At 61.3% G+C, this 56726-nt stretch carries 54 protein-coding genes and 1 tRNA gene (2 of these 55 running past the window's edge); 35 read left to right on the top strand and 20 right to left on the bottom strand.

All coding sequences use genetic code 11. The annotated features are described in order from the left end of the window. Positions 1–762, top strand: partial view of a cupin domain-containing protein gene (locus KUG85_RS16510; protein WP_223006105.1) — the 3' portion only. Its footprint begins 186 nt before the window's first position; the window shows 762 of its 948 coding nt (coding positions 187–948); its start codon lies off the left edge, out of view; its stop codon occupies positions 760–762. A 262-nt stretch (positions 763–1024) separates the two neighbouring features. Here the strand turns inward: KUG85_RS16510 and KUG85_RS16505 are convergent, their stop codons facing one another. Beyond that, positions 1025–2155, bottom strand: coding sequence for an FAD-dependent monooxygenase (locus KUG85_RS16505; protein ID WP_223006104.1), 1131 nt, complete (start codon positions 2153–2155; stop codon positions 1025–1027). A 243-nt stretch (positions 2156–2398) separates the two neighbouring features. On the opposite strand from KUG85_RS16505, the gene KUG85_RS16500 reads away from it, so the two are divergent. The 15 genes from KUG85_RS16500 to KUG85_RS16430 are packed head-to-tail and all read left to right on the top strand — an operon-like array spanning position 2399 to position 16007. Beyond that, the gene (locus tag KUG85_RS16500) at positions 2399–2701 is read left to right on the top strand and encodes a recombinase-like helix-turn-helix domain-containing protein (RefSeq protein WP_223006103.1); all 303 of its coding nucleotides are present in this window, start codon (positions 2399–2401) and stop codon (positions 2699–2701) included. Continuing rightward, complete coding sequence (locus KUG85_RS16495; RefSeq protein WP_223006102.1) at positions 2691–3461, top strand: ABC transporter ATP-binding protein; 771 nt, start codon at positions 2691–2693, stop codon at positions 3459–3461. Before KUG85_RS16500 ends, KUG85_RS16495 begins: the two co-directional genes overlap by 11 nt. Before the next feature lie 27 nt (positions 3462–3488). Then, a complete protein-coding gene (locus KUG85_RS16490; RefSeq protein ID WP_007010778.1) occupies positions 3489–4463 on the top strand; it encodes an ABC transporter substrate-binding protein in 975 nt (324 codons plus the stop codon). Then, positions 4460–5290, top strand: a complete 831-nt coding sequence (locus KUG85_RS16485; protein ID WP_223006101.1) for an ABC transporter permease — start codon at positions 4460–4462, stop codon at positions 5288–5290. Before KUG85_RS16490 ends, KUG85_RS16485 begins: the two co-directional genes overlap by 4 nt. Before the next feature lie 51 nt (positions 5291–5341). Next, positions 5342–6388, top strand: a complete 1047-nt coding sequence (locus KUG85_RS16480; protein ID WP_255606457.1) for a Rieske 2Fe-2S domain-containing protein — start codon at positions 5342–5344, stop codon at positions 6386–6388. Further along, on the top strand, positions 6388–7122 hold the full coding sequence (locus KUG85_RS16475) for an SDR family oxidoreductase (RefSeq protein ID WP_223006100.1): 735 nt from the start codon (positions 6388–6390) through the stop codon (positions 7120–7122). Before KUG85_RS16480 ends, KUG85_RS16475 begins: the two co-directional genes overlap by 1 nt. Before the next feature lie 7 nt (positions 7123–7129). Continuing rightward, the gene (locus tag KUG85_RS16470) at positions 7130–7942 is read left to right on the top strand and encodes an alpha/beta fold hydrolase (protein WP_223006099.1); all 813 of its coding nucleotides are present in this window, start codon (positions 7130–7132) and stop codon (positions 7940–7942) included. 20 nt (positions 7943–7962) lie between these two features. Next, entirely contained in the window at positions 7963–8889 is a 927-nt protein-coding gene (locus KUG85_RS16465) for a VOC family protein (protein WP_223006098.1), read from the top strand. Further along, positions 8889–9677, top strand: coding sequence for an SDR family oxidoreductase (locus tag KUG85_RS16460; RefSeq protein WP_065815661.1), 789 nt, complete (start codon positions 8889–8891; stop codon positions 9675–9677). Before KUG85_RS16465 ends, KUG85_RS16460 begins: the two co-directional genes overlap by 1 nt. A 10-nt stretch (positions 9678–9687) precedes the next feature. Continuing rightward, positions 9688–11361, top strand: coding sequence for a thiamine pyrophosphate-binding protein (locus KUG85_RS16455; protein WP_065815660.1), 1674 nt, complete (start codon positions 9688–9690; stop codon positions 11359–11361). 16 nt (positions 11362–11377) lie between these two features. After that, positions 11378–12190, top strand: coding sequence for an aspartate dehydrogenase (locus KUG85_RS16450; RefSeq protein WP_255606456.1), 813 nt, complete (start codon positions 11378–11380; stop codon positions 12188–12190). A gap of 13 nt (positions 12191–12203) precedes the next feature. Further along, the gene (locus KUG85_RS16445) at positions 12204–13697 is read left to right on the top strand and encodes an aldehyde dehydrogenase (RefSeq protein WP_223006096.1); all 1494 of its coding nucleotides are present in this window, start codon (positions 12204–12206) and stop codon (positions 13695–13697) included. Next, positions 13694–14944: an FAD-dependent oxidoreductase gene (locus KUG85_RS16440; RefSeq protein ID WP_223006095.1), complete on the top strand. Its 1251-nt coding sequence runs from the start codon at positions 13694–13696 to the stop codon at positions 14942–14944. The genes KUG85_RS16445 and KUG85_RS16440 overlap by 4 nt, the downstream gene beginning before the upstream one ends. Further along, positions 14941–15408 carry a flavodoxin domain-containing protein gene (locus KUG85_RS16435; RefSeq protein WP_007009590.1) on the top strand — a complete coding sequence of 156 codons (468 nt, stop codon included), beginning with the start codon at positions 14941–14943 and terminating at the stop codon, positions 15406–15408. The genes KUG85_RS16440 and KUG85_RS16435 overlap by 4 nt, the downstream gene beginning before the upstream one ends. After that, complete coding sequence (locus KUG85_RS16430) at positions 15408–16007, top strand: pentapeptide repeat-containing protein (RefSeq protein WP_223006094.1); 600 nt, start codon at positions 15408–15410, stop codon at positions 16005–16007. The genes KUG85_RS16435 and KUG85_RS16430 overlap by 1 nt, the downstream gene beginning before the upstream one ends. Here KUG85_RS16430 and KUG85_RS16425 read toward each other — a convergent pair. Then, entirely contained in the window at positions 15998–16816 is an 819-nt protein-coding gene (locus tag KUG85_RS16425; protein WP_065815654.1) for an IclR family transcriptional regulator, read from the bottom strand. The two genes, KUG85_RS16430 and KUG85_RS16425, sit on opposite strands and share 10 nt — an antisense overlap. 535 nt (positions 16817–17351) lie before the next feature. Between KUG85_RS16425 and KUG85_RS16420 the strand changes: the two genes are divergently transcribed. Genes KUG85_RS16420 through KUG85_RS16410 form a run of 3 tightly spaced genes read left to right on the top strand, consistent with a single transcriptional unit; the run spans position 17352 to position 21690 of the window. Then, the gene (locus KUG85_RS16420; RefSeq protein WP_223006093.1) at positions 17352–18623 is read left to right on the top strand and encodes a hypothetical protein; all 1272 of its coding nucleotides are present in this window, start codon (positions 17352–17354) and stop codon (positions 18621–18623) included. Positions 18624–18652: 29 nt separating this feature from the next. Continuing rightward, positions 18653–20617, top strand: a complete 1965-nt coding sequence (locus tag KUG85_RS16415; RefSeq protein ID WP_223006092.1) for a vWA domain-containing protein — start codon at positions 18653–18655, stop codon at positions 20615–20617. Next, positions 20614–21690: a hypothetical protein gene (locus KUG85_RS16410; protein ID WP_223006091.1), complete on the top strand. Its 1077-nt coding sequence runs from the start codon at positions 20614–20616 to the stop codon at positions 21688–21690. Before KUG85_RS16415 ends, KUG85_RS16410 begins: the two co-directional genes overlap by 4 nt. Positions 21691–21745: 55 nt before the next feature. On the opposite strand, the gene KUG85_RS16405 is transcribed toward KUG85_RS16410, so the two are convergent. The 3 genes from KUG85_RS16405 to KUG85_RS16395 all read right to left on the bottom strand — a co-directional run bounded on the left by KUG85_RS16405 (position 21746) and on the right by KUG85_RS16395 (position 25332). Beyond that, entirely contained in the window at positions 21746–23563 is a 1818-nt protein-coding gene (locus KUG85_RS16405; RefSeq protein ID WP_223006090.1) for a serine aminopeptidase domain-containing protein, read from the bottom strand. Between the two features lie 171 nt (positions 23564–23734). Beyond that, positions 23735–24760, bottom strand: a complete 1026-nt coding sequence (locus KUG85_RS16400; RefSeq protein WP_223006089.1) for a DUF3137 domain-containing protein — start codon at positions 24758–24760, stop codon at positions 23735–23737. Beyond that, positions 24757–25332: a LemA family protein gene (locus tag KUG85_RS16395; protein WP_223006088.1), complete on the bottom strand. Its 576-nt coding sequence runs from the start codon at positions 25330–25332 to the stop codon at positions 24757–24759. Before KUG85_RS16395 ends, KUG85_RS16400 begins: the two co-directional genes overlap by 4 nt. A 286-nt stretch (positions 25333–25618) precedes the next feature. Here KUG85_RS16395 and KUG85_RS16390 point away from each other — a divergent pair, with 286 nt between their 5' ends. Then, positions 25619–26941 carry a sodium:solute symporter family transporter gene (locus KUG85_RS16390; RefSeq protein WP_223006087.1) on the top strand — a complete coding sequence of 441 codons (1323 nt, stop codon included), beginning with the start codon at positions 25619–25621 and terminating at the stop codon, positions 26939–26941. A 10-nt stretch (positions 26942–26951) separates the two neighbouring features. Here KUG85_RS16390 and KUG85_RS16385 read toward each other — a convergent pair whose 3' ends face one another. Further along, positions 26952–27473, bottom strand: a complete 522-nt coding sequence (locus KUG85_RS16385; protein ID WP_223006086.1) for a hypothetical protein — start codon at positions 27471–27473, stop codon at positions 26952–26954. A 287-nt stretch (positions 27474–27760) separates the two neighbouring features. Next, complete coding sequence (locus KUG85_RS16380; protein ID WP_223006085.1) at positions 27761–28690, bottom strand: DUF3137 domain-containing protein; 930 nt, start codon at positions 28688–28690, stop codon at positions 27761–27763. A gap of 143 nt (positions 28691–28833) precedes the next feature. Here KUG85_RS16380 and KUG85_RS21125 point away from each other — a divergent pair, with 143 nt between their 5' ends. Further along, positions 28834–28965 (top strand): hypothetical protein, encoded by a 132-nt coding sequence (locus KUG85_RS21125; protein WP_255606455.1) that lies wholly within the window; start codon positions 28834–28836, stop codon positions 28963–28965. A 397-nt stretch (positions 28966–29362) separates the two neighbouring features. Here KUG85_RS21125 and KUG85_RS16375 read toward each other — a convergent pair. Next, a tRNA-Met gene (locus KUG85_RS16375) sits at positions 29363–29439 on the bottom strand. Positions 29440–29669: 230 nt separating this feature from the next. Here KUG85_RS16375 and KUG85_RS16370 point away from each other — a divergent pair. Further along, positions 29670–30623 carry a Gfo/Idh/MocA family protein gene (locus KUG85_RS16370; RefSeq protein ID WP_065815513.1) on the top strand — a complete coding sequence of 318 codons (954 nt, stop codon included), beginning with the start codon at positions 29670–29672 and terminating at the stop codon, positions 30621–30623. Between the two features lie 114 nt (positions 30624–30737). Here KUG85_RS16370 and mnmA read toward each other — a convergent pair whose 3' ends face one another. Next, complete coding sequence (gene mnmA, locus KUG85_RS16365) at positions 30738–31919, bottom strand: tRNA 2-thiouridine(34) synthase MnmA (protein WP_223006084.1); 1182 nt, start codon at positions 31917–31919, stop codon at positions 30738–30740. A 288-nt stretch (positions 31920–32207) separates the two neighbouring features. Between mnmA and sciP the strand changes: the two genes are divergently transcribed. Further along, positions 32208–32483 carry a CtrA inhibitor SciP gene (gene sciP / locus KUG85_RS16360; RefSeq protein ID WP_007009631.1) on the top strand — a complete coding sequence of 92 codons (276 nt, stop codon included), beginning with the start codon at positions 32208–32210 and terminating at the stop codon, positions 32481–32483. Positions 32484–32748: 265 nt separating this feature from the next. Here sciP and KUG85_RS16355 read toward each other — a convergent pair whose 3' ends face one another. After that, entirely contained in the window at positions 32749–33123 is a 375-nt protein-coding gene (locus tag KUG85_RS16355) for a flagellar export protein FliJ (RefSeq protein WP_065815511.1), read from the bottom strand. Positions 33124–33566: 443 nt separating this feature from the next. Between KUG85_RS16355 and ctrA the strand changes: the two genes are divergently transcribed. Continuing rightward, positions 33567–34262: a response regulator transcription factor CtrA gene (gene ctrA, locus KUG85_RS16350; RefSeq protein ID WP_007009633.1), complete on the top strand. Its 696-nt coding sequence runs from the start codon at positions 33567–33569 to the stop codon at positions 34260–34262. Between the two features lie 313 nt (positions 34263–34575). Here the strand turns inward: ctrA and KUG85_RS16345 are convergent, their stop codons facing one another. Beyond that, positions 34576–34944 (bottom strand): response regulator, encoded by a 369-nt coding sequence (locus KUG85_RS16345; RefSeq protein ID WP_065815510.1) that lies wholly within the window; start codon positions 34942–34944, stop codon positions 34576–34578. Between the two features lie 102 nt (positions 34945–35046). After that, a complete protein-coding gene (gene chpT / locus KUG85_RS16340) occupies positions 35047–35679 on the bottom strand; it encodes a histidine phosphotransferase ChpT (protein ID WP_223006083.1) in 633 nt (210 codons plus the stop codon). 473 nt (positions 35680–36152) lie between these two features. Between chpT and KUG85_RS16335 the strand changes: the two genes are divergently transcribed. Both KUG85_RS16335 and KUG85_RS16330 read left to right on the top strand, forming a co-directional pair. Further along, positions 36153–36743, top strand: a complete 591-nt coding sequence (locus KUG85_RS16335; RefSeq protein WP_223006082.1) for a DUF1134 domain-containing protein — start codon at positions 36153–36155, stop codon at positions 36741–36743. Positions 36744–36902: 159 nt separating this feature from the next. Continuing rightward, positions 36903–38138 carry a hypothetical protein gene (locus KUG85_RS16330; RefSeq protein WP_223006081.1) on the top strand — a complete coding sequence of 412 codons (1236 nt, stop codon included), beginning with the start codon at positions 36903–36905 and terminating at the stop codon, positions 38136–38138. A gap of 26 nt (positions 38139–38164) precedes the next feature. Here the strand turns inward: KUG85_RS16330 and KUG85_RS16325 are convergent, their stop codons facing one another. The 7 genes from KUG85_RS16325 to KUG85_RS16295 form a co-directional block, all read right to left on the bottom strand. Beyond that, positions 38165–38968, bottom strand: a complete 804-nt coding sequence (locus tag KUG85_RS16325; RefSeq protein WP_223006080.1) for a TrmH family RNA methyltransferase — start codon at positions 38966–38968, stop codon at positions 38165–38167. Further along, a complete protein-coding gene (locus KUG85_RS16320; protein WP_223006079.1) occupies positions 38965–39735 on the bottom strand; it encodes a HugZ family pyridoxamine 5'-phosphate oxidase in 771 nt (256 codons plus the stop codon). The genes KUG85_RS16325 and KUG85_RS16320 overlap by 4 nt, the downstream gene beginning before the upstream one ends. A 7-nt stretch (positions 39736–39742) precedes the next feature. Further along, entirely contained in the window at positions 39743–40918 is a 1176-nt protein-coding gene (locus KUG85_RS16315; protein ID WP_223006078.1) for a CaiB/BaiF CoA transferase family protein, read from the bottom strand. Between the two features lie 7 nt (positions 40919–40925). Continuing rightward, positions 40926–41687 (bottom strand): 3-hydroxyacyl-CoA dehydrogenase, encoded by a 762-nt coding sequence (locus KUG85_RS16310; RefSeq protein ID WP_223006077.1) that lies wholly within the window; start codon positions 41685–41687, stop codon positions 40926–40928. Positions 41688–41782: 95 nt separating this feature from the next. Continuing rightward, entirely contained in the window at positions 41783–42970 is a 1188-nt protein-coding gene (gene choV, locus KUG85_RS16305; protein ID WP_223006076.1) for a choline ABC transporter ATP-binding protein, read from the bottom strand. Then, entirely contained in the window at positions 42967–43821 is an 855-nt protein-coding gene (gene choW, locus KUG85_RS16300; protein WP_223006075.1) for a choline ABC transporter permease subunit, read from the bottom strand. Before choW ends, choV begins: the two co-directional genes overlap by 4 nt. 133 nt (positions 43822–43954) lie before the next feature. After that, a complete protein-coding gene (locus KUG85_RS16295) occupies positions 43955–44902 on the bottom strand; it encodes a choline ABC transporter substrate-binding protein (protein ID WP_065815502.1) in 948 nt (315 codons plus the stop codon). A 226-nt stretch (positions 44903–45128) separates the two neighbouring features. Here KUG85_RS16295 and KUG85_RS16290 point away from each other — a divergent pair, with 226 nt between their 5' ends. Beyond that, positions 45129–45749, top strand: a complete 621-nt coding sequence (locus tag KUG85_RS16290) for a thymidine kinase (protein ID WP_065815501.1) — start codon at positions 45129–45131, stop codon at positions 45747–45749. Between the two features lie 7 nt (positions 45750–45756). Here the strand turns inward: KUG85_RS16290 and KUG85_RS16285 are convergent, their stop codons facing one another. After that, positions 45757–46767 carry a YeiH family protein gene (locus KUG85_RS16285; RefSeq protein ID WP_223006073.1) on the bottom strand — a complete coding sequence of 337 codons (1011 nt, stop codon included), beginning with the start codon at positions 46765–46767 and terminating at the stop codon, positions 45757–45759. 101 nt (positions 46768–46868) lie between these two features. Here KUG85_RS16285 and KUG85_RS16280 point away from each other — a divergent pair, with 101 nt between their 5' ends. From KUG85_RS16280 to KUG85_RS16245, 8 genes are all read left to right on the top strand, one after another. Then, on the top strand, positions 46869–47801 hold the full coding sequence (locus KUG85_RS16280) for a LysR substrate-binding domain-containing protein (RefSeq protein WP_223006071.1): 933 nt from the start codon (positions 46869–46871) through the stop codon (positions 47799–47801). A gap of 20 nt (positions 47802–47821) precedes the next feature. Further along, positions 47822–48910, top strand: coding sequence for a coiled-coil domain-containing protein (locus tag KUG85_RS16275; RefSeq protein WP_065815498.1), 1089 nt, complete (start codon positions 47822–47824; stop codon positions 48908–48910). Positions 48911–49075: 165 nt separating this feature from the next. Further along, positions 49076–50224: a hypothetical protein gene (locus tag KUG85_RS16270; RefSeq protein WP_223006069.1), complete on the top strand. Its 1149-nt coding sequence runs from the start codon at positions 49076–49078 to the stop codon at positions 50222–50224. Positions 50225–50476: 252 nt separating this feature from the next. Further along, positions 50477–52387 (top strand): AAA family ATPase, encoded by a 1911-nt coding sequence (locus KUG85_RS16265; protein WP_223006067.1) that lies wholly within the window; start codon positions 50477–50479, stop codon positions 52385–52387. A 63-nt stretch (positions 52388–52450) separates the two neighbouring features. After that, on the top strand, positions 52451–52858 hold the full coding sequence (locus KUG85_RS16260; RefSeq protein WP_223006065.1) for an endonuclease domain-containing protein: 408 nt from the start codon (positions 52451–52453) through the stop codon (positions 52856–52858). 135 nt (positions 52859–52993) lie between these two features. After that, positions 52994–54280 carry a DUF6638 family protein gene (locus KUG85_RS16255; protein ID WP_223006063.1) on the top strand — a complete coding sequence of 429 codons (1287 nt, stop codon included), beginning with the start codon at positions 52994–52996 and terminating at the stop codon, positions 54278–54280. A gap of 33 nt (positions 54281–54313) precedes the next feature. Then, entirely contained in the window at positions 54314–55438 is a 1125-nt protein-coding gene (locus KUG85_RS16250) for a DUF2333 family protein (protein WP_223006061.1), read from the top strand. A 182-nt stretch (positions 55439–55620) separates the two neighbouring features. Then, positions 55621–56726, top strand: the 5' portion of a protein-coding gene (locus KUG85_RS16245; protein ID WP_223006059.1) for a formate--tetrahydrofolate ligase. It continues 574 nt past the right edge of the window; only the first 1106 of its 1680 coding nucleotides appear in the window; its start codon is at positions 55621–55623; the stop codon falls past the right edge of the window.

Here is a 56726-nt window from a genome sequence, read left to right as displayed (position 1 = left end):
ATGAAGCCGGATCATTTCACCTTGAGCCTGATCTACAAGGAACCGGGAAAATACGCTGCCTGCCACAGCCATGAGATTGAGGAGAGTTTCCTCATCATCGACGGTGTGCTTGTGGTTGGCTGGGAAAAGGACGGCGAGGTCGTCGAGGTCAAGCTCGGTGCCAAGGACATGATCCTCAATGCCCGTGAGATCGGCCACGGCTTCCGCAATGATGGCGTCACGCCGGTACTGATGTCCATTTCGGTCGATGTCGGCAAGCCGCTGCCGCCGGTCTATCACTATCATCCGAAGGAGCATCCGGCGGAATTGGCGCGGAGTTTTGGTGCCGAGCCCGGCAAGACGTTGCCTTTCGATCGCAACGGCAGCCACCCGCTGCAGAAGCTGATGGCGCAGTATGTGGTGCGTCACAACGAACTGCCGACAATCTGGGAAAAGGCGGGCTTCACCCGCAAGGTCTATGTGGGTGAGGGCGGCATTGCCCACGACACCTGCCGCAAGGAGATGCTGGGCATCCCTTCGGGCGTCGGCATCAAGCCGATCGTTCGCGATGTGGAAGACGCCTATCTCGTTCTCGAAGGCGCGCTGATTGTCGGCTGGGAGGAGAATGGCGAGACCGTTGAGGTTGAGCTTGGGCCACGCGATCTGGTCAAGACGCCTGCTGGCCGCAAGCACTGGTTCCGCAACAACTCCGCCGCTCCGGCCACAGTGTGGTCGGTTGTCGGATCGGCTCAGGCTGACGGCATAGTCTACGAGGCTGCCTAGGCGCCCGGCCTGCGCAGAAAGACCGCACCCAGCCCATGCAGGCTGGGTGCGCGCCATCACTGGTTTAGAAACAGTCGGAGCGGTTTCCAGGCAAAAATTTGCCATGCGGCCGGGGTCAAGACGTTTGAGCTCAACCACCTCGTACCGGGGCTTCGACCCTGAGGAGAGCGTCAAGGGTGGGATTGCAGCGGCGCAAACCATGAATGCCAGCGCCGTTCCGGTGCCGCCGCGCCGGCACCGGATATGCTACTCCGAATTGAGATCAGGCGCCTTCAGAGAGAGCCGCCTCCCAGGCGTCGTATCCGTAGACCCAGTCCGCGTTCGAGCCCTTTTTCAGCCAGTTGTTGGCGAGTGATCCCTCCTGCACCCTGGCGGTTCTGGGGATGCGTGCAGCTTCATAATGTTTGAAGGCCTCCGAAACCGTGTCCGGCACAGCGCCGCTCAGGGCGCGTGCCAGCACGACCGCATCCTCGATCGCCATGCAGGCACCCTGCGCCATGAATGGCACCATGGGGTGTGCAGCATCGCCCAGAAGCGTGATGCGTCCCTTGGACCAGCGCTGCATCGGTTCGCGTACATGCAATGCGGAACGGGTGACGCTTTCGCAGGCATCCAGCAGGGCGCGTGCTTCAGGGTGAAAATCGGCATAGGCTTCGCGCAACTCGCCGATATCGCCCGGCAGCGTCCATCCTTCTTCCGTCCAGTCGTCCTGCGGTGTGGTGGCGAAGACGAAAATCTCGCTGCCGAGGTTGAGCGGGAAGGTAACGATCTGGCGTTCAGGCGTCGGTCCCCACCATTTCGTGAACGAGTCGAGATTGGGGATGTTGCCGCCCCGCTCGCGCGGGAAAACGGCGCGATAGGAGACCAGGCCGGTGAACCGGGGGTGATCTTCGCCGAACAGTGAATGCCGCACCGCCGAGTGAATGCCGTCGGCGCCGATCAAGGCGTCTGCTTCAAACCGCGTGCCATCGGAGAGAATGGCGACCGCGCCGCTGCCGCCTTCTTCGGCCGCGATGACCTGTGTGGCGAAGCGGATCGTGTTCTCCGTCAGGGCGTTTTCCAGCGCAGCGAGCAGATCTGCACGGTGAATGGTGAGCTGGGGCGCACCGTAGCGCTCTTCCGCTGCGGTGCTCATTGGCAGACGTGAGGTTTCCTCTCCTGTATCCCAGGTTCGGCTGATGCGATATTCGGGGCGTGCCGCAGTCGTTCGCAGCAATTCGCCGATACCCAGCCCGTCGAGTGCGTGCACGGCATTCGGGGTAAGATTGACGTCGGCGCCAATGCGGCCAAAGGCGCGCGCGCGCTCGAAAATCGTGACGTCGAGTCCCTGTTTCTGCAGTGCGATCGCGGCGGCCATTCCGCCGACGCCGCCCCCGGCTATGCCGATCTTCATTCAGCTCACTCCCGAAATGTTCAAATAAGAACTATAAGTTCAAAAAATAACGGTATTGCGCTGGGCTGGCTCTGTCAACGCAGTCCGGCCTGTCACGCAACCTTCCGGAGGTCCGACCGGGTGCGCAATCCCACGATTTCGATCCTGCCAGAGGGGCGCCGGGAGGCCGCTTGACACGGGGTCATCGATCCGTCATTCTTATTTTGAACAATATGTTCTTATTTGAACACATGGGAGGAGAAGATGGACGCCTTCAATGATCGCCTGTCGCAGCGCGCCTTCGATACGGGGCGTCCCGGGCTGGAGCATCAATGTCGCGGGCGTGAGCTGGACGAGCGTGAGAACGCGCTGGCCGATGCTCTGATGACGATCTACGCCACGGGCGAGCACGACTTCTCCATGGTTGCGCGGGAGTTGGCGGAAAAGAACGTCGTTGCCCCTCGCTCCGGCAGGACCGACTGGACCGAAGCGCTTCTGGCTGAAGAGTTGCAGGCGACGAACAGGGAGCTTGATGCAGCTTACGAGGCCAGCGGCTATGGCGCTTGAGTTTCGTTCCGTCACCAAGGAGTTCACAACGGGGACAGGGCAAAGCCTCGTCGCCGTCAACGACATCAGCTTCCGGGTGAACGAGGGTGAGTTTGTCTCGGTTGTCGGGCCTTCAGGCTGCGGCAAGAGCACCATTCTCAGCATGACCGCGGGCCTTTACCAGCCGACGCGCGGGGAGGTTTATGTCAGCGAAGAACCGGTGGCGGGCCCGAACGCGCATGTCGGTTTCATGCTTCAGAAGGATCTGCTTCTGCCCTGGCGTGACATCGTTTCAAACATTGAATTCGGACTTGAAGCGCGCGGCGTTGCCAAATCGGAACGCCGGGATCGGGCCATGATCGAACTGAAGCGCTGTCATCTGGCGGGGTTCGAAAACCATTACCCCTACCAGTTGTCTGGCGGCATGCGTCAGCGCGCGGCGCTGGCTCGCACGCTTGCGATCAAACCGGAAATCGTCCTGCTGGACGAACCGTTTTCTGCACTCGATGCGCAGACCAAGCTTCTGCTCCAGAACAGTTTCGCGGGCACCATCTCGCAGACCGGCAAGACAACGCTGCTGATCACGCATGACCTGTCGGAGGCGGTGCTGATGTCCGACCGCATTCTCGTCCTTTCCGAACGACCGGGCACCATCGTGACGGAGATCAAGGTTGATTTGCCGCATCGCGAAGAACCGCTTCGCCGCAGGGTGATGCCCGAGGTCAGCGATTACGCAGCCCAGATATTCAAACACCTGAAACTCGAAGAAAAAGCCATCTGACTGGCACTAAGCAAAAGGGGAATTTTGATGAGACGCATGCTTCAGTCGGCTCTCGCCGCTGCTCTTCTCACGGCTTCAGCCGCTACGGTCTTTGCCGCTGAAAAGGTGACATATCTTTTCCCAGCACCTGATTTCCTTCCCGCCTTCGCGCCCTTTCAGCTCGCCAAAAGCAAGGGCTATTTCGAGGCTGCAGACCTCGACGTGACCTTCCAGGTTGGCAAGGGCGGTGCGGACGTGGCCACGCAGGTGGCTGTCGGGAATGCCGATCTTGGCGGAGGCATCGGGGACACACCCATCATCGTGCGCGCCAACGGGCTTGATATTCGCGGCGTGGCCCTGCTCGGCGGCCGTGGTCTGACGCAGCTTGCGTGGCGCAAGGACAGTGGCATTACCGGGCCGGCCGATCTGAAAGGCAAGTCGATCGGTGTGCTCTCCTTCCAGGACACCACTTACTACAATCTTCTGGCGGTGCTCGCCTCCGCCGAGATGACCAAGGCCGATGCCGACATTCAGGCGGTTGGAGCAGGTGGCATCATCCAGCTCACCATCGCCGGAAACCTGCATGCCATGTCGGGCGTGCCCGAATGGATTGCAGCGATCGAGGCGGCTGGCGTTGAAATGGAGCAGATGCCGGTTGATGAGGTCTTTCCGGCCATGGCGCAGGCGATTATCGCCTCCGACAAGACGATCCAGGAACGCCCCGAAGTGGTGCGCGGCTTTGTCGGCGCAGTCCTGAAAGCGGTCGGCGACATTGCGGCAGATCCGGCGCAGGCCGCCAGGGACTACGTTGCCGCCGTGCCGCAGCACGCCGGCAAGGAAGCTGAGATCGAGGGCATTCTGCGGTCCTATGCAACGCTGGTCTATCCGGAAGGTGAGAACCAGCCGCTCGGTGCATTCGACCCGGAGCGCATCGCCAGTGTGCAGGCCTTCTATGTCGACAACGGCATTGTCCAGACCGCGGTTCCGGTCGAGGACCTCTACACAAACGAATTCGTCCAATGACACAGGTCAGTTCGATGGAGACCGGGGCAGGGGCCCCGGTCAAGGCGGCGAAACCCATCATGACTTCACGGCGCAGCACGCTCCTGGCAAGCCTAGGCCTTCTGGTTCTGGTCCTGCTCGCATGGCAGTTCCTGCCGCCGGCACTTGGTGTTCCGAAATTCATCATCCCGACGGTCACAGACTGCCTTGCCGAAATGAAGCGCATGCTGCTTCAGGAAGGGCTCGTTGGCCACACGCTCTCGACGGCACTTTATACGGTGCTCGGCTTTGCCATTGGCAGCCTGCTTGGCGCTGTGATCGGCTATCTGCTCGGTATGTCGGAGTTCTGGGAGAAGGTTCTGTCACCCTACATTCTGGCGCTGCAGATCGCACCGAAAGTGGCCTTCGCACCGCTCTTCATCATGTGGTTCGGCTACAACGCCATGCCAAAGCTTCTGGTGACGGTGCTGATCGTCTTCTTCCCCGTTCTGGTCAATGTGCTTCAGGCCATGCGGACGGTCGATCGCGATCTCGTCAATCTGGCGCGCGCCTACAACCTTTCCCGCTGGGGCATCTTTCTGAAGGTCGAAATGCCTTCCACCATGCCCAATCTGATGGCCGGGCTGCGGATCGCATCGACACTGGCCGTGATCGGCGTGACGGTTGGTGAGCTGGTTGGCGGAAACACCGGCCTCGGATTCCTGATCTCCTACGGAGGCGGGCAAGCCAATGCGGCCATGGTCTTCAACGCCATCGTTCTGCTCACCGTGATCGGCTTTCTGCTCTACGCGGTGCTCGTGCGGATTGAGGAACGGGTGCTGCATTACCTGCCCAAGGCCCAGCACTAGCAGGGCCTCACACAATCACTGTCGACGGAAGCGGGAGGCTTTCGGATATCCATGACGGAGACGGACATGACAGCCATGGACAAGAAATCGCTCATTGAGGATCGGGTGAACAGCGGCCTGCGCGGCCAATGGTACCCGGTTGCCAAATCGGTTGAGGTTAAAGCGTCGAAGCCCTATGGAACGAGGCTTCTGGGAGAGAAGATCGTTCTTTGGCGCGATGCGGAGAACAGGCTCCGCTGTGTCGAGGATTTCTGTCCCCATCGCGGCGCTCCGCTTTCCTATGGCGAAATCCATGAGGGCAATATCGGTTGCCGTTATCATGGCGTTGTCGTCAATGGAGAGGGCGTGGTGGTGCGGGTTCCGGCCATGCCCGAATGCGCGCTGGAGGGGCGCAAGGCGCTCAAATCCTTTGAGGTGCGGGAGGCAGGCGATGCCGTGTTCGTCTACGTGCCATCGGCCGAACAGCCCGAAGCGCCGGACCTGGCGCTGCCCAGGGAACTGACGGACGATGCGTGGACGGGTTTCCTTTGCACGGGTGTCTGGGAAACGAACTATCGCTATGCGCTCGACAACCTCGCCGACCCCATGCATGGCTGCTATCTGCATGCCGAGAGCTTTACGCTCGCCTTCGGTTCCAAACAGGACCTGATGAAGCTGGACAAGACCGATGCGGGTTTTCGCGTCAGCCGGGTTGGCCAGGTCGGCGAGAACTTCGACTGGACCGAGTTCGAGGTGCATTCAGGCTCGATGTTCTGCTTTCTTGAAATTCCGTATCCGCCGGCGGCGGGGCCGGGCGGTGTTTTCCGCATCATCGGTTTCGTGACCCCGGTGGATGCGACCACCTGCAAGGTTTTCTTCTGGCGTATGCGCAGGGTTTCTGGCCTCGCGCGTGACAGCTGGCGCTTCCTCTATCGCGCCCGGCTGGAAAAGACGCACTGGGACGTGCTCGAGCAGGATCGGGTCATGCTGGAGGGAATGCCCGACGACGCGCGCAAGCGCGAAATGCTCTACCAGCACGATCTGGGTGTTTCCCGCGTTCGGCAAATCCTGACGCGTGCTGCGAAGAGCCAGATCGAAGCCGAGATGGCTGCCGAGTGATGGTTGAGGGACGAACCATACTGGTTACGGGTGCCGCACACGGACTTGGCGCCGAGATTGCCCGCCACCTTGCCAAGAACGGTGCGCGTCTCGTTCTCGCCGACATCGCCGAGGAGGAGGGCCGCGCGATCGCTGATGAGTGTGGTGCGCGCTTCATTTTTGTTGATCTGGCCGATCCGGCGTCAATCCGGGCTGTTGGGCGGATCCTCGCCGAGCAGGATGGTGTCCTGCATGGCCTCGTCAACAATGGCGCAATCGCCACAGGTATAGGCGGCATCCCGTTCGAGGAAATCGACATCGACAGCTGGGACCGGGTGATGCAGGTCAATGTGAGGGGCACGTGGCTGATGACGCGTGCAGTGACACCGTTGCTGAAGGCGTCGGGCTCGGGCCGCATTGTCAATGTCGCGTCCGATACGGCGCTCTGGGGTGCGCCACGCCTGATGTCCTACGTGGCCAGCAAGGGCGCTCTCATGGCGATGACACGCTCGCTGGCGCGCGAGCTTGGGCCGGACCGTGTCGGAGTGACGGCGATAGCACCCGGCATCCTCACCACGGAATCGACCGGCTACGTGCCGGAAGCCCGCCACCGGCTCTACGCGGAAGGTCGCGCCGTGCCGGGGGCGCAGGGGCCGGGTGAAATTACCGAAATCGTCGCCTTCCTGCTTGGCGAGGGTGCGCTGACGCTGACGGGGCAGACGCTGCCGGTAAACAACGGCTTTGTTTTCAATTGAGGCGGTGATGACGTTTGAAGTCAATGAATCGGGTGGGATCGAGTATCTGGAGCGGCCAGGCGAGGGTGGTCCCGTTCTTGTACTGCTGCACGGGGTTGGCTCGAATGCAGCGTCCTTCATGCCGCTTTTGCCACATCTGTCGAGGGGGTGGCGGGTAATCGCCTGGAATGCGCCGGGTTATTGCGGTTCGGCTCCGCTCGACACCGACTGGCCGTTGGCGGGCGACTATGCGGCGGCGCTCGAAGCGTTCCTCGATCGGCTGGATCTCCAGCGGGTCCTGCTTGCGGGACATTCGCTCGGCTGTCTGATGGCGGCGTCCTTTGCCTCGACGCACAGAAACCGGGTCGAACGCCTGCTGCTCAGCTCTCCGGCGCTTGGCCATGGCGTGCCACGGGGAGCCGCACTGAGTGCCGCTGCCCAGGCGCGCATCGATGATCTACAGACTCTGGGTCCGGAGAAGTTCGCCGATCTTCGGGCGCCGAGGCTTGTCTATGCGCCTGACGACAACAGAGACATCGTCGCGCGCGTGCGCGACGGGATGGCAAAGGTCAGCGTGCCGGGCTACCCGCAGGCCGCTCGCATGCTGGCCTCCGGTCGGCTGCTTGACGATGCCGAACGGCTCCAGGTGCCCACCGATGTCATTGTTGGGGCAGAGGATGTCGTCACCCCGCCGGAATCGGCCCGCCGGGCCCATGCGGCCCTTCGTGATCCCTGGCGTGGATCGCTCACATTCGTGCCGGGCGCAGGACACGCTCTTTATCAGCAGGCCCCCGCCGCCTTTGCGGCGGCGCTGGATGCGCTCGCGGAAATCGTCGGCTGAGGCCGGGAGGAGGAACGATCATGGCAGAGACAATTCGCGTCGGCAGCCTTCGCGGCATCATGATGCGCGGACCCGGCATCACGAGCACGCTGCCCTTTTACGAGGACATGTGGGGCCTGAGCCTTGCCCATAAGGAGGATGGTATCGCGCTTCTGCGCGGCACCGGCGAGGAGCCGTTTCTCTACGGGCTTAAGGATGGGCCGGTCTATGGCATCGAATATGTCCACTTTGCCATGCCTGACCGGGCATCGATGGATGCACTCTATCGGCAGGTCATTGCGCGCGGCGGCATCGCGCTCGCGGAACCGGACCTCTTTGACGACTACGCCGGCGGATACGGTTTCGAGATGCTCGACCCCGACAACCGCCGTCTCCGTTTCCGCACCGAGGCGCTCACGCATGATGAGGAGCCCGAATGGGCCAAGCCGCGCAAGGTGAGCCATGTGGTGCTGAACACCCCGGACATGGACGGCGTGCAGGAATTCTACACGCATGTGCTGGGCTTCCGCGTTTCGGACTATTCAGCCGATCAGATGGTGTTCCTGCGTTGTAACTCGGATCACCATTCGATCGCCCTGGTCCGTGGGAACTATGCCAGCGTCAACCACGTCGCATTCGAGATGCCGTCCATTGACGAGTTCATGCGCGGTATCGGCCGCATGAAGCAGAAGGGGCATGTGCCGACCTGGGGGCCGGGGCGGCATGGGCCCGGCAACAATCCCTTCGCCTATTTCGTTTCCCCATCAGGTTTCGTCATCGAGTTCACCTCCGAATTACAGCAGATCGACGAAACGACCCATGAAGCCCAGGTCTGGCCGCGCGACAAGCCTGAAGCCATGGACCGATGGATGACGGCCGGCCCGCCGACGCCGGCGCAACGCGCGGTGATGCAGGGCCGCCCGGATCCCGGTTTCCCTGAACTCGCGCCCGCCAGGAGCAAGATCTGATGCACTACGGATACGATGGAAAAGTCGCTGTGGTCACGGGCGGTTCGTCCGGCATCGGGCTGGCAACGGTCGAGACCCTGCTCCAGTCCGGTGCGAGCGTGGCGCTGTGCGCGCGCACCGAAAGCCGGCTTAACGATGTGGCGGCCGTCCTCATCCGCGACCACGGGGAGGAGCGTGTCTTTGCGCGTGCGTTGTCCGTTCTGGAACCGGATGCGGTAAAAGATTTCGCCGGTTCGGTGGAAGCGCGCTTTGGCCGCTGCGACCTGCTTGTCAACAATGCCGGGCAGGGCCGTATCTCCACCTTTGAAGACACGAGCGATGACGACTGGCGCGCCGAGTATGAGTTGAAGCTGTTCAGCCAGATTCATCCCACCCGCGCCTTCCTGCCGATGCTGCGTCGGGCAAAGGGCGCCATCGTCGCGGTCAACTCATTGCTGGCCTACCAGCCGGAACCACACATGGTCTGCACCTCCTCGGCGCGGGCCGGTGTGCAAAATCTTCTCAAGTCGCTGAGCGTGGAACTGGCGCCCGATGTGCGGGTCAATTCGGTTCTGCTTGGTCTTGTCGGTTCAGGGCAGTGGTCGCGCCGCTTTGCGGAGCGTGAGGACCAGAGCCAGAGCCGGGCTGAATGGTACGGCGCACTGGCGGCAAAAAAAGGCATTCCGCTCGGTCGCCTGGGCAATCCCGCGGAAGCCGCCGCGGCCATCGCTTTTCTCGGCTCGCCGGCGGCGAGCTACATCACAGGTGCTCAGCTCGAAGTGTCGGGCGGCCTGTCTCGTTACATTTGAGGGATACGGGATGAAACTCGAAACAATCACAGCCTCGGAGACGGTTGGCGAGCTCATCGCCCGCTATCTCGCAGAGATCGGCGTTACGACCGTGTTCGGGGTCATCTCCATTCACAACATGCCGATCCTGGATGCAATTGCACGTCAGGGCCGTATCCGGTTTGTGCCTGCGCGTGGTGAGGCCGGTGCCATGAACATGGCGGATGCCTTTGCACGCGTTTCCGGAGAACTGGGGGTCTGCATGACCTCGACGGGAACGGCCGCCGGCAACGCGGCAGGTGCACAGGCTGAGGCGCTTACGGCGGGTTCTCCGGTTTTGCACATCACGACTCAGGTCGATCTGGAGTTCGCGGATCGCGACCGGGCGGCCATCCATGACGTGCCACGGCAGCCGGAGATGCTGCGCGGCATCTCCAAGGCGGTGTTCCGTATGTGGGACGCCAATGGTGCGGTGGGAACCCTCACTGCGGCCGTATCGGCGGCACTCTCCGCGCCGACAGGCCCGGTCAGTCTGGAGATTCCCGTCGATGTTCAGCGCAGGGCCGCTCATCCGGCGACGCGCATTCACCTTCCGCAGCCAACCACGCCGATTGCCCCCGAGAGTGTGATCGATGAGATCGCCGAGCTGGTGAAGACGGCCAAACGTCCGCTTTTGTGGCTGGGTGGCGGTGCACGCGGGGCGGTCAGGGAGGCCACCGAGCTGATGCGTCGGGGCTTCGGCGTGGTTACCTCCACCAATGGTCGCGCGATCGTGTCTGAGGATGAGCCCGCGAGCCTCGGGGCGTTCAACATGACGCCGGAGGCCGTCGAGCTTTATGAAAGCTGCGATCTGATGATCGTCGTCGGCTCGCGTCTGCGCGGCAATGAGACCCGCAACAACAAGATGCCCTTGCCGCGCCCTCTCGTTCAGGTCGATGCCGACGCCGCGCAGGGCGGCCGCAACTATCCGGTCGAGGTTTTTGCCCATGGTGATGCCGCCGACACGCTGGCCCGCCTGCTCGCACGCCTGCCGGACACGCTCGACACAGATACCAACCTCTCTTTCGACATCGCCCGCACCCGCGCCGCTGCCGAAGGCCGCATGCGGGATGTTCTGGGACCGTATCGCATTCTTGCCGATACACTGGCTGAACGGGTGTTTTCTGACGCGCATCCGTGGGTGCGCGACGTGACCATCTCCAATTCCACGTTCGGCAATCGCTATGTGCGCATCGCCAGCCCCAATCTTGGCGTGCACGCGCTGGGTGGAGGTATCGGACAGGGGGTTGCGATGGGTGTCGGCGCGGCCCTTGCGTCGAAAGGGGCAAAGGCGATCACCCTTCTCGGCGATGGCGGAACCATGCTTGGTCTCGCGGAGATGATCACCGCCGTCGAGGAGCAGGCTCCCCTCGTTTATCTGCTGATGAACGACAAGGCCTACGGTGTCATCCAGAACATTCAGGACGCCCAATACGACAGTCGGCGTCATTATTCGGCGCTTGCCACACCGGATTTCGCGGAGTTCTGCAAAGCCATAGGCATGCCCCACCGGCTTGTCAGCGACATATCGGATTTCTCCGCAGCGCTGGACGAGGCTGTTGCAGCCAGCGGACCGCGTTTGATCGAAATCGACATGTGTGCCATCGGTCCGTTCAAGGAAGCGTTTGCCGGTCCGCCCGCCGGTGCTGCCGGCAAGGAGGCTTAGGGCGATGCGGCTTGGAATGATCGGCTTTGGGAACATTGCCCAGACCCTCTTGAAACAACTGGCGGAAACGCTCGATGGTCCGTTGGAGCTCCTGGCCGTCGTGGCACGGCCGGAAACCGCGGGCGAAACCGAAGCGCGCCTGAGAGCGGAATTCGGTGCACTGGTGGGTGAGCTCGTCGTCGTTACCGGCGCTGAAGCGCTTCTTCAGAAGAAGCCGAACCTCGTGGTCGAATGCGCCGGTCACGCGGCCGTTGTGGAACATGTCCCACCGGTGCTTCGCTCCGGCATTGATGTGGTCATCGTTTCCATTGGCGCATTGTCCGATGCGGCGCTGGAGGCCGAGTTGCGGTCGGCCGCCGGGGCGGGCGGCGCGCGCCTTGTCCTGCCGGCGGGTGCGGTTGGTGGCATCGATCTTCTGGCGGCACTTGGCGTTGCCGGCGGACTTGACGTGCGCTACCGCGGTTCCAAGCCGCCGCGCGCCTGGAGCGGCACACCCGCCGAAGAGACGGTTGATCTGGCGAACCTCACCGAGGCTGCAACATTCTTCACCGGGAATGCGCGCGAGGCCGCACGAGATTTTCCCAAGAATGCCAATGTCGCGGCAACGCTCGCTCTGGCAGGCGCAGGGTTTGAGGCAACCCGTGTGGAACTGGTGGCCGATCCGGCTGCACCGGGCAATATCCATGAATACTCCGTCACCTCGCCATTGGCGAAATACACCATGCGCATTGAGAACCTGCCGTCGGCGGGCAATGCCAGGACATCTGTTTCCACGGTCTACAGCGTGTTGCGGGAGATCCGGAACCGGATCGGTCCTGTGGCAATCTGAGAAGGAGGTGAGCATGATCGAGCTGCCGCAGAACAAACTGTTCATCGCCGGTGAATGGGAAGAGGGCACGGGCGCGGAGATCACCTCCGTCTTTCCCGCTGACGGCAGTGTCAATCGCGTGCTGCACGGTGCCAGCGTGGCGGATGGCGAACGCGCGATCGAGCGGGCCAAGCGTGCGCAGGCCGATCCGGCGTGGCGCAATCTGAAGCCGCACGAACGGGCGCGTTTCCTCTATGCCATCGCCGACGGCATTGAGGCCAATGCCGAGCGTATCGCCCATATCCAGAGCCGCGATACGGGCAAGACCCTGCGTGAGACAGGAGCGCTGGCAGCGTCCGCCGCCGGCACATTCCGCTATTTCGGCGCGGTGCTTGAAACCTCCGATGAAGCGCTGACCGCACAGCGGGGCGACGCGCTCACCATGTCGGTTCATGAACCGCTTGGTCTTATTGGTGCGATCACGCCGTGGAATTCGCCGATCGCCTCGGACGCCCAGAAGGTTGCACCAGCACTTGCGGCAGGAAACGCGGTTCTCCTTAAACCGGCGTCGTGGTCGCCGCTTGTCTCCCTGGAGCTGGCGCGCATCATCGAGGCTTCGGGGTTGCCGAAGGGGCTGTTCTCGGTGCTCCCGGGGTCGGGTCGTGAAATCGGCAATCTGCTTGTCGAACACCCTGACATCGCCAAGATCAGCTTTACGGGCGGAACCGATACCGGGCGGGCGCTGGCGGTAAAGGCTGCGCAGAAACTCATGCCGGTTTCCCTGGAGCTCGGCGGTAAATCGCCCACCATCGTCTTCGCCGATGCCGATATCGAACAGGCGCTTGCCGGTGTGTTGTTCGGCATTTTTTCCTCCACCGGGCAAAGCTGCATTGCTGGCGCGCGCCTGTTTGTCGAGCGGCCGATTTATGATCAATTTGTCGAGCGCCTCGTGGAGGCGACACGGCGTCTCAAGGTCGGTCATCCCTTCGACGCGGCGACACAGGTCGCTCCGATGGTGCATTTCGAGCATCGCAACAGTGTTGCCGACCATGTGGAAAGGGCGCGCAGGGAAGGGGCCGATATTTTGGTCGGGGGGCGCGCTCCTGCGGGTGCCGATTTCGACAAGGGCGCCTACTACCTGCCGACCATCCTCGCCGGTCTGGACAACACCGCGCGCATCTGCCGGGAGGAAGTGTTTGGCCCGGTCCTTGTCGTCCTGCCCTTCGATGATGAAGATGAGCTGATCGCCCAGGCCAACGACAATGAATATGGTCTTGCCTGTGGAATCTGGACCCGCGACTTTCCCAAAAGCTGGCGAGTGGGCCGGGCCATCAGCACCGGCACCGTATGGATCAATACCTACAAGCAGTTCTCCATCTCGACGCCCTTCGGTGGTGAGAAGGAGAGCGGGATGGGGCGCGAGAAGGGGCGCGAGGGCATTCGTGCCTATATGGCACAGAAGTCTTTCTACACCGACCTTTCGGGTGCACCGCATCCGTGGGCCGCAGCGACGGTGGGTGCATCATGAGCCGCGCTGTCGCCATTGTCGGCTCGGGGCCGTCCGGGTGCTATCTGGCGCAGGCGCTGCTGAAGGCGGCGCCCGACCTGAGGGTGGATCTGATTGATCGTCTACCCGTTCCCTACGGGCTGGTGCGTTATGGAGTGGCAGCCGACCATCAGGGCACCAAGGGCGTGATCAGGCAGTTCGAACGCGTGTTCGAGCGCCAGGGCGCAGGCTTTGTGGGCAATGTCACCATCGGCGAGGATGTGAGCCTCGAGGCCCTGCGCGAAGCCTATGATGCGGTCGTGCTCGCAGCCGGACTGTCGGCGGACCGAACGCTTGGCATTGCGGGTGAGGATTTGCAGGGTGTTCATCGCGCCGGCCAGTTGACACGGGCTCTCTATGAACATCCCGATGCCGCGCCGTTGCCTGAACTGGACTCTCGGGTCGTGATTATGGGCAATGGCAATGTCGCCATCGACATTCTTCGCCTGTTGGCCAAGACGCCGGAGGAACTGGCGGGGTCCGATCTGGGTGCAGCGCCGAGCGACTGGCTGGCGCGTTCAGGCATTGAGGAAATCCAGATTGTCGGCCGTTCGCCGGCATCGGCGGCGAAGTTTGATCCAGTCATGATCAAGGAGCTTGCGAAGCTAGAAGGCATCAGCATTCGCGTTCTTGGAGCTGACAGGAGCGATGATCCCGAAGCGGCAAAGAAGCTTGCCGCCCTTGAGGCGATCGATGGACATGGCTCCGGTGCGCGACGCATAACATTTCGCTTTGGTTTGACGCCGGTCGAGCTCTCGGGACCGGACGGACATCTGAAAGAAGCACGCTTTCTGGATGGAGAGGGCAACACAGTCATCCTGCCTTGCAGTGTCTTTATCACCGCAATCGGCTTTGGCGCGGAAGTCGGCCTGCCACGTGATCTTCTGATTGGGGAAGCGGTTGATCGGGAGGCAGGAGTTCTTGCTCCCGGGCTTTATGCGACCGGGTGGTTTCGCCGTGGGCCGCAGGGCACGATTCCTGACAATCGCGCCGATGCACAGCGTCTGGCGACCCGCATTCTGGATGACTTTGAGGGCGCCCCGGCACTGCCTGAAAAACCCGGACGGCAGGCTTTCTCCGACTGGGCCGGGGCGGTCGGCTATCACGGCTGGAAACGCATCGATGCGGCCGAGATTTCCAACGCACCTGAAAACCGCTGCCGTGCCAAGATCGCATCGCGCGATGCCATGCTGGCGCTGGCCCTTCAGAAAGAGGAGGTTTCACAATGAACATCATGCTTCTTTATGGCACCGAGACCGGCAATGCCGAAATGCTCGCCGAGGACATCATGTCAGAGCTTGAGGGCGACCATGAGGTCGAGTGCCGCAACCTGTCGGACTTTTCGCCCGACGAGTTCGATGCAGGCCGGCTGCACATGATCATCTGCTCTTCTTATGGCGATGGCGAACTGCCAGCCTCCGCTCAGCCTTTCGCCGAAGCGTTGAAAACGGCGGCACCGGACCTGAAGGGCATTCATTTCGGCATTTTCGGTCTTGGAGACCGCGAATATGAAGAGACCTTCGGTTTTGGCAGCGGGACTCTTGCGGAGCTGCTCATCGCCCACGGCGCGGTGCAGGTCGGAGAGCGCATCACACATGATGCTTCCGGCAGCGACATGGCTGAAGACGTGGCCTTTCCATGGGCGAGCCAGATCGTGACGCTGGCCGAGGAGAAAATCGGCGAGGTCGCGTGATGAAAGCGGCTGACATACGCGCATTGATCGCCGTTCCGTGGCAACACGGTGCGTGCGTTGACCTGTCGGGCGTCGTTTGTGAGGGGCGGCTTGACCTTGGTGGATTGGACATAACGGGGGTCAATTTCAGCGGCGCCTCATTTCCCGATGGGATCGATGCGACGCGGGCACGCTTTCTTGGGGTGAGCTGGTTCAGCGGGGCAGATTTTGGCAGCGCCGCCGGATTTACAAACGCGCTCTTTGCCAACGATGCCCGCTTCGAGAAGACCGTCTTTGCCGCTGAGGCGCTGTTTTCCGGCGCGGAGTTCCGGGGGATCGCACGTTTCGACCAGGCAGGCTTTCCCATGGGAGCCGATTTTCAGGAGATCGCCTGTTACGGAAATTTCTCACTCCACGGCGCTCGCATGGACCGGAAAGCCTCTTTCCGGCGGGCGGAGTGGCTGGGCGGCTTGTGGTGCGAGACGGTGCGCCTGCCCGAAAGCGCCGACTTTTCCGAGACACAGGTGCATGGCCGCCTGTGGCTGCGCCGTGCTCTTGTCGGAAGCGCGAAGTTGGAGAGCAGTTCCTTCGCGCTTTCTTACGGTTATGCTTACAGTTGATCGGCTGACCAGCCGCGATAGCCCAGAGCCTCGGACATCGCACGCGCGACTGCCTTGAGCTCATGCTCGATCTTCTCGGCGTGCGGCCCGTCCTCCGCGAACACGCTTGCGTGACCCGTCACATTGATGGCGCCGACAGCGCGTGCCTGGTGATCGTGGATCGCGACCGCCGCGGAACCGATCTCACGCTCAAAATTCGCTACGCTCCAGGCGATGCCGCGGGCGCGGTCGTTCTGCAGCTGCTTTTCGAGATCGGCAAGGGTCGTGCGTGTCTTCGTTGTGAAGGATTCCATCGTTTGCCCTGCGTAGAGCGAGCGCAGCGAAGCGGTTGGCAGTTCGGCAAGTAGAATGCGGCCGATCGTGGTCGCATGGGCGGGCAATCGCGTGCCCTCGCGCACGGTGCTGGCCAGGTGGGAATTGGGTGTTTCACGCGCGAGATAGACGATCTCGCGGCCTTCAAGAACGCCGAGATGCGCCGACAGGTTGAGTGCTTCGACGAGCTGCTTCAGAAACGGGCGCGCAACCTGAAGAATGCTGCGTTCGTTCAAAGCTTCCGAGGCAAGGGCGATCAGTCCGGTCCCAAGGCGGTATCCGCCATCGTCAGCAATCGGTTCGATGATGCTCTCGGCCTCGAGCGTCGCGAGCAGACGGATCAGCGTCGTCCGGTTGATGTCCAGCGTCTTTGCTGCATTGCTGATGTTGCGGCACCGATTTCCCGCTGCAATGTAGCGGAGCAGGGCGATTGCCCGGGTGACGGGTGGCACGACGTAAAGAGGTTCTTTGGTTTCGCTTTTCTGTGTTCCGGCCACGAGATGCCCCGTCGAATTGGTCTTATTTGGTCGCGTTTATCATATTTGAACACGCGGCAGTAGAGCGCTTTCCCACGCAATTTTCGGGAATCGTCGATTTGCGCAACGGTTCGATTTACCGGAGAAAGCCAGCCATTTGTACCGGGTGTTCGAGATTCCCGCCGCGCCGGCTTGTATGGGGCGCGTGCTGCGCAGCCGCTTCGATATGTGCGTGCAATGCGATTTCTCGGGTCCTGTTCATCGACCGTATCCTCTGACTATCGACCCCGCCGCTGCCGAACCGTGAAGCCGACCGCTGCGGGGAGGGCGGCTACCGCCTCGTTGCTATGACGGCTGTGAAGATTCCAGTCGGTCACTGAGTGTGCAGGAAATGCTCTCTCGCCAATGATGCCTCCCCCATATGAGGGACGGCAGCCGGTCTGAGGCGCGTTAGTCCCGGGTCACTGATGGATGACACGGATGGAGAAGACACCAGATGATCCGGCAGTTTGTAAGAAGGGCAACCTGCCTGGTTCGCTCGCTGTTGGTGAGCGCGATGCTCGTTGCGATATCGGCAGCGGTGGCAGGTGCACAAAGCAAAGCGGCGGATGAGATTGCCGCCCGAAGCGTGGTCCTCTCTCTTTATACGGTCAATTCCATGCTGGAACAGCAAGGTGCCGGGCTCGAGGCGGGAGGAACTGTGATGACATCGTTTCGCGCATTCCTGGCCCCCCAACTCATCGAAGCGATCGCTGCGGGCAGCGATGGATTTCGTCCTCTGGTCGGCGCGCATGAAGGCACGGTGGGCGATTATGAGTTGCGGATGGCAGCGGACCAGCCGGCAGAAGAGACCGTCATAGAGGCCGCGGTGAAGTCCCGGGGGGCTGTCCGATTGATTTCATTTGCGGTTGCGGGCTCGAACGGCCGTCCGTTGATAACGCGGATATGGGGTGATGGCTGGTCCCTGGGAAAGGGCAGTGCCGCAGCAATGCGCCCGGCTTCCGGGGCGCCCGGGCATTCTCCGAGCCAGGAGGAGCAGAAAGCTCTTGCAGCGGCGGATCGAAGCGGCACGGAGGCGGGCGATGGACGCGCTTCCGACGCTATGCTCCCCCTGCCGTATCAGGACGAATTCGATGGCGATACTCTGGGGCCCGAATGGGGCGTGATCGGGGAAGCCCCCGATGAATTCGTCGTTGAAAATGGCGTTGTCTATCAGATCGCGACGGGCGGGGACGACACGTTCCGCAATGAGGGCAGCGAAAACATCTTCCGGCTCGGCAAGGCGCCGGAAGGCGATTTTGATATGATGCTGACCGGGCTTCTCGAAGCCAAGACCGGGAGGGAAGGCGTCTGGCTGGGCCTCTATGAGGATTCGACGAACTTTCTTGCGGGCACGCTTCACGTCTACACCAGCGGCTGCGGCCCCTATCTGACCCTGAGGATCGTCAATCGGCAACATGTCGCCGGTGTCGAGGAACCCCTGACCAGCGAATTCCACGACAATCTCTTTGACAAGGGCCCCCTTCTGTCCAGCTACTGCAATGCCGGCAACCGGGAGATCGGCGACGCAATCCTGCAACGCCTCAACGAAACCGGCTTTTCACTGACCCTCTCCCGACGGGGGATTCTCCATTTCGCGACGGTCGAACTCGATCTTCCGGCCTTCGGCGACAATCCGGGCGGGCGTGTCAGCGTCACCACACGCAAAGTCGCGCGCACAACTGCCGCAGGCAGGCCCGCATTCATGCTGGGGCAGCTTCAACGGGCGGGGAATGGCGAGTCGGTCGCACAGTTCGACCGTTTTTCGATTTCTGCGCCGGTCAACTGACGGCGGCCATCATGATGGGATTTCCGGCCATGTTTCGTAATTCAGGAATTGCTCTTTGGACGCTGGCCAGTTCACTTCTGGCGGCATGCGGAGGGAGCGCTCAGGCGCAGGACATCAACGCGGCAGTTGCTCTTGTCGAGCAATTCATCGGCGCGCACAGGACCCATCTCGACACCATGCAGGGCCCGCTGCTCAACGATGCGCGTGCCGCTGCACCCTATGTGGTCGATGGACTGGCCGTGGACGGACTGCAGGGGCGCCTCGGCTTCGATCCGATCTACAATGCCCAGGATTTCGAGATCACCAACCTTCGGGTCTTCGCCGACCCGACCACACCAGTTCTGCGCGGCGCTGCACAGGTGCGTGTCAGCCTCGACAATTTCGGACAGCGTCAGGAGTTCGTCTACACGCTCGTACCGGTTGCACCCGACAATGCCTGGCAGATCTCCGACATTTATTCCGAGAACAGTGACTGGTCGCTTGCCGATATGGCAGCCAATCTCGGCATAGACCTCAGACGCCAAAACGGAAGCGAAGTGACCCTGCAAAACGTGGGTTTTCCCATCCCGTGTGCGTCCGCGTGCGGTCAACCTGTCAAAGCCGATGCGCAGGAGGGTCACGATCCGATTGTCGTCCCGGGAATGGAAGAGGGCGATCTGCCCGGCAACGGCATCAATCCCGCGGGGCGCAATCTTTTGCTCATTCTCGATGCGTCGGGTTCGATGTGGGGACAGATTGAAGGTGTCGCCAAGATCACCACAGCCCGTCAGGCGCTCACCGGAATCCTGGGCGATCTCGATCCAGCAACGAATGTAGGGCTGATGGCCTATGGCCACCGGCGTGAGGGAGACTGCTCCGACACTGAAATTCTCTATCCGGTTGCCAACTATGACGCGGGACGGCTCATCCCAGCAATAGAAGGCCTCTCGCCGCGCGGGAAAACCCCGATCGCCGGTGCACTGGAGCGGGCGGCTGCCGCCATGCCCGCTGCCGGCCAGTCTTCGAGCGTTCTTCTGATTTCCGACGGACTGGAAACCTGCGGTGGCGATCCGTGTGCTGCGGCGGCCCGGCTGGCCCAGTCGGGAATCGATACACGTGTTCACGTCGTTGGTTTCGATCTGAACGAGGAGGAGCACGCGGCGCTCCAGTGTATCGCCGAGAAGGGCAATGGCACCTATCATCCGGCAAACGATGCGCGAAGCTTCGTCGCTGCCGTCAAAGATGCGGTGCGGGAAACGGAGACTGTCACACCAGCGCCTGCCCCGGCGCCCGTCGCCCGGCCAACCGCTGAAACCGTGTTCGAGGAGACGTTCGACGGTCCGGCGCTCAATGCGGCGTGGCGGGTGGACAACCCGGCTGAAGAGCTAACCGCGTTCACCCCGCAGGGCGCACTCTTCGTTGCCGCGCTCGGCAGGGCACCCTATTTCACAAATCCAGAGGCAACGAACCGTTTCGTGCTGGATCGTCCCCTTCCCAAGGGAGATTTCGATCTTGTTCTGGATTTCAGGGTCAATGTGCAGACCAGGCGCGAGGGCGTCATGCTGTCGCTGTTTGAGGCCGCACACGAACAGATTGGGGCCCGCATGTGGCTTGAACCGAAGGGGTGCGGCACCCTGCTCAATCTCTCACTGGTCCGGACATCAGGTGCGGAGGACGACCCCGAGACGACCTCTTTCGATACCAACCTGCTAGGCGGTCCCTGGGTTGACGGTGTCTGCAATGCCGCTGGCCGCGAGCGGGGCGATGCCATTCTTGAGACCCTTGGCCGGGACGGTGCGCAACTGCGTCTCAAACGGCGTGGCCGGGAAATCACGGCTTCGCTGGAGATGCAGATGCCGGGCGAGGGCGAGGCGCTCTCCTACACGACCCGGTCGATCACAATGCTTCGGCTGTCGGGTGTCGCCAGCTTGCTGGGTGGCCACGGGCACAAGGCGCTGCCCGGTGAAAGCCATTTCGAGTTCGATCGTTTCGCAATCGAGGTGCCGCAACAATGACGCCCCGTCATTGTCTGATTTCCATCCTGCTGGCGACGGCCCTTGTCGGTGGTTCCATGCCCCGGGTCTGGGCGCAGGGCGAGATGTCGTTCACAGAGGAGGAGGCGGCAGAGGACGGTGAAAGCCTGTTCGACGAACTGGAGTCCGAGCAGAAGAACGAAGCCGTGCCCGACGGGGCGCGCACCGACTGGAGGGATGTTACCGATCGGGACATTCTCGGCTGCGCGGCGGGGTTCGGGTGCGAGGGGCTGGGTGTATCGCGGGACGACGCGGTGGTTCTGACGGGGCACGAAACCGCCGAGGGTGCGCGTAAGGCGTATCAGGAACAGTACGGAAATCGCGACGCAGATTCCACCGAGCAGGTTTCGGACAAGGACCCGTCGGCCGATGAAAATCGCGGCGATATGTCGTTCACCGAGGATGAGGTGTTCGAGGACGGTGAAAGCCTGTTCGATAAACTGGAGTCCGAGCAGGGGAATGAACCGGTTCCCGACGGGGGCCGCACCGACTGGAGGGACATTACCGACCGGGACGCTCTGGGCTGCGCAGCGGGGTTTGGGTGCGAGGGGCTGGGCGTATCGCAGGACGATGCGGTGGTTCTGACGGGGCACGAAAACGCCGAGGATGCGCGTAGGGCGTATCGGGAGCAGTACGGAAATGCGGACGCAGATCCCACCGGGCAGGACCTGTCGGTTGATGGAAATCGCGGCGAGATGTCGTTCACTGAGGACGAGGTGACAGAGGACGGCGCAAAAATGTCGTTCACTGAAGAAGAGGTGCAGGACCCCAAGGGGCAGGCCCCAATTGAAGACAGGTTCACGGATGCCGGGATTGCTTCATTCAGTCAGGAAGAAGACGAGCTATGGGCGTGCGCTGCAGGTTTTGGTTGCAAAGGCGCGGCCGCAGGTCTGACGCCCCATGAGGCCATGCATCGACTGGGTCTGCCCGAATATTCCTACAAATGGCCGCTGGCCGCGTGTGCAACCAGTGCGCCCGGCGCATGTGAGGAAATGGGAATCAGCTTGAAAGATGCGCTCCGGATCATGTCGCATCTGGCCAATCCCAACCGGTGACCGTCGCCCTCTTGCCGCTTGGTGACGCCAATAGCGGACCGTCACAATGAGGGGGCTAGCCAAGCCAGCCGACCGGTCCGGACAGTATGCGCGAGGTGAGTTCGGACTGGGTGTGGACGTTCATTTTCGAGAACGCTTTCTTGAGATGGCCGCGCACGGTGCTGACCAGAATGCCAAGCGATTCCGCTGCGTCTTCGGGGGATTTCCCGCCGGCAATCAGAAGTGCGATTTCGGCCTCTTTACCGGTCAGGCCATAGGCAAGTTCGACCAGCGCCACGCGCGAGTCCGCCGTGAGCTTCCGCTCAAGGCTGGTGCGAAGCACCAGGACGGAGGCGGGTCCCTGTCGCTGCAGGCTCGTCTGTCTCAGCGCCTCGGGGTGAAACCGGAAGCCGACGGGGACGTCTTCATGGACAATGAGTGTCTCGCGATGGCTCGTTCGGCTGGCAGGATCGCTCAGCTCGCCCGTCAACAGCGTGCGGGTGAGCTGGTTCAAGAGGCGTTGATCGGTACTCGACAGGTCCCTCGTGGGAAACAACCGGGCTAGTGCCTCGAAATAGGTTCGGTTCGAATGGAGTAACCCGCCCTCGCTGTCGAGTATTGCAACGCCGATCTGAAGCCGTTCGATGACCGACTGCAGCAGAACACCCAGCGTGGCGTTCATCATCACCTGCCGGTTGAGATTGAACGAACGTTCCCAGTGCGGCATCAGCGACAGGATGCGCTTGTGCAGGGCGGACTCCGCCAGATCGCCGGATCGTTCTGCCTCGTAAATCATCCGGTAGATGATTTCGTTCCAGCGGCTTTCATCGTCGATGGCGTTGTAGCAGAGCTCGACGAGCTCTCCGGGACTCATGTCCTCGGATGCCCCAAGGCTGCTGGTCATCGAAAGCAGTTCCGAAGTGAGTTCGGCAACGCCGATCTCAGCGCTTCCTTCTTCCGGATGCCACTCTTCACCGACCCATCGTACAATGCGCTCGGCGATGCCGAAGCGTTTCTCCTCGAGAAACAGGGCCGATCGTGCGCCTTCGATGCGGGCTGATGCGATATCGTCAAAGCCGACACGTTCGAGAAACCGTTCGACAGGCGGCAAAAAACCACCGTCGCGCAACATTGCGTCTTCGCCGCCGAAAAGGATAAGGCAGCGTGTGCCGGGCACCACCGACGCACCCTTCGGCCATTTCCAGGCCGAAAGCATGCCTGAGAAAATATTGTACCAGTATGCGGGCGTGGGCGTCGGCCAGCCGAGCGGATCGGCGATCACGGAATCGATCAGGGCGCGATCAGCGCTCATGACGTCTGCCGGATGCCGGCGCTCTTTCAGGTGCGAGCCCAAAAACGCGTATAGATGATGCAGAGACTGTTCGTCCGGGGTGTCTGCGGAGCCGAGTTTACAGCGCGTCTGCGAGAACGTTTTGCCGAACATGGCAATGGCGCGCTGATTGGGCGGCGGCGAGATCAAGACTATGTGACGGGCGAGGTCCGGCCAGGTTTTGAGCACTTCCAGTGTCAGCAATGCGGTGATGTTGGGAACAACGACCAGCCGGTGTTCCCAGGGGATGCCTGCGAAGCTCTTTTCGTAGAACAGCCGCATGTCGGCGATGGCGCGCTGCCAGCCACCCTCATAGTCGAGATGTCCCAGCGGACTGTGATTACCGGTGGATTTGCCGTGTCCGCGCACATCACCTGAATAGGCGTTCCATCCCAAATGGCGAAAGGCCGCGCCCAGATCGGAGAGCATGCCTGAATGCGTGGGCTGACTGTGGCCGAGAAACACGGCTCTGGGGCCATGCGCCGGCCTGCGACCCGGGTCGACGACCCACTTGCGCATAAGCAGCGGCTGGTTGTCCTCCCCCAGCAGGAACTCGGCATTCATAATTTCATCCCCCAAGCCAATCAGACGCCCGCGCCACCTGAAACAACTCCGGAGTTGTTTACCGGTGTCCGCGTGAACCCGGTCTGAACGACGCTGGCAGCCCTTTTGCCATTCGGGCGTGAATATAGAAGAGGTCAGGCAGGGAGTGAAGCGAACGACGACAGGGCAGGATCACTCGACGTAGCGCCTGATGGAAAGTTTGGCGGCTTCGAATTCTTCCAGCATGCCGGGCAAGAGGCGGTCGATGCCACCCTCCGAAGCGTTCTCGCCAGCCAACCTGTCCTGCGCCATGAAAAACAGAACATCATCTTCGACGATGAAACCGAGATTGTGAAAGCGGGCCGCGAGGTCGAGCATTGAGGCCTGTGTGGCCGGTGTGAGTATCTGCAAAACCTCCTGGGTGACATCGCGGCTATCCCTTTTCGTCATGGGGCGCCCGGAAACATGAAACCGCTCGTTGAACTGTATCGACTCTGTCTTGATGTCGCGATCCAACGGCCCCCTGTTGACGATGCTCTCAGGTCGGATCACCGCGCGGATGCCGGTCTTTCGGTCGATCCGGTAAGCGCCGAGCAATGAAAAGAACTGGCCGTAGCCGCCCTTGCCACCGCGCGCGTCGCGCCGCATCTCACGCATGCCGAGCCCGGCCTCCATCTGCATGGCGCCTACCGCGACCCACAAAGGCAGACTGTCTTCCCTGCTGTCGCCCCAGAACTCGCCATCCAGCCGCACGCCCATAAACGAACCGGCCCGGACTTTCGTCAGTTCGGGTATGCGGGCCTCGATCTTTTCCAAACGCGGTGGTTTTACACGCTGGGAACGGCGTTCGTAATGGCCTTCGGAGTCACGCACCGGGGTTCGTTCAATCTGCCATTCCAGGAACCTGCCGGTATAGGACCAGTCCCTGTCTCGTGCGATCCTGACCCGGCGGACGAGCCGGCGGCCATCCGCATTTTCGAGCATTTCCACCAGAAAGATCGCGCCAAAGGCCAGGGTGGTGACGGCGACCGGAGCAAAGGGAAAGCTGTTGCCGGCAAAGCCGGCGACCATCGTCCATATGAGGGCGAACAGCGCGACCGGCAGGGGAAGGCGTTTCAGCCAGATGGGAAGCGCAACGCCCTTGCCGGTGCTGGATGTGTCCGGCGTCTCTACCGATATTTCACCTTCGAACGGATCCCAGTGCCGCCGCTTGCTCACGGGCGGTTTCCCGGCAGATCGATTTCGGGCATCGCGCGCACCGCTTCAGCCTCTGCGGTGGCCAGGGAAAAAGGCGAGGCGTGCTCAAGCCCCATCGCACGGGCGATCCAGTTCGAAGGGATGGCGTCTAGCAGGGTATTGTAGCGCTCGACATTGGCGTTATAGAGCCGCCGTGCCGCGCTGATCTGGTCTTCTGTTTCCTCCAGCTGTTTCTGGAGTTCGCGGACACTGCCTGTTGCGCTGATTTCGGGCGTATCTTCGGAGTAGGCAAAAAATGCGTGGAGCGCGGCTGACAGTTCGCTCTCCGCCCTCTGCACGGTCTCGATGTCGCTCATGCGCGCGCTCATTGCGCTCTGGCGCGCCTCCATGAGCGCGTCGAAGATGCGATTTTCCTGCGCCATCGCGCCCCGTACCGCCTCGACAAGGGCGGGGATGAGGTCATGACGGCGCTTTAGCTGCACATCGACCCCCGAATAGCCGGTTGCCACGGCGTTTTTTGCTGCGGCCAGCCGGTTCTGCAGATAAATGAGTACGAGTATGCACGCTGCGATTATGACAATGGTGGTGATCATGTCTGGTGCCGGAAGCCTCGCGAAATGCGGCGCTTTGCGCATGGGAGCCCTGGCCTGGACCGGCTCATCGCCTCACGCAACGCTGCCCCGCTTCATCTTTTCGTTTGCCGCATTCTCGCGGATGTCAGGTGATCTCATCTGACTGTAGAACGCCCTAGCCGGGCGCGTGCATGGTCGCATCCCCCAAATGAGGGGGCACACGATGCGGCCGGAAGGAAAACGGAAAACCGGATTCTGTCCGAGGTAAAGCTGGTGATCTGGCGACCATGAATGATACTCATCCAGAATGTATTCGCCTTTTGACATCCTCGAATTCGGTCCGATTGTCTTTGTCCTGTTCGCGCCACTCGTCTATGCGCTTGCGCGCGCCCGCAACGCGACACGGGACGATTTCATTTTCAATTCGGGCCGAACCGGGTTGCTTGCGACGATTGCCGGCATCGTGTGCGGAAACATCGGGGCCGGCACATTTGTCGCACTCCTGCTATTTTCCGATGCCAGCCCGATCCTTGGTGTGTCGCTGGCCTGCGCATACGCGCTGGGGCTCGTGATTTGCGGCGCAATAGCGCCAGTGGTTCATCGACAGTCCAGTCAATATGGCGTTCACGGACTGGTCGATCTCATTGTGGCGGTACATCGTGTCCGTCATCCGCTGGCGATCTGGATTCCGATCGCTTTCGTTTTCCTGCTACGCACGGCCGTGCAGCTTCTGGCGCTGGCCGCGATCCTGGCCACCATCCTGCCGGTTTCGAACCTGGCTGCGCTTGTTCTTGCGAGTGCGTTTACCGGGATCTACACCGCCATTGGCGGGTATCGCGTGGCTACGGAGACCGACATCTTTCAGGCCATCGTCATTCTTGTCGGCATTGGCGTGCTCACGCTGACGAATGCCGGCGGCATGCCGCACATCGAAAACATGTTCGATCTCGGCCCTTATAAACTGCCGCTGCTTGTCGGTGTCTGGCTATTCATTCCCGTCAGTGCGGTCCTTGCGATCGACAATTGGCAGAGAATGGCAACGGCGCGGGCGCCGGCGGTGGCGCGAAGGGCATTTCTGCTTGCTGCGCCCTTATGCCTGTTTTGCTACCTGAGCATCGTCTGGCTCGGGCTCAAGGGGCATGCGGGCGAAGAGGTTCTTACCGTATTGCGTGCGACCATGCCGGCTCAGTGGGCGTGGCTGGCTGACGTCATGCTGATTGCCGTTCTCATGTCGACCATGGACACATTCGTCATGCCGCTCATCACCAGTCTGGAGCGGACGCGCTACACGCTGCGCCAGCTTCAACTCATGGTGCTGATGCTGTTTTCCGTGCTCGCCATCGCTGCCTACGCAATGGGGCCGCTGCTCAATTCCATTATCGCGGCATTCAGCTCGCTCGTGGTTTTCCTCCCGGCCGTACTCGCCGCACTGCTTACGCGCAATCCCCGTGCCGGGTCGGCAGTTCTCTCGCTGAACCTCGGCGTGGCGGTCAGCCTGGTTCTTGTCGGCATCGATCTGAACTATGCTGCGTTTGCCGGGTTTGGAGTTGCCGCGCTGACCTATGGCCTTGGGTGGGGACTGGCGTCGCGGTCCCGCCGCAGTGGCCAACCGCTAAGGAGCAGCCAGTGAAGCCGCCTGGTCACCCGCTTCCTTCCGTTTGGGGGAGGTCCCGGCTCTGGTCCTCTTCGATCACCAGCCCTGCAAACCCTTCGCCCTCCACGTGGATCCGAGGGCACGCGCGTGGCTCCCGATTTGAATAATCATACCAGCACTCCCTGATCCTGTAGGCGATTTTGAGGTCGGCACAGGGCGTTTCTGTGTTGATCCCGGTGGTGGTGTGGAATTGAGACATGCCCGCACTGTCCCAGCCTGTAAAAACCCACTGCAGCGGCAAACGGGTCGATTTGCCATCACGCGCATCGGTGTAGCGCGCCTCTCCATAGAGTGCGTAGAAGCCCTGCTCGCGCTTGTTCACGGTGACGCGTGTTTCGGGCCTGCAAACGCGGTTGCCGGTTTCTTCCGCATGGACGGTCAGATGCAGATCGCCCGCAGGCACACGATTGGCCGTCTTCTGCTGACTGAGCGCAAAGGCTGCAATGCCTGCGGCGAGCACCAGACCGCCGAAGACCGACGCGACTATAAGATATTTGGGGCCGGGCATCGGCTTCTCCTGTCCTTGATCTCTGATCCCTGCAACGCACGTTGCAGTCCGGCAACTTCATGTTCCTGCGCCCAACCGCGTCTGGTCGTCTGGCCGGGCAGTTTCAGTTTTTTGAGGCGTCTGAGTGTCAGCAATGTACGCCTCCTGCTTCACCTGGGTCAGGACCAGTGCTGCATGGATACCCGACAGAGGCCCATCCTAAATGGGAGTGAAGCGGCACCTTGCAGCGCGAAATCGTGTTCGTGTTCCACCATGCTGCCGGGGTCGCATGCGGGCCGGTGACGTTCTTACGCATGGCCGGTAGCGCTCAGCTTGAGACTGTCGATGACGTCGGTCACAAGTTCGAGCTCGGCCAGGAGGTTGCGGGCACGTTCCTTCCCATCACGAACTTCACGAAAGACATTCCCGATCTCGAAACGCCGCGCAGCCGAACCGATGCGTATGGTTATCAGCAAGCGATCGTCCACGAACGCCAGCGCCACGCCCCGCCTGTTGTTGAGACGCTCGGTGAGTTCCATGATCCGCTCCATGAAGCGTGGCGTAAGCAGGTAACGGGCTTCGATCTGATCGGTGGAGAAGACGTTGAAGCGATCTTCAAACCGGGGGTCTTCGAGCCGGACCCGCTCACCGTTCTGACGGTGCTGTTCGAGCGCATTTCCGATCCAGTCGGTGTCCGCAACAATCATGGTTTCGCCGTTGAAGGGCTTGCCGAAGCTGTAAACCAGCATCAGGGCCCGCCACTTGGCCTTCTTTTTCGAGAACTTGCCCTCGCACAGCTCGAAATCCACGCCGTCAACATGTCCGCCGATTCGATCCTCGAGCTTGACGCTTGTGTAAGATGGCAGGAGCGGTTTGAACCGGGCGAGCGGGAATTCGAATTTTCTGAGAGTGTATTCAAAGCCGAGATATGCGCAGACGCCGCCAGTCAGAACCTGCTTGTAGCGGTCGGTGAGCCCCAGATAGGCAAGGCCTGCTCCCAACATGCCACCGAAGCCCACGGCAAAGGCGGCCAGCGCAATCGGACCGTCGGATTGGCCCGTCTGCGCAAGGATTGCGATCGCACCGAAGCCGATTACGCCGAGGCCCGCCAGTCCGGTCATGAACCGCACCCGCTTTTTCCGGAGTGCTTCGAGAGCGACAAGCGCGGGTTCGATTTCGCCTGCGTAGTAACTGTCGAAGCTATTTTCGGTGGCGTATGTCGCAGCGGGCGTGTTCACGGCTGGTGCACCAGATCAGTTATCGCGGGAATGCGACGGCGACATACCAGGGCGATGGGCATGAAGAGGATGGCGGCAAACGGGAACGCGAGCACGGCTTATCCTTCTTTCGGATACATGGTTGTCGTTTCCATTCAACCATCATGCAGCCAGACGTTGAGCGCCTCTCCCAAATTGGAGAGGCTGCCCGCCAATCCGTCTCCATGGATGATCCCGACATGAATGAACGTCGCGATGCTTCAACGGCTGTATCGGCAACGGTGCAGTTGTGGTGAAGATGACACCTGAGGCCGATTTTCACGGGGCCGGACGGCCTGCTTGTTGAGCAGCCCAACCGGGTTAGAACCTTCGTTGCGACGTGGAGGACCCGAACTTGCGGAATACGCATGGTTGTCGGTTGGAAGAAGACGTCTGCTCGGACGGCGCGGGAAGCGGTCCAGGGGCGCGTCCGCCAACCAGGAGCCTTTCTCCAGCCTTCGTGATCGGGCTCCGGCTGGTTTCCTGAGAGCCGGATTTCGACCGGACAAGCGGGGCATCCCAGCCGGAGCCAACCGCCTCGTCCCGGCGCCATTGGTGTACGCCCCCGTCGCCCAAAGTGCTGCGCGCTGCGATGCAAGAGCCATCACAATGTGCTGAGGTTGATTTTGTAGACCTGAAATAATTGAAGAATTTTGGTAGCGGAGGAGGGATTCGAACCCCCGACACAAGGATTATGATTCCTCTGCTCTAACCGACTGAGCTACTCCGCCGCCTGGAGGCTTCGAGAACCGGTGTCGAAACCAGTCCGGTGCCTCACGAAGACGCGCGGATATAAGGTGGCGTTGTCTGTTGTGTCAAGCGGGGGAGACTGTTTCTTCGGGGAATTTGTCGTGGCTTACGAATTCGCTTAAGAAATGACCGGGTTTTCAAGGGCAGGGTTGAGTCGCGGGGGCGGCGTCTGTATGTGTTTTCAGCGCCAAAATCTCGGGCGAAGGATTTGATGAAACCGCGTATTGCCGTACTCGGATGTGGCTATTGGGGCTCTAACCACATTCGCACGCTTAAGTCTCTCGGAGTGCTGGCTGCCGTGTCCGATGCCAATGAGGCACGGGCTGAAGGCTTTGCCAGCGAGCATGATTGTGTGGCGATATCGCCGGAAGCGCTTTTCGAGCATGCCGGGATCGACGCAATCGTTCTGGCCCTGCCGCCGCAGTTTCATGCCGAGTATGCCATTCGCGCCATGCGCTCCGGCAAGGACGTGCTGGTAGAGAAACCGATCGCTCTCACGGTGGATGATGCGCAGCGAGCCGTTGCCGTCGCGCGCGAAACCGGACGCATCATCATGGTCGGGCATGTGCTGCGCTTTCACCCGGCGTTCGAAAAGCTCAAGGAGCTGATCGACAAGGGTGATCTCGGCGAGATCCGCTACATCCATTCCCACCGGCTGGGGCTCGGCAAATTCCACACCGAGAACGACGCTCTCTGGGACCTCGCTCCGCACGATCTGTCCATGATTCTGGCCATCACCGGCGCGGCGCCGGAAGAGGTGCGGGGAGAAGGCGCGGCGCTGCTCGATCATCTAAGCGATTTCGCGCATCTGCACATGCGCTTTCCCGGCGGTTTGCGCAGCCATCTCTTCACCTCAAGGCTCAACCCCTATCGCGAACGTCGCCTCACGGTCGTTGGCGACAAGGCGATGGCGGTCTTCGACGACGTGGAGCCCTGGGGACGAAAGCTGGCCGTCTATCGCCACGCCGTCTGGCACGACAGCGGGCACTGGGCCTTCACCACCAATGAGCCGACCTATGTGGATGTGGAAGAGGGAATGCCGCTGACGCGCGAGCTGCAGCATTTTCTCGATTGCATCGAAACGCGCGGCGAGCCGCGCACGACCGGGGAAGAAGCCATTGAGGTTCTTCGCATTCTGACAGCCGGCTCGGTGACACATGGCTGAGGCTTCTTCCGGGGCAGGCGAAAGCGTCTGCCCCGCGAAAAGCTGCGTTTCATCGAGGCCGTGAGGCCGCCGGAATGCCAGCCTCCCGGGGTGCGCGGTCTCAGGCGCGCAGTCTCAAGCGCTTTGGGCCGTTGCAACCAGTCGTGTCAACTGGGCTTCGGCTTCCTGGCCGCGCTCCGAACGCTCGATAAACCCGCCGCCGTAGACGCGGGCCTCATTGCCGTCATCCGAGTAGAGCACGCAGGCCTGTCCGGGGGCGACGCCGGCTTCGCCCTCGGTCAGTTCGACCCAGGTCACGCCGTTCTCGTGATGCAGCACAGCCGGGCGCGGCGGGCGCGTGGAACGCACCTTGGCGAACACTTCCATGCCGCCCGCGGGCAACTCGTCAAGCGGGCCGTCGCCCAGCCAGTTGACCTGGCGCAGAAAGACCTTGTGCGTCTCCAGCGCCTCGCGCGGCCCGACGATGACGCGTGCATTCGCTGCATCCAGATGCACCACATAGAGCGGCTCACCTGTCGCCACGCCGATGCCGCGCCGCTGGCCGATCGTGTAATGCATCACGCCGTCATGATGGCCGAGCCTGCGCCCGTCCAGATGCACGATCTCGCCCGGTGTCGCGGCTTCGGGCTTCAGCTTGCTGATGATGTCGGAATATTTGCCGCGCGGCACGAAACAGATGTCCTGGCTGTCCTGCTTGGTGGCGACGCTCAGGCCCATCTCCTCGGCAATGGCACGCACTTCCGGCTTGGAGAGGCCACCCAGGGGGAAACGCAGATAGTCGATTTGCTCCTGCGTGGTGGCGAAGAGGAAATAGCTCTGGTCGCGATCGGCATCCACCGGACGGGTCAGGGCGCGGTGTGCGCCATTGGCGCGGCTGCGGATATAGTGGCCGGTGGCGAGAGCATCGGCGCCGAGTTCGCGCGCGGTCTCCAGAAGATCGGCGAACTTGACGGTCTGGTTGCACGAAACGCAGGGGATCGGCGTTTCGCCCGCCACATAGCTCTGTGCAAAGGGATCGATCACCGCCTCGCGGAAGCGCTGTTCATAGTTCAGCACATAATGCGGTATGCCCAGCGTCTCGGCGACGCGGCGCGCGTCGTCAATGTCCTGGCCGGCGCAGCAGGAGCCGGGGCGGTGTGCCGCTTCGCCGTGATCGTAGAGCTGCAGGGTCACGCCAACGACGTCATAACCCTGTTTCGCCAGGATGCCGGCGACGACGGAGGAGTCCACGCCGCCAGACATCGCCACCACGATTCGGCAGTCCTGCGGGCGTCCGGGCAGGTCGAGGCTGTTCATTTGTTTGATCTTCTTTGTCTCTGGTCGTGGGCGATTACATGCCAATGCGGCGAATATAGGTCAAGGATCGGGTGGCTGCCAGCACGAAGGTTAACGAGCGACCTCAAGAGCCGGAGCCCGGTTTCCCGGGCCTTTGCTGCCCGACTCGGCGCAATTTGAAACAAATCGGCGGCAAATTCCTAACGCGGGATTCATGTCCGTTACCGTATGCTTACCATGTGTTTAGGCAAATTTTAAAGCCGGCGCAGTAGCTTGTGTAACGGGTCTTGAGTTCAGGTAGAGAGTACTATGACCGAAATGGTTCGACCGCGCGTAAAATATGTCATCGGCCCGGATGGCAGTCCGCTGACAATTGCGGACCTGCCTCCGAGCAATACGCGCAGGTGGGTTATCCGTCGCAAGGCGGAAGTGGTGGCCGCAGTGCGCGGTGGGCTTTTGAGCCTTGAGGAGGCCTGTCAGCGTTATCGTCTGACGGTGGAGGAGTTCCTCTCATGGCAGGCTTCCATCGATGATCATGGCCTGGCGGGGCTGCGGACGACACGTATCCAGCAATATCGGCATTGATCCGGTTTCGGCGCGCCCGTCCCAGGAATGGAACAGCGCGGCGACTGCCGTTCAAACCCGAAACAGGCCGGCGCCATGCGCCGGCCTTTTTCTTTTCCGCCAATGCGGCGTCGGCAATGTGGCCCGCGCTTGAAGAACCTTGAAGCCGGGGCGTCGGTGCGCGGCTCCGATTTTATCGGTTTTTGAGTGGGCACAACGAAAAACGACAGGGAGACCCTGCCGTTCAAACCGGTTCATCGATGTGATGTGGCTGCGGGAAAGGCGATCAGCCGGTCATTGCGCGCGACGCTGCGGCATCCGGCCGTCCGCGTCCGTCACGATTCTCCAGTGCTTCGGCCTTGGCAAGTTCGGCTTCGGCCTCGGTAAGTTCCGCTTCGGCGGATTTGCGCTGTTCGATCAGCTCGGCCTGCGATGTGCGCAGGTTGTCACGGCGCAGCCGCGCGGCCTTGGCGAAAGTCGGATAGGCAAAGTGGTTGAGGTCGGTGATGCCGGCCTTCGTTTCCTCGGACGTGATCTGTGCATCGAGTTCCGCGGCCATGCGGTCGAACTCGGCAATCATCGAATCCAGCTGTGCCATGCGGCGGCGCTTCTCATTAACCTGAAACTGCTTCAGTCGAACGAGGTTTTCACGCGGCTTCATACTCGATACTCCCACAATACGCACACACCAGCGCCCCTCGGCGGCTGTCCGTCCCGTTTACGCCGGGGCAGTCATCCCATGGTAAGCGCACTTAGGAAACAAATTCCTAAGATTTGACCCCTTCGGTAACCATTCGTTTACGGGCATTGTTAATCATAAGGACGATGGCTTAAGGCACGGTAAAGATTATGCGTCAGAAAGCCGTAATTTGATTGCTGGGAGAGTCGGTTAGCTGAAATTGCTAATGTGATTCGATCTGTTTAAAGGCGGATATTTGACCATTGGAATCAATGCGGTGCCTTCGAAAGCTGAAAAGGGAATCTGGTGCTTGCCAGACCGAATTAGATTTTGTTAACCATTAACTGGCAGCCTCCGATTCAGGCAATCATTGCTTCGGTGCCGGGTGCCTGCCAGGCCGGGTCGGCGGCGAAAAGGGGATAAAGATGCGCGTTTTGCTGATTGAAGACGACAGTGCCACGGCACAGAGCATCGAACTGATGCTCAAGTCCGAGAGCTTCAATGTCTATACGACGGACCTCGGAGAAGAGGGCGTCGATCTCGGTAAGCTCTACGACTACGATATCATTCTGCTCGATCTCAACCTGCCGGACATGTCGGGTTATGAGGTTCTGCGGACACTGCGCCTTTCGAAGGTGAAGACGCCGATCCTTATTCTCTCCGGCATGGCCGGTATCGAGGACAAGGTGCGCGGCCTGGGCTTCGGTGCAGACGATTACATGACCAAGCCGTTCCACAAGGACGAGCTGGTGGCGCGCATTCACGCCATCGTGCGCCGTTCCAAGGGGCATGCCCAGTCGGTCATCACGACAGGCGATCTCATTGTCAATCTCGACGCCAAGACGGTCGAGGTTGGTGGTCAGCGTGTTCACCTGACCGGCAAGGAATACCAGATGCTGGAGCTTCTTTCGCTCCGCAAGGGAACGACGCTCACCAAGGAAATGTTCCTAAACCACCTTTATGGCGGCATGGATGAGCCGGAGCTGAAGATCATCGACGTGTTTATCTGCAAGCTCCGCAAAAAACTGGATGCGGCGTCCGGCGGTCAGAACTTCATCGAAACGGTGTGGGGGCGCGGCTACGTTCTGCGCGAGCCCGAGGAAATCCGCGAAAGCGCCTGATTCTGCTCCTGCATCCCCTTCAAGAACGCGCAAACCCGGCCGCGAGGCCGGGTTTTTTGCATTTTTAACGTGATGATGCGTTTGGCAAAGGGCCTAGGGGCCTGACTCTAATGCATGTCGCTTTCAAATGAATTCATTTGAAAGACAACGAACATGCATCATTTGAAAGTGTTACAGCGTCCTTTGCGCGTCTTATAAGACGCGCGGCGCTGTAGAGCGGTTCACCGTTTCATGGAACCGCGGCTCCACTCTATCTGTCTGATTTCCTGCATTTGTGCTGACGTCAGGTGATTCCACTTGACTGCAAAATGCTCTAAGCTGCCGTTTGAAACTCGCGGAACTGCTCTAGCAACTGGGCGCGGGTGAAGGGTTTCAGCATATAGCCCTGCGCACCGGCGCGTTTGGCTCGCATGATCGCGCCGAGGTCGAGTTCGGCCAGGCACAGCAGCACATGCGGTTTGAATTCGGCGGGAAGCGCCATCAGTCCGCGCACAAGGTCGCTTGAATCCATGTCCGGCAGCGAACTGTCGACAATGATGATGTCGGCCATGTCGTGGGCAGAGAGATCGAGCGCCTCCTGTCCATTGGCGGCCTCCGTGACCATCATCTCAGCGCTGGTCAGGATCCGTTTGGCGACCTTCCGGATGACGCTCGAATCGTCGACGATCAGGCAGCGAGCCATTTTCCACACCCTTTCACGCAATGCAGTCTGCCGCTGACAGCAGACAGGGGAGACTATGAAACAACGCTGGTAAAGCCGCCGCAAAGACTTATGGTTAAAAGTCTATTTTCTCGCCGACAGGATGATTTCTTCGGCCGTTGCACGAATATTGACGGTCATGCCGGTCTCGCGGGCCAGAAGCAGCGTGTAGTAAAACTGGACACTGTGGGCGTCGATCGGCTCTTCGGGCTTGTTCCCCGAGTGAAGCTCCAGAAACTTCGGTGGCACGCGAAGCATCGGGCCTTCCGCAGCGATCCTGAAAGCCGGAGCGCTATCCAGATCTTCCAGGTAAACACGCAGTTTGCCTCCACGCGGAATGGCGGAATTGGCAACAAGCAGCAGGTTCAGCAGAAGCTTTACCTGGTTTTTGGGCAAAAGCGCGCGGGCGCCGTGCCACTCGAGGTCAGGCTTTTCGTTGGAGATGAAAGCCGTTGCCACCGATTGCGCGTCGCCAGTGTCTATCTGCATGCCGGCCGATCCGGCCGCGCCGAAGGCGATGCGTGCAAACTGCAGCCGTGCCGAGGCGTTTACCGCGCTGGCGCGGATCAGTGCCATCGCGTCTTCGTCGGCGCCGCCCTCATCCAGCAGTTCAAGGCCATTGTTGATGGCGCCCACCGGCGAGATGATGTCGTGACAAACGCGGCTGCACAGAAGAGCGGCAAGATCGGGCGCGCTCAACGAGAAAAGTTCGGACATGGGCATCTGTCCTCCAGACGTTGTTGCATCGGGCCATCGCCGCCTGCTGATGCCGCGGTGCCGGCCGGTCCTTGCTCTAGACCGCCGTGCGTCCGACCGGACGCACAAAGGACGATCCAAACGATTGATGGAGCATCGGAATAATCCGAAAACCGGATCCCACTTTTCGGTCCGATTCTCCAATGGTCCTGACTTCGAACAGGTTCCAGTCTCCAACCGAAACAGATCGGGCCGAATCAGATCGTGGAACGCGCTGCTTCTGGTTACACAGGCGGGCGAAAACCGGCAACAGTTTGGCCGGAAATGGCGTCTTGTGCAGTCGGGCTTTCCGCGCTTCAGGCCATCTGCCGGCCATGTTTCAGCTTGAGGTTAACAGTTGGAAAAGATTCGCGGCCTATTTTGAAGCAATCGTGGCTCAGCGCGGGGTAACGGTGGGCGGTCCAAGACAGCCACTCATGGATGGAGAATGAACAATGCCTGCAAGGCTTTTTGACTGGACGCGGTTCATCCAGGCCGTGCTGGTGGTTTTCGCGGTCGGCCTTGGCGCCATTTCCCTGACCACCAACGCTGCACGGGCCAATAACGGCTATACGGCGCAGGAAATCGTCGATGCCGGGCACGGCTTCTTCGGCGCAACCACAGGCGGTCTGGCGACACTGGTCGAGAAGGTCTTTTCTCAATACGGTTTGCCGAACGGATATGTCCTTGGCGAGGAAGGCTCCGGCGCGTTCATCGGCGGTCTGACCTATGGCGAGGGCATGCTCTACACAAAGAACGCCGGTGATCATAAGGTGTTCTGGCAGGGGCCCTCGATTGGCTGGGACTATGGCGGCCAGGGATCACGGGTCATGATCCTCGTCTACAACCTCAATTCGGTGAACGATCTTTACCGTCGTTTCGGCGGTGTTGCCGGCTCTGCCTATCTGGTGGCCGGCCTTGGCTTCAACGCGCTCACCAATGACAACATGATCCTGGTTCCAATCCGCACCGGGGTCGGTGCGCGGCTCGGCGTCAATCTGGGGTATCTGAAGATGACCCCGCAGCCGACCTGGAACCCTTTCTGACGTGGTTTCGAATGGCGGCGCGTTGAACAATCCCGCGCCGCTGCGAAGGGCGAAAACCGCTTCACGAGCGTATCAGCTTGACCTGCGTGTCGTTTTGCGTGACCCAATGAGGTGACAACTGCAGATGCAGGGCTTCGCTGAAGATATGGGTTTCATGCGGTGATCACGACGATACTGCTCATTCTGCTGGGCTTTTTCATTGCGGGGTTTCTCGCCCTTTTGCTTGCGCCGCTTGTGTGGCGCAGGGCAGTGAGGCTCACCACAAAGCGCATCGAAGCCAGCATGCCGCTTTCTGCCAACGAACTTGAGGCAGAGAAGGACCGGCTGCGTGCCAGCCATGCAATGGCCGCCCGCCGGCTTGAAATGAACATCGAGACCCTCAACCGAAAGACTTCGTCGCAACTGGTCGAGCTTGCGCGTCTGAGCGATGAGGCGCGACAGCTTGCCGAAGAGCGTGACGCGCAGGACAGGGTGATCGCCGATCTGCGGGACGAAACGGAAAAACAGCGCGCCGCGCTGGCGGAAAACGCCGCGATCATTTCCACGCTCGAAACCAGGCTGGACGAAGCGGTTTCCGAGCTGGAAGTGCGCGGCACGGCGCTGATGGAGCTCAATGATCGTTACGAGGAAGAACGCCTGCTCGCGAGCAGCCGGCAGATTGAAATGGTCGCCCGCGAAACGGAACTGCGCAAGGTCGAGGATGATCTGGCCGAGCTTCGCCGCGATCGCAAGGATGCCATTCGTGCGGGCCGCGATGCCGAGGCAGCGCGCAAGGAGGCGGAAGCCGGCCTGAAGGTGGCAGAGAAGCGCAATGCTGATCTTCAGAAAAAAATGGAGAGCCAGATGAGGGCGCTTTACGAAAACGAGGAAAAGCTGGAACGCCGTGAGGCCGAGATTGCCCGTTTGCGCAAGGAAATGAATGCGGCAAGCGAGGCCAGCCTTTCTGATCAGGCCACGCGCCGATTGATGGAGGCCGAGGCGGAAAGCGACCGGCTCTCCCGCGAGCTTGCCGACAAATCCCTGCAGCTGCGTACGCTTCTGGCTGATGTCGGTGGTCGGACCGCCGCGCCTGCAAAGCCCTCGGAGGCCGAACAGGACAAGCTAAAGACACGCATTTCAAGACTGCTTCAGGAAAACAAGAAGCTTCGCGGCGAACTTTCCGAGAAAAAGAGAAACGGCAAGGCCGCTCCCGCAAGGGCTCGGGCCGCGGGGCAGTCGGACGATGCCTTGCGCGAGCAGATCCACAGCCTTGCCGCCGAGGTGGTCAGTCTCACAGCCGCGCTTGAAGGCGGGGATACACCCATTGTCGACCTTCTGAAACAGGAGGAGGCAGCCGGCGAGGGGCGCCCCCTGAGCCTTGCCGAAAGAGTGCGGGCCCTGCGCGATCGTTCCTGAGTATGCGGGCCTGAGCGCGCGGGCCATCAGCCTCTGCGCCAGAGCCTGTGCAGAGCGATGGCGGAGGCCGCTGCCACGTTGAGACTGTCGAAATCGGGAGCCATGGCGATGCGCGCGGTTGGAAGCCGCGTCATGTCTTCGTCGGAGAGGCCGTGCCCCTCACTGCCGAGCAGAAGTGCGTGGCGTGGACTGCGCCTGACGTCGGCGATGTCGATTTCCCCGCGCGGGCTCAGGGCCAGAATGGGATAGTCCCGGTCCTGCAGCGCCGCTGCAAGCGCAGCCGTGTCGCTGAAGCGGGCGAAGGGCACTTTGAGCGTCGCGCCCACCGAGACGCGGATCGCCTTGCGATAGAGAGGATCGCAGCAATCGTCAGTCAGAAGAACGGCGGCGGCTCCGAATGAAGCGGCGTTGCGGAAGATCGATCCAACATTGTCGTGGTTGGAGATGCCGGAGAGCGCGACGACCAGCGCTTCGTCCGGCAGCGTGTCGAGAAGCGCTTCGCCACTGGTTTCCGGCTTGCGACCGATGGCGAGGATGCCGCGGTGGATCTCAAATCCGGCGATTTCGTCCATGACCGCGGCGCTGGCGGTGTAGACGGGAACGTTCCGGGGAATACGTTCGATCAGGTCGCCGAGTCCCGAAACGCGGTTTTCGCGCAAAAACACGCTTTCTGCATCGAACCGGCTCGTGGAGAAAAGCACGTTCAGCACCACGCGGCCTTCGGCCACGAAGCGCCCCTGCCGGCCCACGAGGTCGCGTTCGCGGATGTTCCGATAGGCGGCGATGCGTGGATCGTCGGCGCTCTCGATGGGAAGGAATTCCCGTTTCACGCGGCAAGTCCCGCGCGTGCTTCCTTCGCCATGGCGACAAGGGTGGGACGCATCTGGGTCGCGTCGCTCAGCGGAGCCGCGAAAAAGATGCGCAGCATTTCGTCGCCAAGCGCCAGGTCCAGCCCTTCAGGGTCGATGCCGGTCAGTCGCCATTTGCCGGCGGGTGCGCGGGCAAAATGGCGGGCATAGTTTTCGACCGCGTCCGCGTGATCGCTGTTCATATGCGCGATGGCGCCGGCCTCCGCCTCCGCAAGCCCTTCAACTGCGGCGCTGCCGGTCAGAAGATCGTTGCCAGTGAGCCTGTAGGCACGGGCGAACCCGCCATTCAGAAGTGCGCCCTGCAGCTCCAGCCGTAAGATGATGAAATCGGGAAAATCCACATAGAGTTTTGCCTTGGGGTGGCGGGCGAGATAGCGGCGCCTGACACGCTCATGCACCTCGCTCCCGCGTTCCAGGCGGGAGGCGACGGCCTTGATGGAAAGGCGCGGATGCGCCAGCGGGTCGCCCTTGCCGGGCTCGCCGATCATGAGCGAGCAGCGCGGGTCGGTATCAAGGCCCTTCGTGTGTGCGGAAAGGCCGGAAACGAGAATGAGCGGCGTCCCGTCGAGATCGGTCGCGGTGGCGACGCGGGTGGCAAAGGGCGCGCCGTCCTCCGGGTCAATGGTTGCCAGTGCGCCAAAGCGTGCGGTCCGCAACAGCGTCTTTGCGAGGCGAATGGCATCGGCATCGGTCTCGAGAATGACGTCTTTCTGTTTTTCTGCGCTCATCGCTGCCTCAATCCGTTGAAGCGTCTCCTTCGCCTATGATGCCTTCGGCTGCAAGTCTCTGTTGTTCTTCTCCGCTGATCCCAAACCGGGCAAGTGACGCCGCCGCGCCGGCGGGCGCTGCCGTTTCGCCCGGTGTGCGGGAGAAGCGGGGAGCGGGGGCGGGGCGCGTAAACCCGTGTTTTTCCGCATGGGCGTGGCGGGCGCGGCTGTGCGGATGAGCGGCGGCTTCCCCGGGTGTGAGGACCGGTGCGACACAGGCGTCCGAGTTTTCAAAGCGCTCGATCCAGAATGCACGATCCTGCGCGCCGAAGCGCCGGGCGATTGCCGCGCGCATGTCCGGCCAGCGTGCCTGATCGTATTGCGCTGCGGCCAGCTCGGTCTCGAGCGGCAGAAGACTTGCGAACTCGGCAAAGAACTGCGGCTCGAGGCAGGCGACGGCCATATGCCGGCCGTCTGCCGTTTCATAGGTGTCGTAGAATGGCGCGCCGCCGTCGAGCAGGTTGGTGCCGCGTTCCTGGCACCAGAAACCCGTTACCATAAAACCGAAAAAGGGTGCGGCCAGCATCGAGGCGCCGTCGATCATCGCTGCATCGACGACCTGTCCCTTGCCTGACCGCGTTTTCTCCAGAAGCGCTGCCAGAATGCCGGCGATGAGAAACATTGTTCCCCCGCCATAGTCGCCCACGAGATTGAGTGGCGGAACCGGGCGTTCATCCCTGCGCCCGATCATGGAGAGCACGCCGGAATAAGCGAGATAGGTCAGGTCGTGCCCGGCGCGCTGCGCCAGCGGACCGTTCTGCCCGAATCCCGTCATCCGGGCGTAGACGAGGCCGGGATTGACGCCAAGGGCTGCATCGGGTCCCGCGCCCAGACGTTCCATCACACCTGGGCGAAACCCCTCCATCAACACATCGGTCTGGTGGATCATGCGCATGAGCAGTTCCCGCCCGGCCGGGTGTTTCAGGTCGAGCTTCAGGATTTTCCGGCCATGGCGGTCGAGATCGTATTGTGGCGGGACTTTGAGAAAGTCGCGTCTGGCATCCCTGCGCTCGATGCGCAGAACCGTCGCGCCCATTTCGGCCAGGATGAGCCCGGCAAGCGGAACGGGCCCCAGCCCCGCCATCTCTATGACGGTGAAGCCCGCGAGCGGGCCTTTTCGGTCATCGCCTGTGTCTGGGCCCATGTCTGGCCTATTTCGGGGCCATGCGGATCGCGCCGTCGAGACGGATCGTTTCGCCGTTCAGCATCTGGTTTTCAACAATGTGGCAGGCAAGCGCTGCATATTCGGAAGGCTCGCCGAGACGCGGCGGGAAGGGCACCTGCTGCCCGAGCGAAGCCTGTGCGTCCTCCGGCAGGCCGGCCATCATCGGCGTCTTGAAGATGCCCGGCGCTATGGTGCACACACGAATACCCGAGCGCGAAAGGTCGCGCGCTATGGGCAGTGTCATGCCCACCACGCCGCCTTTGGAGGCGGAGTAGGCGACCTGGCCGATCTGCCCGTCGAAGGCGGCAACCGAGGCCGTGTTGACGATGACGCCACGCTCTCCACCGTCAAGCGGCTCCAGTTCCTGCGTTGCGGCTGCAAACAGCCGGATCATGTTGAACGTGCCGAGGAGATTGATCTCGATCACCCTGCGATAAAGATCGAGCGGATGCGGTCCATCCTTGCCGACGGTCTTCATCGCAATGGCAATGCCGGCGCAGTTGACGAGAATGCGGGGGGCGCCGAGCATTTCCGTGGCTTCCCTGATTGCCGCTTTGGCGTCATCCTCGCTTGTGACGTCACACTTGACGGCAATGCCGTCAATGTCGCTGGCCACCACCCTGGCCCTGTCCATGCCGACATCGGCGATGGCGATTTTCGCCCCTTTGGCAGCCAGTGCCCGCGCGGTTGCCTCACCAAGCCCCGAGCCGCCGCCCGTGACGAGTGCAACGATACCGGATGGATTCATGTGACTGCCTCCCTCATGTCTCTTGAGGACAGTAGCGAGGGAGGCCGGTCTGGAAAAGGTGTCTCCTGTGCAACGCCGCTGTGCGCGGGACAGGTTCAGCGCCGGATGATGGCGCCGAGCACGTCGCGGATGCCGATGGCGCCGACGAAACGTGACGCTTCGTCGAACAGTGCCACAGGTGCCGTCTGGGATTGCTGCATGGCGCGCATCACCGTCCGCAGCGGCGTGCCTGCCGTTGCCCAGAAGACCTTTGGCCGGTCTTCAGGCAGGTCCTCGATGTTGTCGCATGAGACCCAGATGGCCGGCTTGCCGTTGCGTTCGGCGTCGACCACCAGCATGTTTTCGTCGAACCTGAAACGCGTTGTCTGTCGCCGGTCGAGCCAGAGCCAGCCTTCGCCGGCCGCTTCCAGGTCGCGCACGTCACGCATCACGTTCCAGGCCGTCAGCACCGAGAGCGGGTTCACATTGGAAATGAAGTCCCGCACATAGTCGTTCTCCGGCGCCAGAACGATGTCTTCCGGCGTGCCGGTCTGCACGATCCGCCCGCCTTCCATGATGGAGATGCGGTTGCCGATCTTGAGCGCTTCCTCCAGATCGTGGCTGACGAACAGGATGGTTTTCTTCAGGCGCTCCTGAAGTTCGAGCAGCTCATCCTGCAGCTTGGTGCGGATGAGCGGATCGAGCGCGGAGAACGGCTCGTCCATCAGCAGGATCGGAGCTTCCGTGGCAAAGGCACGCGCGAGGCCGACGCGCTGCTGCATCCCGCCGGAAAGCTCATGGGCATATTTGTCGGCCCAGTCGGTCAGATGCACCAGCTCGAGTTGCGCCATCACGCGTTCCTTGCGCTCCCCTGCAGGCACGCCGGCGAGCTCCAGCCCGAAGCCGACATTCTCCGCCACGGTGCGCCAGGGCAGGAGGGCGAACTGCTGAAAGACCATCGCCACGCATTCGCGGCGGATCTTGCGTAACTCGGCCTGGGAGCAGTTCACCACGTCGGCCTGCCAGTCACCGTCATGGACGACGACATTGCCGCGGGCCACGGTGTTGAGCCGATTCACCGCGCGCAACAATGTGGATTTGCCGGAGCCTGACAGGCCCATCAATACGGAAATCTCGCCACGCTCCACGGTCAGGTCGCAGTTTGCACAACCCAGCACCGCGCCGGTTTCGGCAAGGATTTCCTCGCGGTTCTTGCCGGCATCCACAAGCGGCAGCGCATCTGCCTTCTGCCGTTCGTCGCCGAACAGGATGTCGACCTTCTGAAAATCGATGGCCACGCTCATTTGTCGCTCCCCCGCTCGATGCGCGCGATGCGGTCGAGAATGATCGCCAGCACGACGATGGCGAGGCCGGCTTCAAGCCCGAGCGGGATGTTGACCGAGTTGAGCGCACGCACCACCGGCTTGCCGAGCCCGTCGGCGCCGATCAGTGCGGCGATAACGACCATGGAGAGCGACAGCATGATGCACTGCGTCAGTCCGGCCATGATGGAGGGCAGGGCGGCGGGCAGTTCCACCTTCCACAGGAGCTGCCGTTTGGTGGCGCCGAAAGCCTGGCCGGCCTCCAGCATGGGCTGGGGAACGGAGGTGATGCCGAGATAGGTGAGCCGGATCGGCGCCGGCGATGCGAAAATGACTGTCACGATCAGACCGGGGGCGGCACCGAGACCGAACAGGATGAGAACCGGGATCAGATAAACGAAGGTGGGCAGTGTCTGCATCAGGTCGAGTATCGGGCGCAGCACCTTGTAGACACGCGCATTATGCGCCGCCCAGATGCCAACGGGCACGCCGATCGCCATGGAGACAGCCGCTGCCGCCACGACAAGCACCAGCGTCTCCACGGTTTCTTCCCATAAACCCTGATTGATGATGAAGAGAAGGCCGACAGCGACGCCGATTGCGAGCTTCCAGGAACGCTGCAGCGCATAGGCGAGCGCTGCAATGGTCAGCACCAGAATGGTGGGTGGAATGGCGAGGAGAATGTCCACCAGACCGTCCAGCACATCGGCCAGAATGTCTGCCAGCGTGTCGAACAGCCAGGCGAAATTGGTGGTCAGGAAATCAAAAAAATCTCGGCCCCACCGGCCGATGGGAATTTTCCAGTCAGCGATCCATTCTGAAAGAGGGTCCATGAGCCCGAATGGTTCCTTTCTTTGGATTTCTTCTTATGCGTCGTGCTCGCCATTCATTTGGCGGCTGCCCGGCTTGCCAGCCGGAGGGAGCGGTGCGAAACGCCTTGGCTGGCGCGTCGCACCGTCCTCTCGTTTACATGCCTAGATGCGCTTTCACGGCGTCGAGGCCGGCATCGCCGCCGAACGTCGTCACGCCTTCGAGCCACGGGCCGAGTGCGTCCGGATTGGCCTTGAGCCATTCTTCAGCGGCCTTTTGCGGTTCGGCACCGTCGTCAAGAATCTTGCCCATGATCTCATTCTCCATCTGGAGCGAGAAGACCATGTTCTTCAACAGCTTGCCGAGGTTGGGGCATTCTTCGGAAAGGCCTGCGCGGGTGTTGGTGTGAACCGTCGCGCCGCCATAGTTCGGTCCGAACACATCGTCACCGCCTTCCAGATAGGCCATCTCGATATTGGCGTTCATCGGGTGCGGTTCCCAACCGAGGAACACCACGTGCTCCTTCGATCCCACGGCGCGGCGCACCTGCGAGAGCATGCCGGCTTCCGAGCTTTCCACCACTTCGAAATCCTTGAGGCCGAACGTGTCGTTCTCGATCATGTCGAGGATCAGGCGGTTGCCGTCATTGCCGGGCTCGATGCCGTAGATCTTGCCGTCCAGCTCGTCGGCAAACTTGGCGATATCGGCAAAGCTCTTCAGGCCGGCATCATAGGTATATTGCGGAACGGCCAGCGTGTATTTCGCGCCTTCCAGATTGGTGACCACGGTTTCCACCGTGCCATCCTCGCGGTAGGGGGCGATATCGGCCTCCATGGTCGGCATCCAGTTGCCGAGGAAGACGTCCACATCGTCGTTCTTGAGCGAGGCATAGGTGACCGGCACGGAAAGAACCTGCGTCTCGGGCTCGTAACCGAGGCCTTCAAGCACCACCGATGCGGTCGCCGTCGTGGCCGTGATGTCGGTCCAGCCGACGTCGGAGAAGGTGATGGCTTTGCAGGAATCCGGGTCGGCGGCGAAGGCGGTGCCCGATGCCAGGCTTGCAGCAAGCCCGAGGATCAGGGTCGCTTTTCGGCTGGATAACATGACGGCTCTCCTCTGTGGTTGTTGTTCGGCAGAGCGCGGGTCTTAACCGGCTTTGCGCATTATTTCAAAGGCAAGCACCAATTCAGGGTCGCTGCAAGCACAAAGAGGTGTCTGTTTGCGCCATGCAACGTGCCGTATGCGACGGTATTCTGGTGGAAGAAAACAATCGGGCGTTTTCTGGCTGGCAGATGTGGTGTTTAAGAGCGCGAACGATACAGGCAGCGCGATGGCAAAACTCTACTTCCACTACGCGACCATGAATGCCGGCAAGTCGACCATGCTCCTGCAGGCATCCTACAATTACCGCGAGCGCGGGATGAACACGATGCTGTTCGTCGCGGGTCACTACCGCAAGGAAGATGGCGGCTACATTTCCTCGCGCATCGGCCTCGACAGCGATGCGGAGATGTTCCGAGACGGCGACGACCTTTTCGCGCGCATCGCCGAGCACCACGACCACACGACAGTGCACTGCGTTTTTGTCGACGAGGCGCAGTTTCTGGAAGAAGAACAGGTCTGGCAGCTTGCCCGCGTGGCAGACAGGCTGGGCATCCCGGTCATGTGCTACGGGCTGAGGACCGATTTTCAGGGCAATCTCTTCACCGGATCGCAGGCACTCCTGGCGCTGGCGGACGAGCTGCGCGAGGTGCGCACGATCTGCCGCTGTGGCCGCAAGGCCACGATGGTGGTGCGGCTCGGGCCCGACGGCAAAGTTGCCAAGAAGGGCGCACAAGTCGCCATCGGCAAGGATGTCTACGTTTCGCTTTGCCGAAAGCACTGGGAAGAAGAGATGGGCCGCTGGAAGGCGGAAGATCTCGTGGGTTTTGCCGGCAGCGCTGCCGAGTAGCGCCCCTTCAGGCGACACCGAGAAAACGGATCAGCGCATAGCTCGCCACACCCAGAGCGGTCAGCGACAGAAGGGCTGCGACGATCACGCGCCCGCCGCTCTTCATCACGCTTCTTATATCGACCGTCAGGCCGAGTGCCGCCATGGCGACGATCGTCAGAAGCCCCGACGTTTCATGCATGACGGGAAGCGCCGGGGCGGGGATGAGGTCTGCCGAGCGCAGCCCCATCATGGCCAGAAAGCCGATGATGAACCAGGGCACCATCTCAAAGAAACCAAGCTTGACGCCGGTCCTACGCCCGTGGGTCAGCCCCAGAAGAAAGATCACCGGGCCGAGCATCAGCACACGAACCAGTTTGACCAGCGTGCCCACCTGTATGCCGATCGGGCCGGCAGGGGCGGCGGCAGCCAGCACCTGCGGCACCGCATAGACCGTGAGGCCGGCGAGAACGCCCGACTGGACCGGGCTCATGCCGATGGCCGCATAAATGACGGGCAAGAGCAGCACGACAAGAATGCTCAGGAATGCCGTGAAGGAGAGGGAGGCGGCCACTTCCGACGCTTCGGCGCGGATCACGGGTGCTGCGGCTGCAATGGCCGAATTGCCACAGATGGAGTTGCCGCAGGCGACCAGCGTTGCCAGTCCACGCGAAAGGCCGAGCGCGCGGCTGATCGCATAGCCTGCAAGAAGCGACAGTACGACCACGCCGACAATGCCGCCGACCAGCCCGAACCCTGCATCGCCAAGGGCTGCGAGACTGATGGATGCGCCGAGCAAAACGATAGCCACCTCCAGCACGGCTTTGGCGCAAAAATCGATGCCGGGGCGGAGCGTGGGACTTAACCGGGCGACGGAGCTTATCGCGGCGCCGAACAGAATGGCGAGAACCAGTCCTTCGAGCCACGCCTCGCCGAGAAATACCTGTTCTGCCCACGCGGCCGCCAGCGCTGCTGCTGCGACGAGAACAGACAGAACAATGCCGGGAACAAGCTGTAGCGGGTGGCGAAGTGCGGACATGAAGGCGACCTGATGCGATGACCCATTCTTGGTCGCATGGCGCTTTATCGACTTCTATCGAATAGTATGGCATATATTGTTCGTGTAAATCGAATGATACCATGACCTTTGAACAATTGCTGATCTTTGTGGCCGTCGCCGAGCGGGAGCACCTGACCCAGGCTGCCGCCGCTGTCGGGCGTACGCCCTCCGCCGTCAGTGCCTCCATCAAGGCGCTTGAGAGCTATTATGGCGTGGAACTCTTTCACCGCGTTGGCCGTCGCATTGAGCTGACGCGTGTGGGCAAGGTATTTCTTGGCGAGGCGCAGGCGACGCTCGCCCGTGTTCGTTCGGCCGAAACCATGCTTTCAGAGCTTGGCGGGCTGCGGCGCGGCACGCTCAATGTCCATGCGAGCCAGACGGTGGCCAGCTACTGGTTGCCGCCGGTGCTCATGCGGTTTCACAAGCTTTACCCCGGCATCTCGTTGAAACTCACTGTGGGCAACACCCGCATGGTGGCAGACGCAATGCTTGAAGGCGTGGCCGAGGTCGGGCTGGTCGAGGGCCGGGTGGATGAACCGGCGCTCACCGTGCGCCGGGTGGATCGGGACGTCATGGCCGTAGTTGTCGCGCCCGCTCACCCATGGGCCAAAGGTGCACCGCTTGCACCGGAAGATCTCGTTGCCGGCGCGGCGTGGATTATGCGTGAGGAGGGATCCGGCACACGCACCGCCTTTGAGAGCACGCTGACCGAGATGGGCGTCGACCCGGCCGGGCTCAATCTCGTCATGGAGTTTCCCTCCAATGAGGCAGTGCTTTCCGCCGTGCGCGAGAGTGATTGTGCTGCGGCCATCTCCATGTCGGCTGCCGGACCGCTCGTGGAGCGTGGTCTCCTTAAAGTGGCGAATATCGATCTTGGCGCACGCGACTTCAGCCTGCTTCGCCACAGGGAGCGAAGGCAGAGTGGAGCGGCCACTGCGCTTGAGGAATTGTGCGTCGAGGCCGGTAACGTCTTTCAATCGTCAATCGACCCACATATATTTCCGCAACCCTGACCTTTGCGGAGCGTATCATCATGGCCACCTTGCAGAATTTCGACACGGAGATCGCGAAGACCCGTGAGGTGGTCGACGAGATGCGCTCGAAGATCGAGCAGTCGGGCACCGTTCTCGACAAGCTGGCGCGCACCGACGAGAAGATCGGCCAGGCCGATTTCGACATTGAGAATGCCCGCATTCAGGATGTGTTGACGCAGCAGAAGGTGATGGAGACCAACATTGCCGACCTGATCATCGGCCTTGAGGACGCGACCAATGTCTTCGGTTCCGAGTTCGAGAGCATGAAAAGCTACACGGGCTGGGAAAACTTCATTGGCATCTTTTCCAAGCAGAAAAAGCAGCGCATGCGCACCGAGCGTGTCCGCAACATGTCGCTGTCGGGCAATCTGCAGGAACTGCTTTCGAAGTCGGACACGATCACAGGTATTCTGCAGGACCAGAAGCAGGTTCTGGCAGAGCGCTATCAGACGTCCGAGGCAAGTCTCGCCAAGGTCATCGAGCGGCGCAAATCGACGATGGAGATGCTGGAAAAGACGCAGAAGCGCATCGAAGAACTGAACCCGATGCTGCTCGACATCGAGAACCGCATTGCCGCTTCCACGAGCCAGAAGGACCGCACGGAGCTTGAGGGCGAACGCTCGAAGCTTGCCACCGAATACAATGAGGCACAGGCGAAGGAGCAGGAGCTTCTCGCCGAAAGCCAGACGCTTGAGCGCTACACCTCCATGTTCCAGACCTTCGTGGATTCGCTCAACAACCAGATCGCGGCCCAGTCGACGCTGATCAACAAGCTCACCATCGACACCGAGCAGCGCATCGTTCTTTACAAGGCGCTTGAAGATTCATTGAAGACCGCAGCCCAGCAGGATGTCGCCCACCGCATCAACACGCTTGGTTCCAAGGTCGACAACACCGCTGAGGAAACCATGGCCGGCATAGGCGCCGCGGCACAGCGGCACATTGGCGACCTGCTTGAATTGCATGAGAAAAACATGGTCACCACCGCCGACATCCAGCGCCGCAAGAAGCTTGCCGACGATGCCTTCGCCCGCCGCTTCGAGGACGTGATGAAGAAGCACGACGCCGCGAATTACGTTCGGGCGTGACGAGGCACGGTGTGCGCACCTTCAATGCCGATCCTCACCCTTACCCGCTCGCGGGGAGAGGGGGACGTTTACGTTGCGGCCATTCTCCTTCTCCCCGCATGCGGGGAGAAGGTACCGGCAGGCGGATGAGGGGCGGGCGTCAAGGTCCCAGAACAGGTCTTTTGCATGAACACCGCTCCTGACGCCGCAGCGCGCTATTTCGATGCCATCGCCGCCGCGCTCGAGGGGCTCGGCGTCTATTTCGGTGACCGCTCTGCATCGCCTTTCCAGTCGCACGGTCTCGTTGCCGAAGTCGTCTCACCCTATATTGGACGGCTCGAGCGCTCTTTCGAGTGCTGGCAGAACCGTCTCGGCTTCATGGAGAAGTTCCGCATCCAGCGCGCCGAGAGCGGTTATCCGGTTTTCCAGAGCGTGCTTGAACTGGAAAACGACCGGCGTCAGGCCGACAAGCGTCTTGCCGGCATCTCCGGACCGGACGAACTTCGCGCCGAGATGGTCGATTTCATCCTGCGCCATCGCGAATTTCCGGCTGACCTCCAGCGTTCCATGGCCGAGCGCCTGTATCTGGAGCAATTGAAGGCAGGCAATGTGTTTTCGCCCTTCATTCTGCCGGAAACGGTGCGCGTTTCGGTGAATCCCAAGACAAAACGGCCTTATTATCTGGTGCATTGGGGCGCTTTTGACGGAAATTCGAGCCTGCCCATGGTCTATATGGCGGCGGTCGAAGATTCCTCGCCCGGCATGGTCAAGGCGCTTGTTTCCGACGATGGCAGGCTGAACGAGGATGTCGAGATCGGCCTGCCGGTGGGCGGTCTACTCAATCCGGAGCTTGCGCATCAGTTCGACGATTTCGCGGAGAAAAACTCCGCCTATTCCCTGTCGCCGGCCACGATTGCCGGCAATCTCGACAAGGATTTCGACCACCTTCACCCCAAGCAATTGCGCCGGGTGGTGCTGGGGCCGTTCTACACGGCCGGGATCACGGAGAACAATTCGACCGTCTCGGAAGTGCTCGGCAAGGTGCGCCGGCAGGAAAATGCGTGGCTTCTTACCTGGACGGTGCAGGAGGTCTATTCCAAGACCGAGCGCCCGGCGCGCAAGGGGCTGTGGTCCAGCCAGCCGGCGCGCGAGGAGTTCTTCATCGACACCGACGATCTGGACGCCGCCCGCATGGGCGTGAGTGCCTATGAGCAGCACGCGCTTGTGCCGCACGAGGCCTATCAGGCGCTCTATGCCGCCGGCGAGGCGCAGAAGATTTTCGATGGCTACGACGTGCACGTCATTTCGGGCGGGCGGGTGATTACGGATGTGTAGCAGCGTCGCCCCGGCAGAAGACTATGCGCCAGCGTTTGCGCCCCCTTCTCCCCGCCTGCGGGGAGAAGGTGAGGATGAGGGACGGGCGCCAGGGGTGAAAGATTGGCAAGGCATGGGCGCCTTTCCGCCCGAGACGCCGCATGCCCCTCATCCGCCTGCCGGCACCTTCTCCCCGCAGGCGGGGAGAAGGGCGATGGCCGCTGGCGTTGTGCATCATAGGCGGTCCCACTGCCCGACAGATCAGGAGTTTCCATGGACACCGGCCTGACGACCATCGACGAGAAGGACATCGAGAAGCACCGGGCGACGGCGCAGAGCCTTGTGACGCGCTTCGTGGTGCTTCAGGCCGATGGCGGCCGCTCCGGCACCGAGCTTGCCGGCACCGGGCGGCGTTTTGTGTCGACCGTCTCCACCGGCGCGCTGCGTCGCACGCGCGAAGTGGAGCTGGCAAAAACCATCGCCACCATCCGGCAGGGCGATCCGATGCTGTCCATTCCACAGCACACGCTTCTCTTTCGCACGCGTCGCGGGGCGGCGGTGGCGCTGGCCGTCGCCGATGTCTTTGCACGCTCGACCGAGCTTGAAAGCCTTCAGGAGCGCAACGCCCGCAGCCCGCTTGAGGGCGATGCCGCGCAGACCTATCACGCGCTTCTGCAGGCATCGGCCTATGTCGCCGCCTTCACGCTCTCATCCTATCTCCTCCAGATGCTTGATACCGACAGCGAGCCGGTGAACGACACGGACGAGCCAGATTTCCAGTTCGATACGCCGCAGGACGCGCTCAAAAGCGTTCTTGCCGCGCTCGATGGCGCGATCTCGGATGCCGCCGACGACACGGCGATGACGGCGCGCGCCCGCGCACTTGCCCGCGTCGCAATCGAGGGGCTTTTGCAGCGGCGAAGCCGTTTCACCGGTCTCGGTGCGTTTGAAGACACGCATATGCGGCTTGAGGCCGATGATTTTACGCTGGACGGGTTCGACGTCGCACCGGGCAGCCGGCGCAAGCCGCTCGTCATGACCTTCAAGAAGCCCAACGAGATCATCGGCAATCACATCGCAAAATATCAGGCCATGAAGCTCGCCAAGATGCTGATGGCCTATGATTTCGACCGTCAGCTCAACCCTTTCGTGGAACTGGGCGGGTTTCTCTTCACCTTCATCGGCGATGGCGCGCCGGGCACCGGCAAGACCATCCTCATCCAGATGACCGCCGGGCTTTTGAACGATTACTGTCAGATCGCGGGCGTGCCCTTCCACTATGAGAATTTCGGCGTCGACCAGATTTCCTCCTATCAGGGAAAGTCGGGGCAGAACTGCAAGCAGTTCGTCGAAAATGTTCTGAGCCCGCGCGCCATCGGCTTCGGCACCATCGACGACATCGATCAGGTGGCGGCCAAGCGCTCCGACGACCGGGCGTCTGCCGGCCAGCAGGAGGTGACGGGCGTTCTGATGGAGAGCTTTGCGGGTGCGGGCACGGTGGTGCGCGGCAATTGCTCCTTCGGCATGTTTTCCAATTATCCGGAGAATGTGGACGACGCGCTGCGCCAGCGCGCGGGCGCGCGCTGGCTTGTAGACGGGCCGCAGACTTTTGAGGACTATGTCGACATTTTCGTGCTTCTGGCCGGCAAGAACCATTCGATCCCGCTTGGCGAGCACGTGCCGTTTGCAACACAGGAAATCAAGCGCGCGGTCGAAACCGCCTATGAGGCGCATTCCAGACCGCAGGAAGACGGGCTTGCGAAGGTCTATGAGCGCTTCCTGAACGATCGCGGCGAGCCGGAGACGCTGACGGATATCGGCGCTTATCTGCATGAGATCAAGCTGGCGGAGCCGCGCTTTACCGGCCGCGCCATCAAGAACATCACTGACGCCATCAAGATGCGCGCCATGGATATCGAGCTTCCCGACGAATGGTTCGAGACGCCGGACGCGTTCATGCGCCGGGGCTATGACGAGAAGAAAGCGATGATCGCCGAGCTGCGCCGACCATTCACGATGGACATGGTGATGCAGGAGATCAATCGCTACGCGGATTCGGAATTCCGCTACTCGGACCGCTCCGACGATGCGGCCGTCTCCACCATCGTCCGAGACCAGCGCCTGCGCGAACGCGCGCTACGCGAGATTGAAGAGATGAAGGCGAGGGGTGTTTGGGACGGTTGACTGAGCTTCCTTCTCCCCGCTCGCGGGGAGAAGGTGCCGGCAGGCGGATGAGGGGCGAGCGCCATGCGGAATGTGAAACCAGAACAGACCGAAAGAGCGCGCTCCCTGTGCCGCGCAGAAAACGATGCGGAAGAGGTCCTGTGGTCGGAACTGCGAAATCGTCGGTTGAATGGCTTCAAATTTGTGCGGCAGCTGCCTCTCGGGCCGTATTTTGCTGATTTCGCCTGTAGGGAGAAGCACCTTGTGGTCGAAGTCGATGGCAGCCAACATGCTGAAAACACTGCGGATCGGCGTCGTGACAGCTATATGAACGAGAAGGGGTGGTCTGTGCTGCGGTTCTGGAATGTCGATGTTCTGAAAGAGCTGGAACAGGTGCTCGAAATGATATTGGCTGTGCTGGACGGGCGGCTTTCGTCGTCGGTCGTCGCTGCTGACATGCGGTTTTCTCCCGCTGAGGGTCGGAAATGGTAAGGGGGATATTTTTTCAGACTGTTGCCCGCCCCTCATCCCCCTGCCGGGACCTTCTCCCCGCGAGTGCGGGGAGAAGGAGGATGGCCGCAACGCTTACGCCTTTCTCTCCACATGTGCCGGGTGAGGAGTGACGCCATGAATCTCCTCCGTGAGAACGACCTCATCTTCGGCCGCCTCCTGAAGATTGAAGAACCGCATCTGATCGCACGCTACAACAAGGCGCTGGATGCCTTCGGCGTGCCGCAGACGAAACTCGCTTCCTTCGAGATCGACCGCACCGGCTTCTCGCCGCAGATCGCCGAGGAACTGGACGACGAGCAGTATCTCGATCCCAACGGCGTCAATCGCCGCTTCATCATCCTCACCCCGGCGCAGATCGAATTGCCCGTGGTGCACACAGCCTTCTCCAACACCTCGCAACTCGTCTACGAATTCATGATGGCCAATGCGCGCGCCATCAACGCCATCACCATCAAGGATGTGGTCTATGGCGAGATCGAGGAGCAGGTGAACCAGGTGCGCGACATCGAGGACCTGCTGTCCATCGCGCAGGTGGAGTTCAAGGTTCTCTCCGCCGAAGATCTGCTCGGAAAGGCCGCGGAGCTTGGCCGGCTTGCCGACCGGGTGAAGCATGAGCCCGACGCCTGGCGCGACGACGAACTGCTCAACCGCATGGTCGCGCTCGCGCGCGAAACCGGCGACATCCGCGAAAACAGCCTCGTGCCCGAACAGGTCGTGTTCCGGCATGATGCCTATTGGACGAGCCATTTCGGCGGTGTCTACATATTCGCCGATACGGACACGACAACGGTGATCGCCGATCCGGCGACGCCGGGCTTCCGCCGCTCGCGGCCCTGGCAGGTGAGTTATCTGTCGAAGGACGATCCGGCGCGCATCTTCCGATTTCTGGCCGAGACGGGCCGCATCCAGCTGCCGCGCGCCTCGTGGATCGAACGGTCGAACTATCTCGCCCATCGCGGCGAAATGGTGTTGCTCGATCTGATCCGGCGCGAGGAGCCGGATACGGATTTCGCCCGCGCCGATCCGGTGTGGCTGCAGACCTGGACGCACCACAATGCGAAACTGGTCGCCGGTGAGGGGAGTGTTCCGCTTCTCAACGCCGCGGTGCGCGAAATCAGCCAGACGGGGACGCTCAAGATTGAGGAAATCCCGCCGCGGGAACGCTTTCTCGTCACCCGCGCCGACCCCGCGCACAAGGATGCCTGGCTCACCAACCGGCTGATTTCCGATTTCGTGCCGTCCGATTTCATTGCCCGCTACGTCTTCAACAAGCAGGGTTTTTACCGCGATTACGAAAGCTGGCCGGATGCCTGGCGCGAATATGTTGTGGCACGGCTCAAAACCGCCTATCTCATGGACAAACCGGCGCTGCGGAAGCGCCTCTATGGCTTAGAGTCCTGATTCAAGACCAAATTCGCCTGAGGGAGGCGCTTCGTGCTCGATCCGATCGTTGAATTCTTCACCCGCGTGTTTCACTGGATCGGTCGCGGCATCGGGCTGGTGATCGCTTGGATCCTCTGGCCGTTCATGGCCGCCGGCCGCTGGTATACGCGGCGCGGCTGGATCATTCGGGGCTCGATCGGTCTTGTGCTGCTCGCGATCGTTGGCTTCTACGGCTATTTTTTCTGGCAGACGCAGGTGTGGACGGGCTTTAATCCCGATTACGTCGCGGAATACAATCTTGACGCGCGTGGCGTTTCCGCCGGCGAGCAGACAGCGGCCACACAGGGCGGCGAGACACGCACCTGCGGACGGTCCGCCATCGTCGACGTGACCGCGGACCTCACCGACTTCAACGTCAACGAAAATGCATGGATTTCCTCCATGCTGCTCTACAAGCTCGGCTTTTTCTTCGTGCTCGACTGGGACGACACGCCCTTCTTTGACAACAAGGCATCGTTCCAACGCGGCATCAATCAGGCGACACGCCGCAGCGCCATCGAACTCGTCGATGCGCTTGGCCGCGTGCGCGGCACATCGCAGATCGACCGCGATCTGCAGAATGCGCGCGGTGCGCTCACCTTCGATGAGGAAACCTGGTATTTTGGGCTGAGCCCCTTTGGGCCCAAGACGCCCACCCCGAGCTTCTATCGCTCCGCCATCCGCGATCTGCGCAGCTTCAACGACCGGCTTGAGACCTGCGAGGCCGTGTTCGATGCGCGCGCCGACAATCTGATCCAGTATCTCGACCGCATTGCGAGCGATCTGGGCTCGACCTCCGATCTTCTGCGCCAGCGTTCGGAAAATTACAATTCCGGCTGGTTCGACACACGTGCCGATGACCGCTTCTGGTTCGCCTATGGCCAGCTTTACGCTTATTACGGCCTTCTGAAAGCGGCGGGCGCCGACTTTGAAGATGTCATCAAGCAGCGTTCGCTCGGCTCGCTCTGGGACACGACGGAAGAGCAGTTCCGCGCGGCGCTGAATGTGCAGCCCTTCATCATCTCCAATGGGCGTGAGGATGGCTGGATCATGCCGACCCACCTCGCCACGATGGGCTTCTACATTCTGCGTGTGCGCTCCAATCTCGTGGAACTGCGCCTGGTTCTGGACCGGTAGGTTAACCGGTCTGCGGGGCAAGCGTAGATGTCTGCTCCGCCTGCCGCTTCACTGCCACCGTCGCACATGCCCTGTCGCATTTCACGCATTGCGCGCCTCTTTTGCGACGGTGGACGTTTAGAATTCGCGGCTTTATGCCAATCGGCAAACGTTGCGGACCACCGGGAGAGGAAATCATCGTCATGGCCGAAGTGAAATCCGACATCGAGATCGCCCGCGCGGCGAAGAAGAAGCCGATTCAGGAAATCGGGGCGCGGCTCGACATTCCATCCGAGCACCTACTTCCCTATGGCCATGACAAGGCGAAGGTTTCGGCCGAGTTCATCGCAGAGGCCCGCAAGAACGGGAATGGCAGGCTGATCCTCGTCACGGCGATCAATCCGACGCCGGCGGGCGAAGGCAAGACGACCACCACGGTCGGTCTCGGCGATGGTCTGAACCGCATCGGCAAGAAGGCGGCGATCTGCATCCGCGAGGCCTCGCTTGGCCCCTGCTTCGGCGTCAAGGGCGGGGCAGCCGGCGGCGGTTATGCCCAGGTGGTTCCGATGGAGGATATGAACCTCCACTTCACCGGCGATTTCCACGCCATCACCTCTGCCCACAATCTGCTTTCGGCGCTGATCGACAACCATATTTACTGGGGCAACGCGCAGGAGATCGACATTCGCCGCGTGGCCTGGCGGCGCGTGATGGACATGAACGACCGGGCGCTGCGCGAGATCGTCTGTTCGCTGGGCGGCGTGGCCAACGGTTTTCCGCGCGAGGCCGGTTTCGACATCACGGTGGCGTCCGAGGTCATGGCCATTCTGTGCCTTTCGACTGATCTGAAGGACCTCGAAAAGCGTCTCGGCGATATCATCATTGGATATCGCCGGGACAAGAGCCCGGTCTTTGCCCGCGACATCAAGGCCGATGGTGCGATGACCGTGCTCCTCAAGGACGCGCTTCAGCCCAATCTGGTGCAGACGCTGGAAAACAATCCGGCTTTCGTGCATGGCGGCCCCTTCGCCAACATCGCCCATGGCTGCAACTCGGTGATGGCGACCACTACGGCTCTGAAAATCGCTGACTATGTGGTGACGGAGGCCGGTTTCGGTGCCGATCTCGGTGCGGAAAAATTCTTCGACATCAAATGCCGCAAGGCAGGCCTCAAGCCAGCCGCCGCCGTGATTGTGGCGACCGTGCGGGCGCTCAAGATGAATGGCGGCGTCAAGAAGGAAGACCTGGGCACCGAGGATGTCGCATCCGTCAAGGCGGGCTGTGCCAATCTTGGCCGCCACATTGAAAA

Source organism: Nitratireductor rhodophyticola (genome assembly GCF_019891355.1).
Classification (GTDB): domain Bacteria; phylum Pseudomonadota; class Alphaproteobacteria; order Rhizobiales; family Rhizobiaceae; genus Nitratireductor; species Nitratireductor rhodophyticola.
The sequence above is the reverse complement of the archived record's forward strand: the minus strand, read 5'-3'. Positions and strand labels throughout refer to the sequence as shown.

Bases quoted from the DNA above. Each gene is read 5' to 3' on its own strand.
- KUG85_RS16255 (WP_223006063.1), top strand. From the start codon at position 52,994: ATGAATCTCCTCCGTGAGAACGACCTCATCTTCGGCCGCCTCCTGAAG.
- KUG85_RS16345 (WP_065815510.1), bottom strand. From the start codon at position 34,944: ATGGCTCGCTGCCTGATCGTCGACGATTCGAGCGTCATCCGGAAGGTC.
- KUG85_RS16455 (WP_065815660.1), top strand. From the start codon at position 9,688: ATGAAACTCGAAACAATCACAGCCTCGGAGACGGTTGGCGAGCTCATC.
- KUG85_RS16260 (WP_223006065.1), top strand. From the start codon at position 52,451: ATGCGGAATGTGAAACCAGAACAGACCGAAAGAGCGCGCTCCCTGTGC.
- KUG85_RS16505 (WP_223006104.1), bottom strand. From the start codon at position 2,155: ATGAAGATCGGCATAGCCGGGGGCGGCGTCGGCGGAATGGCCGCCGCG.
- KUG85_RS16385 (WP_223006086.1), bottom strand. From the start codon at position 27,473: ATGCCCGGCCCCAAATATCTTATAGTCGCGTCGGTCTTCGGCGGTCTG.
- KUG85_RS16285 (WP_223006073.1), bottom strand. From the start codon at position 46,767: ATGTCCGCACTTCGCCACCCGCTACAGCTTGTTCCCGGCATTGTTCTG.
- sciP (WP_007009631.1), top strand. From the start codon at position 32,208: ATGACCGAAATGGTTCGACCGCGCGTAAAATATGTCATCGGCCCGGAT.
- KUG85_RS21125 (WP_255606455.1), top strand. From the start codon at position 28,834: ATGCAGCCAGACGTTGAGCGCCTCTCCCAAATTGGAGAGGCTGCCCGC.
- KUG85_RS16395 (WP_223006088.1), bottom strand. From the start codon at position 25,332: ATGATCACCACCATTGTCATAATCGCAGCGTGCATACTCGTACTCATT.
- KUG85_RS16420 (WP_223006093.1), top strand. From the start codon at position 17,352: ATGCTCGTTGCGATATCGGCAGCGGTGGCAGGTGCACAAAGCAAAGCG.
- KUG85_RS16390 (WP_223006087.1), top strand. From the start codon at position 25,619: ATGTATTCGCCTTTTGACATCCTCGAATTCGGTCCGATTGTCTTTGTC.
- KUG85_RS16430 (WP_223006094.1), top strand. From the start codon at position 15,408: ATGAAAGCGGCTGACATACGCGCATTGATCGCCGTTCCGTGGCAACAC.
- KUG85_RS16490 (WP_007010778.1), top strand. From the start codon at position 3,489: ATGAGACGCATGCTTCAGTCGGCTCTCGCCGCTGCTCTTCTCACGGCT.
- KUG85_RS16310 (WP_223006077.1), bottom strand. From the start codon at position 41,687: ATGAATCCATCCGGTATCGTTGCACTCGTCACGGGCGGCGGCTCGGGG.
- KUG85_RS16495 (WP_223006102.1), top strand. From the start codon at position 2,691: ATGGCGCTTGAGTTTCGTTCCGTCACCAAGGAGTTCACAACGGGGACA.
- KUG85_RS16415 (WP_223006092.1), top strand. From the start codon at position 18,653: ATGTTTCGTAATTCAGGAATTGCTCTTTGGACGCTGGCCAGTTCACTT.
- KUG85_RS16465 (WP_223006098.1), top strand. From the start codon at position 7,963: ATGGCAGAGACAATTCGCGTCGGCAGCCTTCGCGGCATCATGATGCGC.
- KUG85_RS16335 (WP_223006082.1), top strand. From the start codon at position 36,153: ATGCCTGCAAGGCTTTTTGACTGGACGCGGTTCATCCAGGCCGTGCTG.
- KUG85_RS16485 (WP_223006101.1), top strand. From the start codon at position 4,460: ATGACACAGGTCAGTTCGATGGAGACCGGGGCAGGGGCCCCGGTCAAG.
- KUG85_RS16355 (WP_065815511.1), bottom strand. From the start codon at position 33,123: ATGAAGCCGCGTGAAAACCTCGTTCGACTGAAGCAGTTTCAGGTTAAT.
- choW (WP_223006075.1), bottom strand. From the start codon at position 43,821: ATGGACCCTCTTTCAGAATGGATCGCTGACTGGAAAATTCCCATCGGC.
- KUG85_RS16460 (WP_065815661.1), top strand. From the start codon at position 8,889: ATGCACTACGGATACGATGGAAAAGTCGCTGTGGTCACGGGCGGTTCG.
- KUG85_RS16370 (WP_065815513.1), top strand. From the start codon at position 29,670: ATGAAACCGCGTATTGCCGTACTCGGATGTGGCTATTGGGGCTCTAAC.
- KUG85_RS16265 (WP_223006067.1), top strand. From the start codon at position 50,477: ATGGACACCGGCCTGACGACCATCGACGAGAAGGACATCGAGAAGCAC.
- KUG85_RS16275 (WP_065815498.1), top strand. From the start codon at position 47,822: ATGGCCACCTTGCAGAATTTCGACACGGAGATCGCGAAGACCCGTGAG.
- KUG85_RS16280 (WP_223006071.1), top strand. From the start codon at position 46,869: ATGACCTTTGAACAATTGCTGATCTTTGTGGCCGTCGCCGAGCGGGAG.
- KUG85_RS16445 (WP_223006096.1), top strand. From the start codon at position 12,204: ATGATCGAGCTGCCGCAGAACAAACTGTTCATCGCCGGTGAATGGGAA.
- KUG85_RS16405 (WP_223006090.1), bottom strand. From the start codon at position 23,563: ATGAATGCCGAGTTCCTGCTGGGGGAGGACAACCAGCCGCTGCTTATG.
- KUG85_RS16500 (WP_223006103.1), top strand. From the start codon at position 2,399: ATGGACGCCTTCAATGATCGCCTGTCGCAGCGCGCCTTCGATACGGGG.
- KUG85_RS16435 (WP_007009590.1), top strand. From the start codon at position 14,941: ATGAACATCATGCTTCTTTATGGCACCGAGACCGGCAATGCCGAAATG.
- chpT (WP_223006083.1), bottom strand. From the start codon at position 35,679: ATGTCCGAACTTTTCTCGTTGAGCGCGCCCGATCTTGCCGCTCTTCTG.
- KUG85_RS16475 (WP_223006100.1), top strand. From the start codon at position 6,388: ATGGTTGAGGGACGAACCATACTGGTTACGGGTGCCGCACACGGACTT.
- KUG85_RS16295 (WP_065815502.1), bottom strand. From the start codon at position 44,902: ATGTTATCCAGCCGAAAAGCGACCCTGATCCTCGGGCTTGCTGCAAGC.
- KUG85_RS16440 (WP_223006095.1), top strand. From the start codon at position 13,694: ATGAGCCGCGCTGTCGCCATTGTCGGCTCGGGGCCGTCCGGGTGCTAT.
- choV (WP_223006076.1), bottom strand. From the start codon at position 42,970: ATGAGCGTGGCCATCGATTTTCAGAAGGTCGACATCCTGTTCGGCGAC.
- KUG85_RS16480 (WP_255606457.1), top strand. From the start codon at position 5,342: ATGACGGAGACGGACATGACAGCCATGGACAAGAAATCGCTCATTGAG.
- KUG85_RS16270 (WP_223006069.1), top strand. From the start codon at position 49,076: ATGAACACCGCTCCTGACGCCGCAGCGCGCTATTTCGATGCCATCGCC.
- KUG85_RS16450 (WP_255606456.1), top strand. From the start codon at position 11,378: ATGATCGGCTTTGGGAACATTGCCCAGACCCTCTTGAAACAACTGGCG.
- KUG85_RS16470 (WP_223006099.1), top strand. From the start codon at position 7,130: ATGACGTTTGAAGTCAATGAATCGGGTGGGATCGAGTATCTGGAGCGG.
- ctrA (WP_007009633.1), top strand. From the start codon at position 33,567: ATGCGCGTTTTGCTGATTGAAGACGACAGTGCCACGGCACAGAGCATC.
- mnmA (WP_223006084.1), bottom strand. From the start codon at position 31,919: ATGAACAGCCTCGACCTGCCCGGACGCCCGCAGGACTGCCGAATCGTG.
- KUG85_RS16315 (WP_223006078.1), bottom strand. From the start codon at position 40,918: ATGGGCCCAGACACAGGCGATGACCGAAAAGGCCCGCTCGCGGGCTTC.
- KUG85_RS16320 (WP_223006079.1), bottom strand. From the start codon at position 39,735: ATGAGCGCAGAAAAACAGAAAGACGTCATTCTCGAGACCGATGCCGAT.
- KUG85_RS16410 (WP_223006091.1), top strand. From the start codon at position 20,614: ATGACGCCCCGTCATTGTCTGATTTCCATCCTGCTGGCGACGGCCCTT.
- KUG85_RS16290 (WP_065815501.1), top strand. From the start codon at position 45,129: ATGGCAAAACTCTACTTCCACTACGCGACCATGAATGCCGGCAAGTCG.